51 protein-coding genes (1 of these 51 only partly in view) are annotated in these 57,671 nt (G+C 60.5%); 18 read left to right on the top strand and 33 right to left on the bottom strand.

All coding sequences use genetic code 11. The features are described from left to right. The first annotated feature begins 775 nt into the window (after positions 1-775). Complete coding sequence (locus E0L37_RS17775) at positions 776-1,015, top strand: PA3496 family putative envelope integrity protein (protein ID WP_133493009.1); 240 nt, start codon at positions 776-778, stop codon at positions 1,013-1,015. An 89-nt stretch (positions 1,016-1,104) separates the two neighbouring features. Here E0L37_RS17775 and E0L37_RS17770 read toward each other — a convergent pair whose 3' ends face one another. The 8 genes from E0L37_RS17770 to E0L37_RS21780 all read right to left on the bottom strand — a co-directional run bounded on the left by E0L37_RS17770 (position 1,105) and on the right by E0L37_RS21780 (position 5,225). Then, a complete protein-coding gene (locus E0L37_RS17770) occupies positions 1,105-1,509 on the bottom strand; it encodes a DCC1-like thiol-disulfide oxidoreductase family protein (RefSeq protein WP_133493008.1) in 405 nt (134 codons plus the stop codon). A gap of 51 nt (positions 1,510-1,560) precedes the next feature. Next, a complete protein-coding gene (locus E0L37_RS17765) occupies positions 1,561-2,280 on the bottom strand; it encodes a DUF4328 domain-containing protein (protein WP_133493007.1) in 720 nt (239 codons plus the stop codon). Positions 2,281-2,311: 31 nt separating this feature from the next. Continuing rightward, positions 2,312-2,872 carry a GNAT family N-acetyltransferase gene (locus tag E0L37_RS17760; protein ID WP_133493006.1) on the bottom strand — a complete coding sequence of 187 codons (561 nt, stop codon included), beginning with the start codon at positions 2,870-2,872 and terminating at the stop codon, positions 2,312-2,314. Between the two features lie 26 nt (positions 2,873-2,898). After that, entirely contained in the window at positions 2,899-3,690 is a 792-nt protein-coding gene (gene sseB, locus E0L37_RS17755) for an enhanced serine sensitivity protein SseB (RefSeq protein WP_133493005.1), read from the bottom strand. 28 nt (positions 3,691-3,718) lie between these two features. Next, positions 3,719-4,504, bottom strand: a complete 786-nt coding sequence (gene panB / locus E0L37_RS17750; protein WP_133493004.1) for a 3-methyl-2-oxobutanoate hydroxymethyltransferase — start codon at positions 4,502-4,504, stop codon at positions 3,719-3,721. Positions 4,505-4,640: 136 nt separating this feature from the next. Beyond that, positions 4,641-4,781 carry a type B 50S ribosomal protein L36 gene (gene ykgO, locus E0L37_RS17745; protein ID WP_133493003.1) on the bottom strand — a complete coding sequence of 47 codons (141 nt, stop codon included), beginning with the start codon at positions 4,779-4,781 and terminating at the stop codon, positions 4,641-4,643. A gap of 10 nt (positions 4,782-4,791) precedes the next feature. Next, a complete protein-coding gene (locus E0L37_RS17740) occupies positions 4,792-5,061 on the bottom strand; it encodes a type B 50S ribosomal protein L31 (protein WP_133493002.1) in 270 nt (89 codons plus the stop codon). A gap of 77 nt (positions 5,062-5,138) precedes the next feature. Continuing rightward, the gene (locus E0L37_RS21780) at positions 5,139-5,225 is read right to left on the bottom strand and encodes a glyoxalase superfamily protein (protein WP_255433177.1); all 87 of its coding nucleotides are present in this window, start codon (positions 5,223-5,225) and stop codon (positions 5,139-5,141) included. A gap of 223 nt (positions 5,226-5,448) precedes the next feature. Between E0L37_RS21780 and E0L37_RS17735 the strand changes: the two genes are divergently transcribed. The 6 genes from E0L37_RS17735 (at position 5,449) to E0L37_RS17710 (ending at position 12,371) form a co-directional block, all read left to right on the top strand. Next, positions 5,449-6,444 carry an MbnP family copper-binding protein gene (locus E0L37_RS17735; protein WP_133493001.1) on the top strand — a complete coding sequence of 332 codons (996 nt, stop codon included), beginning with the start codon at positions 5,449-5,451 and terminating at the stop codon, positions 6,442-6,444. Positions 6,445-6,457: 13 nt separating this feature from the next. Next, positions 6,458-7,657: a methanobactin export MATE transporter MbnM gene (locus E0L37_RS17730; protein ID WP_133493000.1), complete on the top strand. Its 1,200-nt coding sequence runs from the start codon at positions 6,458-6,460 to the stop codon at positions 7,655-7,657. After that, positions 7,654-8,904: a hypothetical protein gene (locus E0L37_RS17725; RefSeq protein ID WP_133492999.1), complete on the top strand. Its 1,251-nt coding sequence runs from the start codon at positions 7,654-7,656 to the stop codon at positions 8,902-8,904. The genes E0L37_RS17730 and E0L37_RS17725 overlap by 4 nt, the downstream gene beginning before the upstream one ends. 134 nt (positions 8,905-9,038) lie before the next feature. Continuing rightward, on the top strand, positions 9,039-10,448 hold the full coding sequence (locus tag E0L37_RS17720) for a cytochrome c (protein ID WP_133492998.1): 1,410 nt from the start codon (positions 9,039-9,041) through the stop codon (positions 10,446-10,448). After that, positions 10,448-11,680 (top strand): hypothetical protein, encoded by a 1,233-nt coding sequence (locus E0L37_RS17715; protein WP_133492997.1) that lies wholly within the window; start codon positions 10,448-10,450, stop codon positions 11,678-11,680. Before E0L37_RS17720 ends, E0L37_RS17715 begins: the two co-directional genes overlap by 1 nt. Positions 11,681-11,702: 22 nt before the next feature. Then, entirely contained in the window at positions 11,703-12,371 is a 669-nt protein-coding gene (locus E0L37_RS17710) for a c-type cytochrome (RefSeq protein ID WP_133492996.1), read from the top strand. Between the two features lie 499 nt (positions 12,372-12,870). On the opposite strand, the gene sucD is transcribed toward E0L37_RS17710, so the two are convergent. The 9 genes from sucD to sdhC all read right to left on the bottom strand — a co-directional run bounded on the left by sucD (position 12,871) and on the right by sdhC (position 25,251). After that, positions 12,871-13,746 (bottom strand): succinate--CoA ligase subunit alpha, encoded by an 876-nt coding sequence (gene sucD / locus E0L37_RS17705; protein WP_133492995.1) that lies wholly within the window; start codon positions 13,744-13,746, stop codon positions 12,871-12,873. Beyond that, complete coding sequence (gene sucC / locus E0L37_RS17700) at positions 13,743-14,912, bottom strand: ADP-forming succinate--CoA ligase subunit beta (RefSeq protein ID WP_014995016.1); 1,170 nt, start codon at positions 14,910-14,912, stop codon at positions 13,743-13,745. The genes sucD and sucC overlap by 4 nt, the downstream gene beginning before the upstream one ends. A gap of 162 nt (positions 14,913-15,074) precedes the next feature. After that, positions 15,075-16,514 carry a dihydrolipoyl dehydrogenase gene (lpdA, locus tag E0L37_RS17695; protein WP_133492994.1) on the bottom strand — a complete coding sequence of 480 codons (1,440 nt, stop codon included), beginning with the start codon at positions 16,512-16,514 and terminating at the stop codon, positions 15,075-15,077. Positions 16,515-16,580: 66 nt separating this feature from the next. Continuing rightward, positions 16,581-17,801 (bottom strand): 2-oxoglutarate dehydrogenase complex dihydrolipoyllysine-residue succinyltransferase, encoded by a 1,221-nt coding sequence (gene odhB, locus E0L37_RS17690; protein WP_133492993.1) that lies wholly within the window; start codon positions 17,799-17,801, stop codon positions 16,581-16,583. Between the two features lie 31 nt (positions 17,802-17,832). Then, on the bottom strand, positions 17,833-20,670 hold the full coding sequence (locus tag E0L37_RS17685; RefSeq protein ID WP_133492992.1) for a 2-oxoglutarate dehydrogenase E1 component: 2,838 nt from the start codon (positions 20,668-20,670) through the stop codon (positions 17,833-17,835). Between the two features lie 1,324 nt (positions 20,671-21,994). Beyond that, the gene (locus E0L37_RS17680; protein ID WP_133492991.1) at positions 21,995-22,711 is read right to left on the bottom strand and encodes a succinate dehydrogenase iron-sulfur subunit; all 717 of its coding nucleotides are present in this window, start codon (positions 22,709-22,711) and stop codon (positions 21,995-21,997) included. A 12-nt stretch (positions 22,712-22,723) separates the two neighbouring features. Further along, positions 22,724-24,499, bottom strand: a complete 1,776-nt coding sequence (gene sdhA, locus E0L37_RS17675; protein WP_133492990.1) for a succinate dehydrogenase flavoprotein subunit — start codon at positions 24,497-24,499, stop codon at positions 22,724-22,726. A gap of 3 nt (positions 24,500-24,502) precedes the next feature. Then, positions 24,503-24,883, bottom strand: a complete 381-nt coding sequence (gene sdhD, locus E0L37_RS17670) for a succinate dehydrogenase, hydrophobic membrane anchor protein (protein WP_022994652.1) — start codon at positions 24,881-24,883, stop codon at positions 24,503-24,505. Continuing rightward, the gene (gene sdhC, locus E0L37_RS17665) at positions 24,877-25,251 is read right to left on the bottom strand and encodes a succinate dehydrogenase, cytochrome b556 subunit (RefSeq protein WP_022994651.1); all 375 of its coding nucleotides are present in this window, start codon (positions 25,249-25,251) and stop codon (positions 24,877-24,879) included. Before sdhC ends, sdhD begins: the two co-directional genes overlap by 7 nt. Positions 25,252-25,935: 684 nt before the next feature. On the opposite strand from sdhC, the gene gltA reads away from it, so the two are divergent. Next, positions 25,936-27,222, top strand: a complete 1,287-nt coding sequence (gene gltA, locus E0L37_RS17660) for a citrate synthase (RefSeq protein WP_133492989.1) — start codon at positions 25,936-25,938, stop codon at positions 27,220-27,222. 234 nt (positions 27,223-27,456) lie between these two features. On the opposite strand, the gene E0L37_RS17655 is transcribed toward gltA, so the two are convergent. Continuing rightward, a complete protein-coding gene (locus tag E0L37_RS17655) occupies positions 27,457-30,522 on the bottom strand; it encodes an AAA domain-containing protein (RefSeq protein WP_240687496.1) in 3,066 nt (1,021 codons plus the stop codon). Positions 30,523-30,552: 30 nt separating this feature from the next. Further along, positions 30,553-31,740 (bottom strand): toxic anion resistance protein, encoded by a 1,188-nt coding sequence (locus E0L37_RS17650; protein ID WP_133492987.1) that lies wholly within the window; start codon positions 31,738-31,740, stop codon positions 30,553-30,555. A 189-nt stretch (positions 31,741-31,929) separates the two neighbouring features. Between E0L37_RS17650 and E0L37_RS17645 the strand changes: the two genes are divergently transcribed. Continuing rightward, positions 31,930-33,003, top strand: coding sequence for an SMP-30/gluconolactonase/LRE family protein (locus tag E0L37_RS17645; RefSeq protein WP_133492986.1), 1,074 nt, complete (start codon positions 31,930-31,932; stop codon positions 33,001-33,003). Further along, complete coding sequence (locus tag E0L37_RS17640) at positions 33,000-33,875, top strand: NAD(P)-dependent oxidoreductase (protein ID WP_133492985.1); 876 nt, start codon at positions 33,000-33,002, stop codon at positions 33,873-33,875. The genes E0L37_RS17645 and E0L37_RS17640 overlap by 4 nt, the downstream gene beginning before the upstream one ends. 236 nt (positions 33,876-34,111) lie before the next feature. Here the strand turns inward: E0L37_RS17640 and E0L37_RS17635 are convergent, their stop codons facing one another. Beyond that, positions 34,112-35,125 carry an amidohydrolase family protein gene (locus tag E0L37_RS17635; RefSeq protein ID WP_133492984.1) on the bottom strand — a complete coding sequence of 338 codons (1,014 nt, stop codon included), beginning with the start codon at positions 35,123-35,125 and terminating at the stop codon, positions 34,112-34,114. 149 nt (positions 35,126-35,274) lie between these two features. Between E0L37_RS17635 and E0L37_RS17630 the strand changes: the two genes are divergently transcribed. From E0L37_RS17630 to E0L37_RS17620, 3 genes are read left to right on the top strand one after another with little or no spacing between them, the layout of a single operon-like run. Next, positions 35,275-35,682 (top strand): MbcA/ParS/Xre antitoxin family protein, encoded by a 408-nt coding sequence (locus E0L37_RS17630; protein WP_133492983.1) that lies wholly within the window; start codon positions 35,275-35,277, stop codon positions 35,680-35,682. Next, positions 35,679-36,386: an RES family NAD+ phosphorylase gene (locus tag E0L37_RS17625; RefSeq protein WP_133492982.1), complete on the top strand. Its 708-nt coding sequence runs from the start codon at positions 35,679-35,681 to the stop codon at positions 36,384-36,386. The genes E0L37_RS17630 and E0L37_RS17625 overlap by 4 nt, the downstream gene beginning before the upstream one ends. 5 nt (positions 36,387-36,391) lie before the next feature. Beyond that, on the top strand, positions 36,392-37,489 hold the full coding sequence (locus tag E0L37_RS17620) for an NAD(P)/FAD-dependent oxidoreductase (protein WP_133492981.1): 1,098 nt from the start codon (positions 36,392-36,394) through the stop codon (positions 37,487-37,489). A 114-nt stretch (positions 37,490-37,603) separates the two neighbouring features. On the opposite strand, the gene E0L37_RS17615 is transcribed toward E0L37_RS17620, so the two are convergent. The 6 genes from E0L37_RS17615 to E0L37_RS17590 all read right to left on the bottom strand — a co-directional run bounded on the left by E0L37_RS17615 (position 37,604) and on the right by E0L37_RS17590 (position 43,502). Then, positions 37,604-38,323: a proteasome-type protease gene (locus E0L37_RS17615; protein WP_133492980.1), complete on the bottom strand. Its 720-nt coding sequence runs from the start codon at positions 38,321-38,323 to the stop codon at positions 37,604-37,606. Positions 38,324-38,339: 16 nt separating this feature from the next. Further along, entirely contained in the window at positions 38,340-39,137 is a 798-nt protein-coding gene (locus E0L37_RS17610) for a transglutaminase family protein (RefSeq protein ID WP_133492979.1), read from the bottom strand. Further along, entirely contained in the window at positions 39,134-40,063 is a 930-nt protein-coding gene (locus tag E0L37_RS17605; RefSeq protein WP_133492978.1) for an alpha-E domain-containing protein, read from the bottom strand. The genes E0L37_RS17610 and E0L37_RS17605 overlap by 4 nt, the downstream gene beginning before the upstream one ends. Then, complete coding sequence (locus E0L37_RS17600; RefSeq protein ID WP_205655644.1) at positions 40,057-41,472, bottom strand: circularly permuted type 2 ATP-grasp protein; 1,416 nt, start codon at positions 41,470-41,472, stop codon at positions 40,057-40,059. The genes E0L37_RS17605 and E0L37_RS17600 overlap by 7 nt, the downstream gene beginning before the upstream one ends. Positions 41,473-41,823: 351 nt before the next feature. Continuing rightward, positions 41,824-42,753 carry an electron transfer flavoprotein subunit alpha/FixB family protein gene (locus E0L37_RS17595; protein ID WP_133492976.1) on the bottom strand — a complete coding sequence of 310 codons (930 nt, stop codon included), beginning with the start codon at positions 42,751-42,753 and terminating at the stop codon, positions 41,824-41,826. Next, complete coding sequence (locus E0L37_RS17590; RefSeq protein WP_133492975.1) at positions 42,753-43,502, bottom strand: electron transfer flavoprotein subunit beta/FixA family protein; 750 nt, start codon at positions 43,500-43,502, stop codon at positions 42,753-42,755. The genes E0L37_RS17595 and E0L37_RS17590 overlap by 1 nt, the downstream gene beginning before the upstream one ends. 573 nt (positions 43,503-44,075) lie before the next feature. On the opposite strand from E0L37_RS17590, the gene E0L37_RS17585 reads away from it, so the two are divergent. Beyond that, positions 44,076-45,731: an electron transfer flavoprotein-ubiquinone oxidoreductase gene (locus E0L37_RS17585; protein ID WP_133492974.1), complete on the top strand. Its 1,656-nt coding sequence runs from the start codon at positions 44,076-44,078 to the stop codon at positions 45,729-45,731. A 46-nt stretch (positions 45,732-45,777) separates the two neighbouring features. Here E0L37_RS17585 and E0L37_RS21560 read toward each other — a convergent pair whose 3' ends face one another. Then, positions 45,778-45,933 (bottom strand): hypothetical protein, encoded by a 156-nt coding sequence (locus tag E0L37_RS21560; RefSeq protein ID WP_159661456.1) that lies wholly within the window; start codon positions 45,931-45,933, stop codon positions 45,778-45,780. A gap of 124 nt (positions 45,934-46,057) precedes the next feature. On the opposite strand from E0L37_RS21560, the gene E0L37_RS17580 reads away from it, so the two are divergent. Beyond that, on the top strand, positions 46,058-46,924 hold the full coding sequence (locus tag E0L37_RS17580; RefSeq protein ID WP_133492973.1) for a LysR family transcriptional regulator: 867 nt from the start codon (positions 46,058-46,060) through the stop codon (positions 46,922-46,924). Positions 46,925-47,061: 137 nt separating this feature from the next. Here the strand turns inward: E0L37_RS17580 and E0L37_RS17575 are convergent, their stop codons facing one another. After that, the gene (locus E0L37_RS17575) at positions 47,062-48,600 is read right to left on the bottom strand and encodes a bifunctional GNAT family N-acetyltransferase/carbon-nitrogen hydrolase family protein (RefSeq protein WP_133492972.1); all 1,539 of its coding nucleotides are present in this window, start codon (positions 48,598-48,600) and stop codon (positions 47,062-47,064) included. Between the two features lie 12 nt (positions 48,601-48,612). Continuing rightward, entirely contained in the window at positions 48,613-48,984 is a 372-nt protein-coding gene (locus E0L37_RS17570; protein WP_133492971.1) for a hypothetical protein, read from the bottom strand. Positions 48,985-49,005: 21 nt separating this feature from the next. Here E0L37_RS17570 and cobB point away from each other — a divergent pair, with 21 nt between their 5' ends. Next, on the top strand, positions 49,006-49,716 hold the full coding sequence (gene cobB / locus E0L37_RS17565) for a Sir2 family NAD+-dependent deacetylase (protein ID WP_133492970.1): 711 nt from the start codon (positions 49,006-49,008) through the stop codon (positions 49,714-49,716). 296 nt (positions 49,717-50,012) lie between these two features. Further along, positions 50,013-51,089 (top strand): 3-deoxy-7-phosphoheptulonate synthase, encoded by a 1,077-nt coding sequence (locus tag E0L37_RS17560; protein ID WP_133492969.1) that lies wholly within the window; start codon positions 50,013-50,015, stop codon positions 51,087-51,089. A gap of 195 nt (positions 51,090-51,284) precedes the next feature. Here the strand turns inward: E0L37_RS17560 and E0L37_RS17555 are convergent, their stop codons facing one another. Continuing rightward, the gene (locus E0L37_RS17555; protein WP_159661453.1) at positions 51,285-52,145 is read right to left on the bottom strand and encodes a redoxin domain-containing protein; all 861 of its coding nucleotides are present in this window, start codon (positions 52,143-52,145) and stop codon (positions 51,285-51,287) included. A gap of 344 nt (positions 52,146-52,489) precedes the next feature. Here E0L37_RS17555 and E0L37_RS17550 point away from each other — a divergent pair, with 344 nt between their 5' ends. Beyond that, a complete protein-coding gene (locus E0L37_RS17550) occupies positions 52,490-53,326 on the top strand; it encodes an ion transporter (RefSeq protein ID WP_133492967.1) in 837 nt (278 codons plus the stop codon). Here the strand turns inward: E0L37_RS17550 and nirD are convergent, their stop codons facing one another. The 3 genes from nirD to E0L37_RS17535 form a co-directional block, all read right to left on the bottom strand. Beyond that, the gene (nirD, locus tag E0L37_RS17545; protein ID WP_133492966.1) at positions 53,327-53,668 is read right to left on the bottom strand and encodes a nitrite reductase small subunit NirD; all 342 of its coding nucleotides are present in this window, start codon (positions 53,666-53,668) and stop codon (positions 53,327-53,329) included. 3 nt (positions 53,669-53,671) lie between these two features. Then, a complete protein-coding gene (gene nirB, locus E0L37_RS17540) occupies positions 53,672-56,203 on the bottom strand; it encodes a nitrite reductase large subunit NirB (RefSeq protein ID WP_133492965.1) in 2,532 nt (843 codons plus the stop codon). A gap of 1,057 nt (positions 56,204-57,260) precedes the next feature. After that, positions 57,261-57,671, bottom strand: partial view of a DUF1285 domain-containing protein gene (locus E0L37_RS17535; RefSeq protein WP_133492964.1) — the 3' portion only. Its footprint extends 150 nt past the window's final position; 411 of the gene's 561 nt are visible here — the last part of the coding sequence; its start codon lies off the right edge, out of view — the gene reads right to left on this strand; it ends in the stop codon at positions 57,261-57,263.

Below are 57,671 nucleotides of genomic sequence, written 5' to 3'. Positions count from 1 at the left end.
CCCCAATCCCGGGTCCATGCCGCTCGCGGCCGCCCAAAAGGGCAGCTTACAAAGCCTCCCCGGAGCCCGCCAGCGTTTCCCTCGCCATCGGGGGATGGAGATCCCGGGCTTATGACCACGGTCACATAGCGCCGGACGCCGAAAGGCTTCCGTGCAGACCTGCCTCAGTGCCTCCCTCCATCAGGGACAGCGGAGCCGCGTTATGCCTTTACGGGAACGCCGTGAATACGTCCGAACGTCCCTGTTCGCCAGGGTCCCGCAAAGGCGTAACGCGGTTCCGCTTCGAGGTAACCGGAAAGTGCGGATGTTCTTTGGCCTTGGAGAGATAAATTCGAAGGCAGCTACAACGCCGCCGTGGGAAGCTTGCTGGCAAGCGAATGGGCTTTCGGACCCCAGGATTCGCTTGCAAGCAAGCTTCCCACAGCCGCTTCGTAGCCCCTTCCGTGGCAGCGGTCGACGTTGTTGGAGCCCAAAGTGCCGCGGTTCACTCGAAGCGGGTCAGTACGGAGGCCTTCCGGGACCCTGTTTGACAGGGACGTCAAACCAGGAGTCTACGGGGATGTATTCACGGCGATCCCGGAAGGCCTCCGTACTGACCCGCCCCCCCGATGGAGCTCCCCAGTCCGGTTATTCCACGATGAACCCAAAAAATACTTGTATCGGGGAAAGACAGAAGTTATATAGGCGCTGAGGTAGTCGGGTTGGGCGTTCCGTTCGCGGAGTCCCCCTTGGCACCCGGTTGTTTACGGCGCTTTCGTTACCGAAAGGAGGCCCCATGAGTAACCGCCGCGCTGACCGAGACTATGAATCGGAAGACCTGCTGATGAATGATGATTTTGACCTTGTCGATGACGACAACGGTGAGGAGCTCCAGGAGGAACGCAGTGCTCGCGCTCGCAGTTTCAACATGGACATGCGTCATCGTATCGAGGATCGGCTGGAGGAGCGCCGTCTGAAACGGGAACTTAGCGAGTACGAGTTTCTTGATTTTGAAGACGACGATACTCTGCACTGAACCTCACCGGCCTCCGTCGCCCTTCGGGGTTGACGGAGACAACCGGTCTCTTTTTATTTTTTTATTTCAAAAAACCGGAAAAACATTACCTAGAAGCGTTCATTGTTCGCTTTGCCCAGGTTATTGATTTTGCTTTTCCGCAGTGCTTTGAGTAACAGGTTACGCAGGGCGCGCAACACCGGATACAACACCGACGCCACCCTGGGTGAGCGGAACATCCAGTAATTCAAGCGGTTGAACACCCCGGAACGGCTGCCCATCAACGCCAGCGCGTGGATGGCGTCGGCACCGTAATAGAGTTGATCCCCGACCTTCAAAACCGTGCCCTGGTCAATGTCCCAGCCACGGGCGGTAATCTCGCGCAGAATCTCCGTGTCCTCGCGCGCGTCGACCAGTTGCAAGGAGCCAACGGCATCACGCAGGCGAACCCAGCGGCAATAGTTGTCGCAGGCGGGACATTGTTTGTCGTAGACCAGTACGATGTTCGATTCCATCACCGTCTCCTCCGGCGCCACTGTCCCATAATTTGCCTGCACGCAACACGCTCACACGCCACAAGCCGAGCGCTGCATGGCATGGATACGCCGGATCAATACCATTAACGCGAAAGCCAGCGGTATCTCCAAAAAGTCCGCCACCAGCGTCACCTGGCTAAGGAGCAGGTAGTCCTCCATGGAATTCGCATGCCGGGCCAGTTGCATGATGCCTGACCCCAGTGCCAGGGACAGCAACCACATCCCCCACCACACCGGCATCAGCATTGGCGTGGATTGGCGGTGCCAATCGGCGGGGGCGGCACTGGCACGCCAGATTTCCTTCATCGCCTGATAGGGTTTCCACATGCTGAGCACGGGGATGAAGTACCAGCCCACCGCCCAGCCCGGCGTGAACCGCATGTCCGCTGCCCCGAGCCTCCGGCAATTCTGGTTGGCGCGGTAGATCCAGCGGGCCACCAGGATCATGGCGGTGAGCAGAACGAGGGTTTGCACCAGACCGACCACTCCCTGGCGGAGATAACTGGCCTCGATAACCTGATCGCTCAACACCACGCCGTCGCGGAGTCGGAGCAATAGCCGATATTCCAGTAGTCCTGAAATAACCGCCACCGCCGCCATGGCCATATCCGCGTACAAAAAACGTTTCACCCATTTGGTCAGCGCACCGGTGTCGATCAACGCCTCCGGTCGCGGAGTTTTTTCCGACAGATCCGCTCGCGGCGGCGCGTAAGGCGCCCCCTCCCCCTGACTCGGGCTTCCCTGTTCCATTGTTCGGCTTCCCTTTTGGTTCGAATATTGACTACCGTCGACGCCAGTCCCCGGCGGACAGCCGGTAAAGACAGTGCTCCCGTATTGGCATGCCTTCCGGCACGCTGGGATGGTCGAAGGTATCCTCCTGCCGCGCCATGCCCAGCCGCTCCATCACCGCCTGGGAGCGGTAATTCAGCACACTGGTGAAAGCAACGATTTCCTCCAGCTCCAGGTTGTCGAAGCCGAACTCGAGCACCGCGGCCGCGGCTTCCGTGGCATAGCCATTGCCCCAGGCGTCGCGGCGCAGGCGCCAACCGATCTCCACGCAAGGCTGGAACGGCAGCATGACATTGGGAATATTGAGGCCAACAAATCCCAGAAACCGCTTCTGCTCCCGTTGCTCCAATGCCCAGAATCCCCACCCCCGCTCGGCGATCAACGCCTCGCAGTGATCCGCCATGGCCTGGCTCTGCGCCTCGTTCATGGTCTCGGGGAAGAATTGCATCACTTCCGGGTCCGCGTTCATGGCCGCGAACGGGGCACGATCCGCGGGCCGCCACTGGCGTAAACGCAGACGCTCGGTGTTCAGTTCGGCAACCGGTTGTTTCATCACTCCCTCCGAGGCAATGGTCTCTCTCAGGCGTTTCCACCCTTGAAGAAATTGCGCAGCCGGGATCCCCAGCGGCGCTGATAAAACGGCTCCACCTGTTCCACGAAATAACGGCTGAGCCCTTCGTCATTCTCCGCAATCCGGTACAGATCCACCGCCTTCCCCTTACTTACGGTATCGCCAATGACCTGACCGCATTCGCGCATCACCGGCTCGATATCCCCCTCCGCCTCGATACCGACCACCAGGGAGGGGTGCTCGCTGACGGAACGGTCGTGCATCAGTGTCAGAAAAGCGCGCTTCACGTTGCCGTGCTTGGCGAGCAGTTGGGTCAAGGAATCCACCATCGCGGCCGGATACTCGGCTGGCTGTCCCAACAACACCTCGGTGTCCTGCTCCACCGTACGCTGCTCCGGCGCACTGCCGACCCCCTCCTTCAACAGCCCCCGCACTTCCTCCGGCACGAATTCCTTGCCATAGGGCAGGCGCGGATTGAGATAGAGGGTCGCGCCCTCGGTCATTTCGAACAGGGAACGGGCCGTCAACGCCAGGTAGGACTGCTCCTCCTCAATGCCCTGCCTCAACACCTCCAGCGACGAGAAGAACGGAATCGCCGAGGTCCCGTCCTGCTTCTCCCATTGCGTCAGATTAACCTGGCTGCCGGCCTCCAGGGTGGTCTGCCCTTCACCGCCATTGGCGGTGCCCAGCACATAGACCGTGGATTCCAGCAGCCGCTGGTAGAATTCCGGCCGGTGGGCCGGTTCATCGGCGGCCAGCCGCAACAGGCGTTCCAGATCGTTTTCTTCCCTTTCCGTCATTAACGACATCCTTTATGTCATGCCTGCATCAGGCTTTCCCTGAACCGGTGAAAGCGATGATGTTGTTGGGGAACTCACGGGAGGCCACTTCGCTGGCGAAGTCCTCCGCCACTTGCAAAATGGTGCGGCTGACGTGAGCGTACTGCTTGGAGAACGGCGGCCAGTAGTCACCCAGCCCCAGGGCATCATTGATCACCAGTACCTGACCGTCGCAGTCCGGGCCGGCGCCGATACCGATGGTGGGAATCCGCAGGGTGCCGGTGAGCTCCGCACCGAGATTGTAGGGAATGTGCTCCAGCACGATCATGAAGGCACCGGCTTCCTGGATGGCGACGGCATCCTCCAGCACCTGCCTGGCTTCCTGTTCGGTGCGTCCCACCTTGGTGAAGCTCTTGGCGGTCTGCGGTGTCAGGCCAGTATGCCCGACCACCGCGATGCCGTTGTCCACCAGATGGCGGATCACCCCGGTCTTGGCGCCCTCCAGTTTGACGCTGTCGGCGCCGGCGGCGATCAGGCGGCGGGCGTTCCACAGTGCCGTGTCCGGGTCCTTGTCGGTCTCATACGGCAAATCGCCGATGATATGGGTTTCCGGCGCGCCGCGACGCACGGCGCCAACGTGATAGGTCATGTGATCAATGGTGACGTCACGGGTGCTGTCGAAGCCCATTTCCACCATACCGACGGTGTCGCCCACCAGGATCACCGGGATCGCCGCCCGCTCCAGAGCCCGGGCCACCGGGCAGGTGTAGGCGGTCAACATGGCGATGGGCGTCCGCCCTTTCATTTCCATCAAAGCCTGCGCGTGCTTTTTCATCACAAACCCCTCCTTCAGGGCGCCGTTAAAACGCCCTAACTTTGCCATAATTCAGGGCATGTTGGATAACGGAAGGGATTCGGGATAGGGATCCGCTGGTGGCGCGGCAACAGGGGCCGTTATTGAATAGCCACTGTTACTTGCGGGTTTTGGTTCCCTGTCTGGCTTTGAAACGGGGATTGGTCTTGCAGATCACATAGAGACGCCCTCGCCGCTTGACGATCTGGCAATCCGGGTGGCGGCTCTTGGCGGATTTCAACGAGCTGACGACTTGCATTGATGTTCCCTCATTTGGCGCGCGTGGGCCGGCTGCTCAACTTGCCGAAACGCTGTTGGAAACGAGCGACACGTCCCTCCGACGAGGCCTGACGCTGCTCCCCGGTGTAGAAGGGGTGGGAAGCGCTCGACACATCAAGCTCCACCAAGGGGTAGGTTTCTCCGTCATCCCATACGATCGTTTTATCCGACTGGCAGGTGGAACGAATCCTGAACGTGGCGCCACAGCTGGTATCACGGAAGATGACATAGTCATAGGGAGGGTGAATGTCTTTTTGCATATCTTACCTCTTACGTTATATCGTAACAATCACAATTAGAACCAATTCTCATTACCAAGTAAAGAGACAATATTGCCTCAAAAGCGGTGGAACCAGTGGAGGAGGAAGCCGAGAGGATCGTTATATAACTCCCGCGCCTTGGTCTCCTCAAAGATCCGCGGGATCGGAATTACAGACCCTGTTTTTTCCCTTTTTAAAGCAGCCTCTGAATAACAGCCCCAAAGCAGTCCAGGTCAATTCGTATCGTCTCATCAGTGCCGGTTCAGATGCGGCACGCTGCGACACTACGCCACATTTGCAACGTCCAGGGTCTATCTATACTGCCTACCCAATCTAACTTGGTCGCCACGAAGCGGCCCATCATAAACAAGGATCGGGGAACTCAAAATGCGCGCGACTTTTTTAGCGATTGCTGGTATCAGCATGGTAGTTAGTGGTTGTGGCGGGTCAAGTTCGTCTTCTTCCACCGGAGGCGGCGACGACATCAACCCGGATGTCTCAATATCCATCCCTTTCAATGCCACACTGGGCAATGACGCATTCGAGTGTGGAAAAGAATATCCCGGAATCGGTAGCAATGGTGGCAATATTGCCGTTGCCCATGATGCCAGACTGTTTATACACAATGTTCGGTTCGTCACCAACGACGACCGTGAAATTCCCATGGTCCTGGATGGCGACGACAACGGCGAAGCCACCGCCCAACAAAAACCCGGAGAAGGTATCGAGGGCATCGCCCTACTGGATCTGCGTGACAAAGGCGAAGGCTGCACCAGCGACGATGCCAACCCGGATTACAACGATTCCGTAACGGGCACTGCCGCCATCGCCAATGAAAACATTAAAGCTCTGCGGTTCTCTGTTGGTGTTCCCGCCAAATATAACCACATCGACGCTCAAGGTAATCAGCCTCAATTGGACCGAGAAACCGGAGAACCGATCGCCGGAACGGTGGCGGAAGGCCCACTCGCCGCCAGCGGGATGGGAGCCGGAGGTATGCATTGGAGCTGGGCCATGGGGTACGTTCATGCCCGTATCGAAGTGGAAGTTCCCAGTGCCGACGCGGGCATTTTTTACGTTCACCTAGGCAGCACCGAATGCGATGGCGAAGCGTCCTATGCCGAGCGTGTTTGTGCCAACGGCAACCGTCCGGAAGTAGAACTGAACGACTTCAACCCCGAACTGCACGGCATCAACGTGAACTTGGCCGCACTGCTCTCTGGTAACGACATCACCGTCAACCAAGGCGGCCCCGCCGGATGCATGTCCGGTCTTACCGACCTGGACTGCATCGGTATTTTCGAGCGATTGGAGCTGCCTTTTCCTGACGCGGACATGACCGGCGATTATCCGGCAGTGTTTTCCACATTTGAATTGCAATAAGTAGCTTGAGTTAGTGAACCGCCTATTCCTCGCTCTGGTTTTACCCGCCTCCTTGCTGCTATCCGGGTGCCCGGATAGCAGCACTGGCATCGATGACCAAGGCGCCTCCGTCTCCGATTTCGATTGGCATATGCCCGACTGGGTCCCCCTTCCAGTAGAACCGGACTATAACCCGATCACCGAAGCTAAATTCCAACTCGGCCGGTATCTTTTCTACGATACTGATCTATCCTCGGATGGCTCCATGAGTTGTGAATCCTGCCATCAACAAGACAAAGCCTTCACCGACGGGGTCGCGAGACCGACTGGCGTGACCGGCATGATTCACCCTCGAAATAGCCAGTCCATCGCCAACGCCGCGTGGGTCCGGACCCTGACCTGGGGCAACCCGACCTTGACCGATATCGAACAACAGATCGTGATTCCCTTATTCGGCATTGACCCGGTGGAAATGGGAGTCAACGAAGCCAATCAAGACCTGGTACTGTCACGATTGCAGCGCAAAACCGAATATCAGACACTTTTCGCTGAGGCCTTTCCAGATCAATCCGACCCCATGTATGACGAACAGGCCTGGCAGAACATTATCCATGCGCTGGCAAGCTTCGTGCGAGGCATGACATCATTTGGCAGCAATTATGATCTCTACACCGCCGGCCAAAGTGATGCGCTCAGCACCTCAGCCAAACGCGGAATGAATCTGTTCAACAGCGAAAAACTCGAGTGCTTTCACTGCCATGAAGGCTATACACTCACTGCATCCGTGCGTGACCGGCGCCGCACACCCAATATCCCCGCACCATTTTTCAACACCGGCTTGTACAATATTGACGGCATCAGTGCCTACCCCGAGCCTAATACAGGAAAACATGAGCTGACTGGAAAAACCTCCGACATGGGGCTATTCCGGCCGCAATCATTACGTAACATCGCTCTCACCGCCCCCTACAATCACGACGGCTCCACCGCGACGTTACGCGAAGTGATCCTCAACTATGCGGCAGGGGGACGAAACATTACCAGCGGCCCCAACACAGGTGATGGCCGCATGAACATTAACAAAGACCCTTTCATTGTCTCGTTTACCATCACTGAGCAAGAAATAGAGGACGTGGTTGCCTTTCTGGAATCGCTCACCGATTACGAGTTCATCAATAACCCACGTTACGCCAACCCCTGGCAGCCCCCAAAAGATCAGGACCTCACGCCATGATTCGACGTTTATCCGCCGCTCTTTTTCTGGCTCCAGCAACAGCGAGCGCCCATTACATTCCATCCACCGACGTACCCACCACGGTGGATGTGGGCATGGTCACCACATGGCGATCCTCAAGCCTGATTAATGACTACCAATATTGGCAAGTGCCCGGCACCTTGATGGGGGGGCATGCCTGGCCCGCGGAGAAGGGAGTGGAAGTGGACGAAATGACTCTGAGTCTGGCCCATCGGCTTGACCAGAATCTTTACGGTGTCGTTGAAGTAGGCAGCCATGCGGGAGACAGTGACGACCATGGCGGCGTGGAGCTTGAACATGCCTATGTCGGATGGGTGTGTTGCAGCGACTATGGCCCTTGGGTCGCGGAAGTGGGTCGCATGTCCGCACTATTTTCTCCAGCACTGGCTGAGCACGCTACGCAACGGCTGGCCAGCGAAGCCCCTCTTACCTTGGATGTACTCTTCGGGCGCCATTTTCACGATGACGGTGCACGCTTATGGTGGCACGAAACCGGTGGCATCTCCGCAGGCGCGGAAATCTGGCGCGGAAAGGCCTACCCAGCCACCGACACCAGTGATGGAGGGGCCTGGGATGTTTTTGCCCGATACAACTGGCGCGGTGAAAGGCTATCCTGGGAAACCGGCGCTTGGTTCTACAGCGCAGCAGCCGAGGCCCGGGCCGATCACCGTTATGGTGGCGGTCACCAGCATGTACCCGTTGCCCCACCTGGAGAAACCGCAACGGCATTTTCAGATATCCGGTTTACAGGCGACTCCGATATTTACGGCGTGCATGCACGTGTGAATTACCGCCTGAGCCAGGATATCACCCTGGCGCTGGATGGCGAATGGATACATGCGAATCTCGATGGCGTGCTTCATGACAGCATCGGCCGCCAAGCCGATCTTGACGGAGACCAGAGTGGGGGCTGGATTCAACCGAGCTTGCGTTGGCGTCGGCACACATTTGGCGTAAGGGCGGAGTATCTAACCACCGACAACACCGTCGTCGGCCCGGCCGCGCCGCAGTTAGCAGAGGAATCCGGCCTCGCCAACCCAGACGACCATGATCCAAGGCGTTTCACCGTCATCTGGCATTGGCAATGGCGAGACAATATCGCCTTGCGAGCGGAAGCCATTCGCGATGAATCGCTTACCGAAACCGATAACCGCTGGACTCTCGGCGTCATTTGGCGGCAACGTCTGTGGCCTGGTAAAACCAAGTCATCTCATCATCATCGCTAACTCCCTGCCTGCCCTGCGGCCGATTGTCACATGTGACACTGTGTCTCAGGGCAAGGTCACTCCTTATAAGTAGTATATCGCAGCGTACTTGCTAACCCTTTAGGGAAACGTCTTTTAGCCGCGAGATCAATACTATGGATATGCTTGGAATGTACCCCACATTCTACGTCCCGGAGATTGGCTCTGCCTGGGTGATGGGAATCATTGGTACTATCCATGTTGTTGCTTCGCACACTTCGGTGGGTGCGGCCTTTCTCTTTGCCCTACTCGCCACCAAAGCCTATCGAGAATCCCGTCCCGAACTGATGGACTATGTTAAAAGGTATGGGAAAGTACTTCTTGTTTTCTCCTATATTATTGGCTCCGTAACTGGAGTTGGCATCTGGTACGCCATTACCATCGCAAGCCCGCGCGGTACCGCCGGTTTGATCCACAACTTCGTCTGGGTCTGGGCGGCCGAATGGGTGTATTTCACGGTAGAAGTCATTGGCGTTTACGCCCTGGTTTATCTTATCGAAAAAGTAGACCGGTTAACCCACTTGAAGTTGACTTGGGCATTCGCTCTCGCTTCCTGGGCCACCATGCTGTTAATCGTCGGCATCCTTTCTTTCATGATGTGGCCCGGGAATGACAGCTGGTACCTAACCGGCTCGACCAACGACGCATTCTATAATATAAACTTCTTCGCGCATCTTGGCGTGCGCACCGGATCGATGCTCGTCATGGCGGTCATTGTCGGCTTAATGATCGCCGGATCGATGCGAGAAAAGTCCCCCGCTTTAAGGATTGAAGCAGTCCGTACCATTGTTCCAATGGGCATCTTGGGCGGCGCTTTAGCAGTCTTGATGTTCTTCTACTACCTGGAGACGCTCCCCTACAACGCCAAGGTCATGCTTCATAGCCACCTTTTGCCCCGGTACGCAGCAGGTATGGTATTAGTGGTTACCATCACGTTTATTTACTTTCTGGCAGCATGGGCAAAACCTCTTTTTCTACGAAATTGGATCACCGTCCCTCTTTTTCTCTTTGTCGCGATTATCGGTGTATGGCCTGAAGAACGGACTCGGGAGAGCATGCGTAAACCCTATGTGGCTGGTCAATACATCTACGGGAACCAGACTATAGCTCGCGATGTTCCCGGTAAGGGCATCCTGTCAGAGATAGAGCACATCTCCAAACACGGGATACTTGGTATTCACCCGTTTATTCCTGAGACATTGCGTACTGTCAGCGAAGAGAATCGCCGGGAAGTTGGAGAGCTTCTTGCCAAGATTTCATGCGGGAATTGCCACTCTTTGGAGCCAGGAAGCCCCTTGCGTAACCTTCCCGACAAGTTCCACGGCAGCACCGATGTGGAGCTGATAGCAGCATTCATCAATGGGCCTTTAAAAAACGGATCAGTGCCTTACATGCCACGTATCGACCTGCCCGAGCAGGAGACATATGCCATAGCGACGTTCATCGCCAGCCAAAACCTTGGTGAGCGAAACCGTCCATCCATGCCAGTCGACACCACTCAATCAGGCGCCACGGGAGAGCAATAATGGAGGCGGATGTTGGTTTTATTCTCAACACCATGCGTGATCCGGCGGGCATACCCGCCCCACCCTGGTTATTTCAAGTTCTGATGGTTCTTACCTGGGTCGCCCACATCGCATTTGTCTTGGTCACATTAGGCGCCGCCGCATTGTCGATTGTCGCCTTTTACTTGCGTCATCATCACCCACATTGGCAGCAACTTTCTATCGCGATGACAAAAGGTGCCAAGATAGGCGTGTCACTGCTTATCGTTCTGGGTGTTGCTCCGTTGCTGTTCACGCAAGTCATCTATGACCCTCAGTGGTATACGGCAAGCGTGCTTTCAGCTCGCTGGTTGATCATCTTTATCTTCACCCTCATTATTGGATATTGTTCCTGGTTTGTTTTTTATTACAGCAATAAACCGGAAGCTCAGACGCGACTAGGACTATTTGCTCTGCTCGGCCTCGGCCTATTTTTACTGGACGGGCTGATCATGCATGTTCTCGCCTACCAGTCGCTACAACCAGACCAATGGATGAATTGGTATGCGCCGAATGGCCAGGTTGACACCCGTGGTGCCAGCTTGCATGCCATCCAATGGTCGCGCTTCCTATTCATCATAAGCTTGTCGGCGCCAGCGCTTGCCCTTTACTTGCTGGCTTATGCCGACTACTACTCACGGCGCAGCGACCGCCCCAAGGACTATCGGGACTTTGTCAGGCAACTAGGTCGCCGCATTGGCAAGGTGGGTTGCCTGATTTCTTTGCCTTTGCTGTTCTGGTGGCTACTCGATCTTCCCGGGCACCTGTCCACCTCAGCTCACACACCAGGCTGGTTGTTGGCCGGAGCCCTGATCATCCTGGCAATTCAGATTGATCGCCTCGGCTCACTCCCTGGCCGCGGCTACCTGCTGCTATTCAGTGGACTGATTCCACTGGGGCTGATGGCGCTATGGCGTGAAGTGATTCGCGTCCATGCGATGAAACCGTTCGGATATGACATCCACGACTATACCGTGCACGCGGACTTGCCCTCCACGATCCTTTTCTTTCTCACTCTACTTGGCATCGGAGGCATCTTTGGGGGGTTTCTCGTGTTACTGCTCTACCGAGCCGGCCAAGTGGAAGGCAAGTACCAAGCCGATCGCACCATCGCCCGTCTCGGCACGCTTTCAGTTGTGGTGCTCGGGCTCTGGATCACCGTGTTTTTCGTATACGGCTTCTCCATCTGGGTCCGCCACGCGATTGGTTTTTAATATCTATCACGAGATAAAGACTATGACACATCTCCGAATTGTGATTATGGCGATGGCCATAATCGGTAGTCCCGCTTCGGGCCAAGCCGTGGATGTCGCCGCTGGCCAAAAGAAAGCCCGAGCTTGTTTTGCTTGCCACGGAGAGGACGGCATCGCCGTGATCCCAGGCACTCCTCATCTCGCAGGTCAGGATCACGACTATCTGGCCAAGGCGTTGCGTGATTATCAACGAGGCCACCGGCAGGATCCGACCATGAGATCGATGGCCGCGTCATTGACCGACCAGGACATTCTCAATATCGCGGCATATTTCAGTCTCGCCATCCGCGACGAAAAAAATAGGCGCGTCGCCGATGCATTGGCACTGGCGCAAAGACTCCAAACGGTAGGAACTGTTCGAGTAAAACCCACGCCCTCCTCAAGCACTACGCAAGCACAGTCCAGCGTCTCCACCAACCCTAGGCAGCTCTATCAAACGCACTGCGCGGCCTGCCATTCCACCGGTGCCGCTGGCGCGCCGAAAGTTGGCGAATCCTCACAGTGGGCTTCAAGAATCGCACAGGGCCGGGAGTCCTTACTCAAACATGCGACGGAAGGACTCGGAGCCATGCCCGCCAAGGGTTTATGCCAGAGCTGCAGTGCGGAAGACCTCACCGCCATTATTGACTACATGCTTGAGGAAAGCCGGTAATCAAACAGCACGAACGTCACCGACTAGCTTTCCCCACCAAATCGACTAGGGGGCCTTCGCCCCGTCCTCGCTCGCGCGGTGACACGCTCGCGCTTTCTGCAACCCGGCCTCATCAACGCACGCGGCCATGTCGCCGGGCGTTTCCACTCGCCACGGTAGCCCTCTCAGCTTTCGACACAGGCAACCATCCACCGTTTCCAAACACGCTTGGACGTGGTGAGTTGGAAGTTCAGCACCCAGCCCCGCAGGATCGGCGCCAGTACGTCGAGGGTATACGACAGCAAACAGCCCTGGCCACGAGGCAGCCGTTGCGCGCTCTCCGGCGACACCCGCAACCGTGTTCAGCGGTGCCACGTCACGCTGTAGCCCAGGAAGCGATGACGTCTCGGCGGGCCGGCATGGCGCCAGGCAGGCATGGCGCCCCATAAAACAACGCCCCAGCAAGCCGGGGCGTTGAGTTGAGTGGACAGGAAAAACCAGCCTTTACTTAACGTGACATTTACCAGCCGGTGGCTTTCTTCACACCTTCGCCGATTTCCGCCGGGTTGCGCACGGTGACCACACCGGCGGCTTCCAGAGCGGCGAACTTCTCGTCCGCGGTGCCCTTGCCACCAGCGATGATCGCACCGGCGTGGCCCATGCGCTTGCCCGGAGGCGCGGTGACACCGGCGATGTAGCTGACCACCGGCTTGGTCACGTGCTCCTTGATGTAGGCAGCGGCTTCATCTTCCGCGGTACCGCCGATCTCACCCACCATGACGATGGCTTCGGTCTGCGGATCGTTCTGGAACATTTCCAGCGCGTCGATGAAGGTAGTGCCCGGGATCGGGTCACCACCAATACCGATACAGGTGGACTGACCGTAACCCAGCTTGGTGGTCTGGTTGACCGCTTCGTAGGTCAGGGTGCCGGAACGGGAGACGATGCCCACTTTACCCGGCTTGTGGATGTGACCGGGCATGATGCCGATCTTGCACTCGCCCGGAGTGATCACACCGGGGCAGTTCGGACCGATCAGGCGCACACCGCCCTTACGGACGATGTATTCTTTCACGTACAGCATATCGAGAGCCGGAATGCCTTCGGTGATGCAGACGATCAGCTCGATGCCCGCGTCAGCGGCTTCGATGATGGAGTCCTTGCAGAACGCCGCCGGTACGTAGATCACGGAGGCGGTGGCGCCGGTTTCCTTGACCGCGTCGGCCACGGTGTTGAAGACCGGCAGGCCCAGGTGGGTCTGACCACCCTTGCCCGGGGTCACGCCGCCGACCATTTGAGTACCGTACTCAATGGCCTGCTCGGAGTGGAAGGTGCCCTGACTGCCGGTAAAACCCTGGCAGATCACCTTGGTGTTCTTGTCGATCAATACGCTCATTTGGCACCTCCCGCCGCTTTCACCACCTGCTCGGCGGCGTCGTCAAAACTCTTGGCGGCGATGATGTTCATGCCGCTGTCGGCCAGCTTCTGCGCGCCCAGCTCGGCGTTGTTGCCTTCCAGACGCACCACCACCGGCACCTCGACGCCCACTTCTTCCACCGCGCCGATGATGCCTTCGGCGATCAGGTCACAGCGGACGATACCGCCGAAGATGTTCACCAGAACCGCTTGCACCTGGTCGTCGGAGAGGATGATCTTGAACGCTTCGGTAACACGCTCTTTAGTGGCACCGCCGCCCACATCCAGGAAGTTGGCGGGCTGGCCGCCCTTGAGCTTGACCAGGTCCATGGTGCCCATGGCCAGGCCGGCGCCGTTCACCATGCAGCCGATGTTGCCTTCCAGAGCCACGTAGTTGAGCTCCCACTCGGCGGCGCGACGCTCACGCTCGTCTTCCTGGGAGGGATCTTCCAGCGCCTTGATGTCCGGGTGGCGGAACAGCGCGCTGCCATCCACGTTGATCTTGGCGTCCAGGCAGTGCAGATCACCCTGCTCGGTGACCACCAGCGGGTTGACCTCGATCAGCGCCAGGTCCTTGTCGTCGAACAGTTTGGCCAGACCGGTGAAGATCTTGGCGAACTGGTTGACTTGCTTGCCTTCCAGCCCCAGCTGGAACGCGATCTGGCGGGCCTGGTAGGGCTGCGCGCCGACCAGCGGATCGACTTCCGCCTTGAGGATTTTTTCCGGGGTTTCCTCGGCGACTTTCTCGATTTCCACGCCGCCCTCGGTGGACGCCATGAACACCACGCGGCGGGTGGCGCGATCCAGTACCGCACTGAGGTACAGCTCTCTTGCGATGTCGGTGCAGGTTTCCACCAGAATTTTGGAAACCGGCTGGCCGTGCTCGTCGGTCTGGAACGTCACCAGACGCTGGCCCAGCCATTTCTTGGCGAATTCCGCCGCTTCCTCGGCGCTGTCGACCAACTTCACGCCGCCAGCCTTACCGCGGCCACCGGCGTGTACCTGGGCCTTGACGACCCATTTGTCACCACCAATTTCCTTCGTCTTGGCGGCGACCTCTTCGGGGGTGTCGCAGGCGAAGCCTTTGGAAACCGGCAGGCCGTAATCAGCAAACAGCTGTTTCGACTGATACTCGTGGAGGTTCATGCCATTAATTCCGTCGTTGATGAAAGATCAAAAGGCGGGACGGCGTGGCACGCCAACAACCGACGAAGTTTCGCGTTTGCGCCGACGGCTCCCTCGGGAGCACGGCGGTGCAAACACACTACGTCCGATATCGGCCAGCGCGGCACGCCGGAAGCCCGACTTTTATTTCTTGCGGCGCCGTTGCGCCACATGGATGGCCTTGTAATCCGTGGCCAGAGCCGCTTCGTGCACGGTCTCGGACAGGCTCGGGTGACCGAACACCATCAATTGCAGATCTTCGATGCTGGCGCCGAATTCCAGGGAAATAACGCCCTGTTGCACCAACTCGGAAGCCTGGGGACCAAGCACGTGCATGCCCAGAACGCGGTCGCTTTTCTCGTCCACCACGAACTTCACCATACCGGCGGATTCACCGGCGGCCAGAGCACGCCCATTGGCGGCGAAGGGGACCACCCCGGTTTTGTAGGGCTCCCCGGATTCCTTCACTTCTTCCTCGGTTTTACCAACCCACGCCACTTCCGGGTGGGTATAAATCACGCCGGGGACGGCGTCGTAGTTGACCTGGGTGTGCTCACCCGCGATCACTTCCGCCACCATGACCCCTTCTTCAATGGCCTTGTGGGCCAGGGCCGGCCCCCGCACCAGATCACCGATGGCGTACACACCGGGGACGTCGGTACGGCACTGGTTGTCGACGTAAATGAAGTTACGCTCATCCAGGGTCACACCGGCATCCTGACTGAGCAGGCCTTCGGTATAGGGACGGCGGCCAACGGCCACGATCAAACGATCGAAGGTTTCCTCGTGCTCGCCGTCACCGTCGGTATAGGTAACGCGAACGGAATTTTTGTTTTTCTTGCTGCCAGTGACCCGGGCACCGAGGTGAATGTCCAGGCCCTGTTTGGTGAACTGTTTCAGCGCTTCCTTGGCGACTTGCTGATCCACCGCCGGCAGGAAGGTATCCACCGCTTCCAGCACGGTCACCTGGCTGCCCAGGCGTGCCCAGACGCTGCCCAGCTCCAGGCCGATGACGCCGGCGCCGATCACGCCCAGTTTCTTGGGCACGCTGGTGAATTCCAAGGCACCGGTGGAATCGACGATAATCTGCTGGTCCACTTCCGCCACCGGAATGTCGATCGGCACGGAGCCCGCGGCCAGGATCACGTTGTCCGCTTCCAGGGTCTGCTCGTCCCCTTCCAGCGGCGTGAACGCCACCTGTTTGTTGGCTTTGAGCTGGCCGGTACCTTGCAGCCAGTCCACTTTGTTGGCTTTGAACAGCTGGGCGATACCACCGGTCAGCTGCAGGACGATTTTGTCCTTGCGCTGCAGCATGGTGTCCAGGTCCAGGTTCAGTTTGCCAACACCGATACCGTGATCGGAGAAGGCTTCCTCGGCTTCATGGTATTTCCAGGAGGAGTCCAGCAGCGCCTTGGAGGGGATACACCCCACGTTCAGGCAGGTGCCGCCAAGAGCCGGATCACCCTGCTTGTTGATGCGTTTCTCGATGCAGGCGGTTTTGTAACCCAATTGCGCGGCGCGAATCGCGGCGACGTAGCCGCCCGGTCCACCGCCGATGACGATGACGTCGTATTTGTCAGCCATAACCAGTCCCTTTATGCGTCGGGGCCACCGGCGCGGGGCGCGGGGCCCCTTCGCCGGCGCCGGGAATCAGATGTCCAGCAGCAGCCGTGCCGGGTCCTCGATGAAGTTCTTCACGGCGACCAGGAATTGCACTGCTTCCTTGCCGTCGATGATCCGGTGGTCATAGGAGAGCGCCAGATACATCATCGGCAGAATCTTCACTTCGCCATCCACCGCCATCGGTCTTTCCTGGATCTTGTGCATGCCCAGGATGGCGGTTTGCGGCGGGTTGAGGATCGGCGTGGACAACAGTGAGCCGAAGATGCCGCCGTTGGAGATGGTGAAGGTGCCGCCGGTCATCTCTTCGATGGACAGCTTGCCGTCACGGGCCTTGGTACCGAACTCGATGATCTGGGATTCGATTTCGGCCAGACCTTTCTGGTCGGCGTCACGCATTACCGGCACCACCAGACCGCGATCGGAAGACACCGCCATGCCCACGTCGTAGTAACCGTGGTAGACGATGTCGTCACCGTCGATGGAGGCATTCACCGCCGGGAAGCGTTTCAGCGCTTCCACGCAGGCGCGGGTAAAGAAGCTCATGAAGCCCAGACGCACGCCGTGGGACTTCTCGAACTCACTTTGATAGTGCTTGCGCATGTCCATGATCGGTTTCATGTTGACCTCGTTGAAGGTGGTCAACATGGCCGCGTCCTGCTGCGCCGCCACCAGACGTTCGGCGATGCGCTTGCGCAGGCGGGTCATCGGGACGCGGCGTTCCTCACGCTCGCCGGCGGCGGCGGCCGGAGCGGCGGCCGGAGCCGGAGCGCTGGAGGCGGGCTGGTTCTGCTGCTTACCGGCCAGTGCTTTCTCCACGTCTTCCTTGGTGATGCGGCCCTTGGCACCGGTGCCTTTGATGTCAGCGGCATTGAGACCGTGCTCGCTCATCAGCTTGCGCGCGGCGGGACCAGCCTGGGCATCGCCGTCATCGTCGCGGCCTTGTGCTTCGGCGGCCGGCGCCTCGGCGGCTTGCGGCTTTTCTTCAGCGGGCGCGGAGGCGGACGCGCTGGCGCCCGCTTCCAATTGCCCGAGCACTTCCTGACTTTCCACGGTGGCGTCTTCGCCTTTGAGAATCTTGGTCAGAACACCGTCCATCGGAGCCACTACCTCGAGGACCACCTTGTCGGTCTCGATGTCCACCAGCAGCTCGTCGCGTTTAACCGCCTCGCCTTCTTTCTTGTGCCAGGTGGCTACCGTGCCATCGGCCACGGATTCCGGAAATTGCGGGGCTTTGATATCTGTCGCCATGCCTGTTCCTTAAACGAGTTCGTTAGGCTGTCTACTTGATGTTGAAGGCGTCTTCGACCAGACGCTGCTGCTGTTCCACGTGCAGGGACATCGAACCCGCCGCCGGAGCCGCCGCCATGTCACGGCCCGCGTATTGCACGTACAGTTTCGGATTGACCGCGCGGGCCACCCGGAACATGTGGTGTTGGGAGCAGTACCAGGCGCCCTGGTTCATCGGCTCCTCCTGACACCAGACCACATGCTCGAGATTCGGATAGCTTTCCAGAATCTCGCGCAGCCGCTGCTCCGGGAACGGATAGAGCTGCTCGATGCGGACCAGCGCGGTGTCCTTGATGTCGTCGGACTCGCGTTTTTCCAGCAGGTCGTAGTAGACCTTGCCGGAACACATCACCACGCGGTTCACCGCTTCGTTATCAAGCTCGGCGGTATCCTCCAGCACGGTGTGGAAACGACCTTCCGAGAGGTCCTCCAGGGACGAGATCGCCCGTTTGTGCCGCAGCAGGCTCTTCGGACTCATCACCACCAGCGGCTTGCGCAGCGGCCGTACCGCCTGGCGACGCAGCAGGTGGAAGATTTGTGCCGGAGTCGACGGTACGCAGACCTGCATGTTGTGCTCGGCGCTGAGCTGCAGGAAGCGTTCCAGACGGGCGGAGGAGTGTTCCGGTCCCTGCCCTTCGTAGCCGTGCGGCAGCAGCAGCGTCAAACCGCACAGCCGCCCCCACTTGGCCTCGCCGGAAGAGATGAACTGGTCGATCACCACCTGGGCGCCGTTGGCGAAATCGCCAAACTGCGCTTCCCACAGCACCAGCGACTTCGGCGTGGTGGTGGCGTAGCCGTATTCGAAGCCCAGCACCGCTTCCTCGGACAGCAGGGAGTCGTAGATATCGAACTCCGGCTGACCGTCATAGAGGTGCTGCAGAGGAACGTACTGCTCGCCGTTCTTCTGGTTGTGCAGCACCGCGTGGCGGTGGGAGAAGGTACCGCGGCCACAGTCCTGACCGGTGAGACGCACCGCGAAGCCCTGATCCAGCAAGGTGGCGTAGGCCAGGGTTTCCCCGTACCCCCAGTTCAGCGGCTGGGCGCCGGCGGTCATCTTGCGGCGGTCTTCCACGATCTTCTTGACCTGACGTTGCACCACCAGACCTTCCGGCAGGGTTTCCAGGCGCCCGGCCAGGTCCTGCAATTTTTTCAGTGGGTAGCCGGTATCCCAATCGTCTTCCACTTCGTGGCCGATGTAGGGAGACCAGTCCACGAACAGCGCCTTGTTGGGCTCACGCACCAGGGCCTTGACCACGTGGTTGCCTTCGTCCAGCGCGTCGCGGTAATCGTCCACCATCTTCTGCGCGTCCTGCTCGCTGATCACCTGCTGGCTGATCAGCGCCTCCGCGTAGAGCGTACGGGTGGTCGGGTGCGACTTGATCTTCTTGTACATCAGCGGCTGGGTGGAGGACGGCTCATCCGCCTCGTTGTGACCCAGACGGCGGTAACAGATCAGGTCGATCACCACGTCCTTCTTGAACTGCATGCGGTAATCCACCGCCAGCTGGGTGACGAAGTACACCGCTTCCGGATCGTCCGCGTTGACGTGGAAAATCGGTGCCTGGACCATCTTCGCCACATCGGTGCAGTACTCGGTGGAACGGGCATCGTCCTGACGGCTGGTGGTGAAACCCACCTGGTTATTGATGATCACGTGCAGGGTGCCGCCGGTTTTGAAGCCGCGGGTCTGGGACATCTGGAAGGTTTCCATGACCACGCCCTGACCGGCGAAGGCCGCGTCACCGTGCACCAGGATCGGCACCACCTGGTCACCACCGTGATCCTGACGGCGGTCCTGGCGGGCACGCACGGACCCTTCCACCACCGGAGAGACGATTTCCAGGTGAGAGGGGTTGAAAGCCATGGCCAGGTGCACTTCACCGCCGGAGGTCTGCACGTTGGAGGAGAAGCCCTGGTGGTATTTCACATCACCGGAGCCCTGCTCGTTGAAGCTTTTGCCTTCGAATTCGCCGAACAGATCCCGCGGGCTCTTGCCCAGGGTGTTCACCAGCACATTCAGCCGGCCCCGGTGGGCCATGCCGAGCACCATTTCCTTGGCGCCGTAGCTGCCGACCCGCTGGATCATCTCGTCCACCAGCGGAATCAGGGATTCACCGCCTTCCAGACCAAAGCGCTTGGTACCCGGGTAGCGACTGCCCAGGTATTTTTCCAGCCCTTCGGCGGCGGTGAGCCGTTCCAGGATGTGTTGCTTGATCTCCGCATTATATTGCGGATGGCTACGCACACTCTCCAGCCGTTGCTGAATCCAGCGCTTCTCCGCGGTGTTGACGATGTGCATGTATTCGGCACCGACCGAGGAGCAGTAGGCGCCCTTCAGGCAGTCAACGATTTCACGGAGTTTGGCTTCCGGCTTACCAATGAACAGATTGCCGGTCTGGAATACGGTTTCCAGGTCGGACTGACTCAGACCATGATGGGCCAGCTCCAGATCCGCCACCTGCTCCCGCTCCATCAGCCCCAGCGGGTCCAACTTGGCCACCTGGTGCCCACGGTTGCGGTAAGCGGCGATCAGATGCAGAACCCGCACCTGGCGACGTTCGTGCTCGCTGCTGACCGCGCCGGCGCCCATCTTCTGGACCCGGGAGCGGTTCTTGGCTTCCAGCAAAAAGTACTCACGCACCGGTCCGTGGGGAACATCGGACTCAACGGCACCGTTGACGCTGGGGAGTTTTTCGAAGTAAGCGCGCCAGTCTTCCGGCACGGAGTTGGGATCTGTCAGATAGGATTCGTACAGTTCATCGACATAGGCCATGTTGGCACCCCCGAGAGGGGAGGATTGCCATTGGCGCTGCATGGAACTGTCTTGCATCGTCGCTCGTTCCTTAGCCGGGAGCCTGTCACGCCTGTGGCATGAGATGGTGCTGTGACCACAGGGAGGATGACCCTGTTCCCGAGCTTTCAATGTGTCCGGAGCGGCCGCCTTTTAAGCCCCGCTCCACCCTGCTGCATACACCGATTCCGGGGTTTCCGGAACCGGTCGATAGTGTAGTACGTTTGTGAGGCTTTTGTTAGAGGCGGTTCGGGACTCACCGGCGGCCCGTACCCAGCCAACCGGCCTGTTCAGCCCTTCAACGCTGTCCGACTTATCGACCTTTTCGGGCGGAACTTCAATGCCACCAAGGTCGAGTCTGTTTATCGGGGCGGTCGCCACGATTTCAAGCTTATCCGAAGCGCACCGGATTGGCCCCCGGGGGTCGCATTCAGATACAAAAAAACGCCGGACGCCGATAATGCAAAACCAGACCCAACGCCCTGGCAAGCACTAAAACGCTTTTTTTGGTTCATCGCGGTTTGGCGGGGCACGGCGCTTCAATCATGGGCACGGGTCTGTAACGGAAGGGGCTACCAAGCCGCTATATTCGCCAGCAAGCTGGTCTCCCACGGATCCGCCACGAAGCCGCTGTGGGAAGCTTGCTGGCAAGCGAATATCCCAACACCTGAGGGCAGGAATTCGCCAGCAAGCTGGTCTCCCACGGATCTGCCACCAAGCCGCTGTGGGAAGCTTGCTGGCAAGCGAATATCCCAACACCAGAGGGCAGGAGTTCGCCAGCAAGCTGGTCTCCCACGGATCCGCCACGAAGCCGCTGTGGGAAGCTTGCTGGCAAGCGAATATCCCAACACCTGAGGGCAGGAATTCGCCAGCAAGCTGGTCTCCCACGGATCTGCCACCAAGCCGCTGTGGGAAGCTTGCTGGCAAGCGAATATCCCAACACCTGAGGGCAGGAGTTCGCCAGCATGCTGGTCTCCCACGGATCTGCCACGAAACTGCTGCGGGAAGCGGCCCGGGCGGCGCTCCGCTTGGCCGCGAATGCCCTGAGCCGTTGGCGATTCGCTTGCCAGCAAGCTTCCCACAGCGACGTTGTAGCCACCTCTGAAGGGAGGTCTTCGAGGTAACCGGGCAATATGGGAGCCCCCGCCGGAGCGACCCTTCCCGCTAAACCCCGAGGAACCTTTTCATGACCGCCGTCCATGGCGGCCACCCTTCGGGCCGTCGCCGAGCAACGTTAAAAATTACTCCCGGCAATTTTTTATTTCCGCAATGCCCGCAGCCCCGGGTTTTGACTTTAGCGTCAGGCGTCAAGCGTCCGGCACCACAAAAAAGGCGGCCCGGAGGCCGCCTTTTTAGGTCCGGGTCAGATGCCCCGTTCCAACAACATGGAACGGATATGGCCGATGGCCCGGGTCGGGTTGAGCCCTTTCGGGCAAACGCTGACGCAGTTCATGATGCCATGGCACCGGAACAGACTGAACGGGTCGTCCAGGCGCGCCAGGCGCTCTTCAGTGGCGTTGTCACGGCTGTCCGCCAGGAAGCGATAGCCCTGCAACAGCGCCGCCGGCCCCAGGAACTTGTCCGGGTTCCACCAGAAGCTGGGGCAGCTGGTGGAGCAGCAGGCACACAGAATGCACTCGTACAGGCCATCAAGCTTGGCGCGCTCTTCCGGGGACTGCAGACGCTCAATGGCCGGAGCCGGCGTGCTGTTTTGCAGGTACGGCTGCACCTTCTCGTACTGGTTGTAGAACATGGTCATGTCCACCACCAGATCGCGCACCACTGGCAGCCCCGGCAGCGGCCGCAGCACCAGCGCTTTTTTACCTTCTTTAACGCCAGGCGCCACGGAAGACAGCGAGGTGATACAGGCCAGACCGTTCTTGCCGTTGATGTTCATACCGTCGGAGCCGCACACCCCTTCGCGACAGGAGCGACGGAACCCGAGGGACGGGTCCATCTCCTTCACCAGGTTAAGCACGTCGAGCACCATCAGGTCCTTGCCCTGGGTGTCCACATCGTACTCTTTCATGGTCGGTTCGCGGTCGGTATCCGGATTGTAGCGATAGATACTGACTTTCATTGCAGCTCTCCGTTAGTAGGTCCGCGCCTTGGGCTGGAAGGTATCCACGGTCTTCGGTTCGAAGTTCACCGCGCGCTTACCCAATTGCTTGGTGAGCGGATCGTAGATGGAATGACACAGCCAGTTCTCATCGTCACGGTCCGGGAAGTCGTAACGGGCGTGAGCCCCACGGCTTTCCTTGCGGCCTTCGGCGGCGATGGCGGTGGCTTCCGCCACTTCCAGCAGGTTATCCAGCTCCAGCGCTTCGACCCGGGCGGTATTAAAGGACTGGCTCTTGTCCTCCAGATGAGCCTTGGCGACACGCTCGCGCAGTTCAGCCAGTTTGGAAACGCCTTCGTGCATGAGATCGCCCTTGCGGAATACACCGAAGTGATTCTGCATGGTGCTCTGCAGCTCTTTGCGCAGGCTGGCCACGGACTCGCCGCCCTTGGAGTCGTCCCAACGACGCACCCGGCTCAGGGCCTGGTCGATATCGTCGTTGCTCGGCTCGTACTGGGTCATGCCCTGGCGCAGAGCATCTTCGATGAACAGGCCGGCGGCGCGGCCGAACACCACCAGATCGAGCAGGGAGTTGCCACCGAGACGGTTGGCGCCGTGCACGGAGACACAGGCCACCTCGCCCACCGCGAACAAGCCGTTGACGAACTGATCCTGACCTTCGTGGCCGTTGGCCAGCCTGATCGCCTGACCATGCACGTTGGTGGGGATACCGCCCATCATATAGTGACAGGTGGGCACCACCGGGATCGGCTCCTTCACCGGATCGGTGTGGGCGAAGGTGATGGCCAGCTCACAGATGCCCGGCAGGCGGCTGTGCAGCACTTCCTCGCCCAGGTGATCGAGCTTGAGGAAAACGTGGTCACCATCCGGACCGGCGCCACGGCCGTCCAGGATTTCCATCATCATGGAACGGGCGACAACGTCCCGGGACGCCAGGTCCTTGGCGTTGGGCGCGTAACGCTCCATGAAGCGTTCGCCGTCCTTGTTGATGAGGTAACCGCCCTCACCCCGGCAACCTTCGGTCACCAGCACCCCGGCGCCGGCGATACCGGTGGGGTGGAATTGCCACATCTCGATGTCCTGCACCGGCAGACCGGCCCGCAGGGCCATGCCGACACCGTCGCCGGTGTTGATCAGGGCGTTGGTGGTGGAGGCGTAGATACGGCCGGAACCGCCGGTGGCGAACACCGTCGCCTTGGCTTTGAAGAATACCGTTTCGCCGGTTTCGATGCAGATGGCGATAACGCCACAGACATTGCCCTGGCCATCCTTCACCAGCTCGGCGGCGTACCACTCACTGTACACCTGGGTGCCGTTCTTCAGGTTCTGCTGATACAGAGTATGCAGCAGAGCGTGACCGGTACGGTCGGCGGCGGCACAGGTCCGGGCGGCCTGACCACCCTCACCGAAGTTCTTCGACTGACCACCGAACGGGCGCTGGTAGATCCGGCCTTCCTCGGTACGGGAGAACGGCAGCCCCATGTGGTCAAGTTCGAACACCGCTTCCGGGCCCACCGAGCACATATATTCGATGGCGTCCTGGTCACCGATGTAATCGGAGCCCTTGACCGTGTCGTACATGTGCCAGCGCCAGTCGTCATTGGGATCGGCGGAGGCAATGGCACAGGTGATACCGCCCTGGGCGGATACCGTATGGGAACGGGTGGGGAATACTTTGGAAATCAGCGCGGTCTTGAAACCGGACTGCGCCATCTGCAGGGACGCGCGCATGCCGGCGCCGCCGCCACCCACCACGATGGCATCAAAGGTAATGGTGCGAATGGACATGGATCAAGCGCCTCCCCAAATCGTTACCAGGCCCCAAAGGACGTAGACCAACAGCAGCAGAGCAATCACCATCTGCACGACAAGGCGTACACCGGTGGCGGATTTGCCAAAGGTCAGACTGGTGAGATAGTCGGTGGTCACGCCCCACAGGCCAACCCAGGTGTGGGCGGCCACGGAAAGCACCAGCAAGGTGGTGGCAATCTGCATGGGCACGGAACCGATAAAGGCCTTCCAGGTGCCATAATCAAGATTCGGCTGGGCGATCAGATAAGCCAACATGCCGATGAAGTACACGCCGATAACAACGGCGCTGACGCGCTGAATCAGCCAGTCGTACAGGCCGTTACGGCCCAGACTGGTGACGCTGGTTACCCGGGTTACCATATCCAAGCTCCTACCAGTACAACGAGAACGGCGGTGATGATGAACACCGATTTGGCGCCACGCCGTCCGCCTTCCAGGGTCTCACCCATCCCGGCGTCCATGAACAGATGCCGGATACCGGCCACCAGGTGATACAGAATCGGAGTGAGGATGGCCCACACGACCAGTTTGGCCAGAGGGGAATCAAGGAGTTGTTTCAGGTCCGCAAAGCTCTCCGGGGACGCCACGGAACGATCCAGCATCCACAGCAATATCGGCAACGCCACGAAAATGGCGACGCCGGTAATCCGGTGAGTGATGGACGCAATGGCGGTGACCGGGAACTTGATCGTCGATAGATCGAGATTGACGGGTCTTTTGTCGTTCACGGTAGCCTACACTTTTGCCGGGCTCCGGGCAGGCCGGAGCGGTTGTCGGGAACTTGGCATCACCGATGTCGTCTCAAGGTGAAGACTGGCGGCGAATGCGGTGATACCAGGGCCGGGGTGAAGCCCGTATTCCGGGAATCCATGACCAAGTCCGTTGCGGTCGGCGGTCGCCGGAATGCACTAACGACGCCACCGCGGTCATCCCCTGATAAAGGATGGCGGCGTGGCCGATTGCGTATTCCCTGACAACTCCCGAATCAAGGGGCGGCGCCTGTCATTGCCTTTATACTGCTCGGCATCACGCCACCACCTTGCTATGCCGCAAGGGACTCGGTCAGAGGTCCCCTTGCGGGCGGCAGTATATCGCCGCGCCGACGGCAAAACAAACGCCAACTGGCGTAAAACAGGCTAAGACTTTGTTTTATATAGGCACTTTTACATCAACCACCTTGCCATTCCATGGCAAAATGCCAGCATTACGGGCCGTAACAAGCTGTTTACCCTGCAAAAGACACCTTTTCCCATGGTCCCTTCTTCGTTGACAAAGACAGGCCAAAACTTTAACGTCCCCCGCGCTCTGGAGGACCTTGGGGGACCTTTGAACAGCCGCTGCTCGGCATCGCCGTCCGGACGCTGTCCACAGGTTCCGCTGCTGCTCCCTCTACACACCGAGGAGAAATTCCCATGACCGAGAAGAAAGCCATTCTCAAGGTAGAGGGCCGGGAGGATCTGGAACTGCCGATCCATACGCCGACCCTGGGCCAGGACGTCATTGATGTGTCCTCCCTCACCGCCAATGGCATCTTTACCTTCGACCCGGGCTTTACGTCCACCGCGTCCTGCGAATCCAAGATCACGTACATCGACGGCGAGAAAGGCCAGCTGCTGCACCGCGGCTATTCCATCGAGGAACTGGCTTCCAAGTCCGACTACCTTGAAGTGTGCTATCTGCTGCTCAACGGCGAACTGCCGAGCGCCGAGCAGAAAGCGGAATTCGTCAGCACCGTGAAGAACCACACCATGGTGCACGAGCAGATTCGCAACTTTTTCAACGGCTTCCGCCGTGACGCCCATCCAATGGCGATCATGTGCGGCGTGGTCGGGGCGCTGTCCGCGTTCTATCACGACTCGCTGGACATCAATGACCCCACTCATCGTGATGTCACCGCGTTCCGTCTTATCGCCAAGATGCCGACCATCGCGGCCATGTGCTACAAGTACGGTCTCGGTCAGCCACTGATGTACCCGCGCAACGATCTGGGTTACGCGGAAAACTTCCTGCACATGATGTTCGGCAACCCCTGCGAGGACAGCAAGATCAGCCCGACCCTGGCCCGCGCCATGGATCGCATCTTCATCCTCCACGCCGATCACGAGCAGAACGCGTCCACCTCCACCGTGCGTCTGGCCGGTTCTTCCGGCGCCAACCCGTTCGCGTGTATCGCCGCCGGCATTTCCGCCCTGTGGGGTCCGGCTCACGGCGGTGCCAACGAAGCGGTGCTGAAGATGCTGGAAGAGATCGGCGACGTTTCCCAGATCGACACGTTCATCGCCAAGGCGAAAGACAAGAACGATCCGTTCAAGCTGATGGGCTTTGGCCACCGGGTGTACAAAAACTACGACCCGCGTGCCACGGTGATGCGCGAATCCTGCCACGAAGTACTGGCCGAACTGGGCATCAACGATCCGCAACTCGAACTTGCCATGAAGCTCGAGGAGATCGCCCTCAACGACCCGTACTTCAAAGAGAAGAAGCTGTTCCCGAACGTCGACTTCTACTCCGGGATCATCCTCAAGGCGATTGGCATTCCGACCAGCATGTTCACCGTGATCTTCGCCCTGTCCCGTACCGTGGGCTGGATCGCGCACTGGAACGAAATGATCTCCAATCCCTACAAGATCGGCCGTCCTCGCCAGCTCTACACCGGCGAGACCGAGCGTTCCTTCGTGCCGCTCAACGAGCGCAAGTAGGCACCTCGGGACACCTCGGTGTCAGACGAAAACGCCGGCCTTCGGGCCGGCGTTTTCGTATTGGGCGAAACAGGAATCGGGGCTCGTGAGCCTCTGATGTCCCACCAGTTCACTGACACGTTCATTCGCTGCCAAGGCAGCTTCCCACAGCGACTCTGTAGCCCCCTGCGGGAAGCTGCCTTGGCAGCGAATGCGCGAAATAAGCGTGCTCACAAGCCGCGATACGTCAACGCCTCAACGCTGATACAAAGACACTCTGTCCGCCAGTTTCAGCACATCATCCAGTGCTCCCCGCAGACCGGAATCCTCCTGTCGCAGCAACGCCAGTTCTTTTCCCAACCGGCTCAAGGCGTCCACCGCGGCGCGGCAGGCCGCCAGGCGCTCATCAATATCGGCGTCAATGTCCTCGTCCAGTTCACGAATCCCTTCCAGCAGCACACAGGCGCCTTCCAGTTCGGCCAGCGCCGCGCGCTGCAATTGCTCCACACCGTCATGGTAACGCTGGTAGGTCAGTTCGGTGGGCAGAAAACGCTGGTCCAGCCAGTGCAGCACCTGGCCATGCACTTGCTCCAATTCTCCCAGCAAGCGCTGCAATCGCGGCGCTTCCAACACTTGCAGGCGCCAGCGCAGGGAATGGTAAGGACGGGCGCTCACCGGTTCGGCATCGGAAAGCGCCAGACGTGCCTGCAACTGCTCCAGCAGCGCTTCCCGGCGATGGCTCCAGTCCAGAGCACTGATTGGAAACAAGGCCAACCCGGCCCGTTCCAGCAACCGATAGCGCTGCCACTGCCAGGCCTCTCCCGCCTCCCCCACACCGATTACATCAATGGCCAGGGCGCCACCGGCATGACGCACCAGCAGATCCAGGGACTGGCCGGCGAACACGTAATCCAGTTCGCAACGCGCGCCCCACCCTTCCAGCACCCCGACCAATTCCCGCCGCAAGGCTTCCACCGCTGGCGAGGCGCTGATGGCCATATCCTTTTCTCGCTCCACCGTGGCCACATAGCGGGCCAGCAATCCCCGTGGCCGCTCATCCAGAGCCCCCTCACCGACGAACAGCCACTGGCGGTGACGCACCCGGGTCACCGCCACATTGAACACGTCCGGCCGTTCCAGGTAACGCCAGGCCGCCGCCGAACGGCCCGGATAAACGCCAGTAGCGATCAGCATGAAATCCCGCTCTTCCCCCTGGAAGGCGTAAGGCGTGCCAACGCGAAGATTGTGACGCCCCAGCGTGGCCAGCTCGAAGCGCTCCAGCAGCCGGTTCTCCAATACCGTGGCCAGGGCGCGGGACATCGCCACCACCCCGATCTCGGGGCAGCGGTCGTCCGGCAAATCCCGGCACGCTTCGACCAATCCTTGTAACCGCGTCATCACCCGGTCCACTTCCGCCAGATTCACGGTGTCCTTCAGCGTCACCGGACAGCTCTCCAGCCGCAGCGGCTGATCCGCCTCACGATTATCCAGACGGGTCAGCACCTTGAGCCGGTCTGAATAGAACTCCGCATTGCTGAAGCGGATCAACGCCGGATGGCTGCGGAAGTGTTCATCGAGGAATGCCACCGCCTCCTGGCTGGTCACCGCGTCCAGGGCATAATCCAGCAGCGAGCGCTCCCGGTAATCCAGATCCAGCGGTGCCCCGGTGACTTCGTGCTGGATCGACAGTGCCTGCTGACGATCACGGGCGAGAAAGGAGAAATGACGCAGCTGTTTGGGGTCTCCCACCACCACCGCTCGACGGGCCCTCTGCAGTGCCGGTAGTGCCAATGGCAGATTGCACTGGGTGGCCTCGTCCATCACCACAAGATCAAATACCGTTTCATTGACCGGCAGGCTTCGGCTCAGAGCATGGGCGGACACCACCCATACCGGGAAAGTGCTGGTCAGCAGCGACCAGTCGAGTTTATCGAAGCGGTCCTGCCGCAAGGCTCCGCTACGGGAACGCAGCGCTCGCGACAAGGTACTCAGCTGATTGCGACGCTGACGCAACAGCGTCGCCAGATTGTCGTTGGCTCCCGCTTCGAGCGTACGCCGTGCCAGCTCCTGATGCGCCTCCACCGACGCCTGCAATTGCTGCCACTGCCGCGCCAGCGTCGGTTGCGCCAACAAACGCCGGCTCGCCCACCAACGCCGTACTTGAGTCCATGGCCCACCGGCACGCTCACCGGCCCGTTCCGCCCGGCGCAAATCCCGACGGAATCGCCGCTCCAGATCCCGGTAGGCGCGGGTCGCCAGGTCCATGCGTTTCAGCAGGGCCGGCCGTTCCGGCTCCGGCGCCAACGCCATTTCCCCGGACAGCCAATAGTCCAGCCGCTCCAGCAAGTGCTTGCGATGATCACCGCGACCGGCCCGCAGAATCAGATCCCCGGCCTCACCGAACAACGCGTCCAGTTTGCCGCGCACCACATCGGCGGCATGCTCGTTACTGCATACGATGAGCACCGATTCGCCGCGCATCACCCGGTCCACGGTGAGGCAGGACAACGTATAGGTCTTGCCGGTACCGGGCGGACCATTGATGACGCTGAGCGTTTGCGAGGCGGCGTTTTGCAGGGTGTGTTGCTGGGCGTGAGTGAGACTGGCCGGCAAGGTGTCCGGCTCGGCCGGCCGCACCTGTTCCGGAGCCGGCACCGGCTCTCCCAGCACCTGCCGCAAAGGCGGCGACAAAGGAACCTCCCCCGCCGCCAGTCGCTCAAGCTCGAACAGCACGCTGCGCTGCAAGGGCGAGCGGGCCGACAGCCAGACCACGCCCGCGGGCGTATAGCGTGGGCGGGTACCACTGCGAGGCCGTGGAAAGCCCCGGGCGTTATCGGCGTATTCCCGACTCTCCATCGATGTCAGAACACGCGCCAGAGTGTCCGCGTCCACCTGTTCCGGGTCCAACTCGGCAACCCAGGGCGTTGACTCCGCCAAGGCGTCCAACACGGCACTGTTATAACGAAAGCCGTCCACTTCGATGGCGGCATTGTCACTCTGCCCGTCGCTCACCATCGCTTCGGCGATCAATAAGGGCGCGCGCACGTATCCGCGCCGGGATCCCTCACCGTCCACCGCCACGCTCACCACGAACAGTCCCGCCATGAGACGCCGTTCCTGGCGCTGGGCACTGAGCTCCTGGCGCAGCCGTTGCGCCTCCGGCCCGGCTATCGGCCAGTGACTGGCCTCGAGGGGCCGCTCCCCATCGGCGCGAAAAAAAACATGGCCGCGCTCGGACTGGGCGAACAGGTCGGTAATCAGACGGTCGCCGCCATCCTCCGCCAGACAATCCCGGAAATAAGCAATCAGACCACGCGTCATGGCACGCACACTATCACTGCCTCCCGCCCATCACGGATTGAGGTCGATGGCGAGGGCCGAACGGGAGGCCTCGGCTTGCTCCAACTGGGCCAGCGCTTCATCGCCTTTGCGGGTCAGCGCCGCCATTTTCTGAATCGAATTGGCCATGCCCGGCAGCGCTTCCCGGCGGAACCGGGCGATGTCTTCCAACGACGCATTGATATCGACGAACGCCTGCCGCAGTACCTCCATATCCAATTGCGTGGACGCCGCGCGGGTATGAATCTCCGCGCCCTGCTGGCGCAACCGCTGAGCGGTACCGGCAATCAACGAGTCGGTGGTTTTGTTCACGGCGTCGATCTTGTCCAGCACGATGCGTTGATTGGCCAGCGCCATGGCGAGCGTCACCGCCACCTTCAGGGCATTGACGGTAACCTGGGTGGCGCGATCCACGCCGCGAATCAATTCCCGGTTATTACGCACGATCACTTCGGTGGTGAGCACGCCCTGCTGGTTCACCGCCAGCTGCTGCTGCATGTCCTGAATCCGCTGACGCAATGGAAACAGAAGTTCCTCCTGCACGAATCCGTGACGCGGATCCCGCGGGTCGATGTCACGATCCAGGGCACGGGAGAGGCGCGCATCGATCTGTTCACCCAGGGCGACGGCCCGGCTCAACTGCCGGCCGCTCTCGCGCATGTCATTCTGATCGGCCTGCAGGGTAATGTTGTCCCGGCGCAACTGTTCACGGCCTTGCTCCAGCGACTCGACAATGGCGGCGATCACCGTGGATGCGGATTCGTAGCGGGAAAAATAGCGTTTCAGCGGCGTGCCAACGAAGGGCAGAAAGCCGGCCAGCCGGGAAAACCAGCCCGGTGACAAATCCACCCGTGCCGGGTCCAGAGATTCCACCTGGATCTTCAGGTCGACCAGGGCGTTGGCCACCGGTCCGCCGTCCTCGGCCCGGCTGGCCAGCCGGTGCACCGGCTCCTCCAGCAGCCGGCTTTGACGGGCGGCCTGCTTCTGCACCTCCCGTCCTATATTGTCCACCGCGCCGCGCACCTGATTCTGATCACTCCCCTGCGCCGCCGACAGCAATTGCCCGACGAGCTGATCGGCCCGCTGCGCCAGCGCCTGATTTTCATCGTCCGTCACTATCACGGCCGGATTCAATTCCGCCGCCAGCGCGTCGGGCGCCGCCACCTGCAAACTGCCCTGTTCCGGATTAACGTTGCTCATATCGCTGTCCTTATCCACTATTATCCGGTGCCGGCACCCTGTTCCATTGTCGTGTCCGGCTTTCCCTTTCGCAGGCTTTCACGATACCCGAGGGAAGACCGTCGCCACCACCCATTGGCATGATAGCCTATCATGTTCGTCGGGACCGACCGCGCCCCGTACTCGAGGCTCCGAGATTGAGGAAGGAAAATGAAAAAAACGCTGCTGACCCTGGTTCTTCTGATCCTGGCCGGCTATCTGCTGTTCTGGCCGGTGCCGGTGGAGCCGGTGGCCTGGGACGCCCCCGAAGCGCCCCCTCTGGAAGGCCCGTACGCGGTGAATGACCACCTCAGCCGGGCACACCGCCTGGCGGAAGGCGAAGGCCATGGCCCGGAAGATGTGGCGGTGGATAAAGAGGGCCGTCTCTATGTGGGTTATGAGGACGGGCGCATTGTCCGTTTCCGAGGCGATGGTAGCGATGCCGACCTGATCGCCAACACCGGCGGCCGGCCACTGGGACTGGATTTCGCACCGGACGGCACCCTGGTGGTGGCCGACGGCCACAAGGGGCTACTGCGTATCAACGCGCAATCCGGGGCGGTCACCGTGCTCGCCAACGAAGCAAATGGCGCACCCTTCAGGTTTACCGATGATGTGGACGTGGCCAGTGACGGTGTCATCTATTTCAGCGACGCCTCCAGCAAATTCGGCCCGGCGATGAAAGCACGGGACGACATCATCGAGCACGGCGGCCATGGCCGGCTGCTCAAATACGATCCGAGCGATGACACCACCACGGTGTTGCTGGATGGCCTGCAATTCGCCAATGGCGTGGCGCTGGCCCCGGACGAATCCTATGTACTGGTGGTGGAAACCGGCAGCTACCGGGTGCAGCGTTATTGGCTCGGCGGTGCTCGCGCCGGCGAACACGAGATCTTCATCGACAATCTGCCGGGTATTCCCGACGGCATCTCCGGTAACGGCAAGGATACTTTCTGGGTGGCCCTGTTCGCGCCGCGCAATGCCGCTCTGGACGCCATGGCCGACAAGCCGCTGCTGCGCAAAGTAGTATTCCGGCTACCGGAGTTCATGCAGCCGCAGCCGGCCCGCCACGCCTTCGTGCTGGGTCTGGATACCGACGGCAACGTTACCCATAACCTGCAGCACCTCGGTGACAATGCCTTTTCTCCCATCACCAGCGTGGAGCAGGACGGACAGCGCTTGCTGCTGGGCAGCCTCACCGCCGACAGCTTCGCCATCTACAACCTGGAGGAGTCCCAATGATTTCCCGAGTCGCATTTATCGGCCTTGGCGTTATGGGCTACCCCATGGCCGGTCACCTGGCCCGTGCCGGCCTGGACGTGGCGGTCTACAACCGTACCGGGGCCAAAGCCGAAGCCTGGGTGAAGGCATACGGCGGCCGCCATGCCGCTACGCCGGCACTGGCCGCCGAAGGGGCCGAGGCGGTGTTCCTTTGTGTTGGCAATGACCAGGATCTGCATCAGGTTACTCTTGGCGAAGACGGCGCGGTGAGCGCTCTGAGCACTGGCGCGGTGCTGGTGGATCACACCACCGCCAGCGCCACCATGGCGCGGACTCTGGACCAGGCCTGCCGCGAGCAGGGAGCGCATTTCATCGACGCGCCGGTTTCCGGCGGCCAGCAAGGCGCCGAGAACGGTCAGCTTTCGGTGATGTGTGGCGGCGAGGAAGCGGCGTTTGAGCGTGTCGCTCCGGTGCTGGATCACTATGGCAAGAGCGTGGTGCTGATGGGACCGGCGGGCAGCGGGCAGTTGACCAAAATGGCCAACCAGATTTGCGTGGGCGCGGCGATCCAGGGCGTGGCCGAAGCCATTGCTTTTGCCCGGGATGCCGGGCTGGACGCGGAAAAAGCCATGCAGGTGATCGGCGCCGGTGCCGGCAGTTCCTGGCAATTGCTGAACCGCCACCAGACCATGATCGCCGATGAGTACGACCATGGTTTCGCCGTGGACTGGATGCGCAAGGATCTGATGATCTGTCTGGCCGAGGCCAACCGCACCGGCACGCCCTTGCCGGTGACCGCGCAGATCAACGAATTCTATAAGGACATTCAGGCCATGGGCGGCGGCCGCTGGGACACATCCAGTCTGCTGAGGCGGTTACGGCGACGGGATTGAGGTCACGATCGCGGCTTGCGACACACTAACACACCAAACCCAAAGCCTGTTTACAGGCTGTGGAGATGGAGTTCCCACCGTATTCGCTGCCAAGGGAGCTTCCCACAGCGGCTCCGTGGTTTTCGTTGTGGGAAGCTGGCTTGCCAGCGAATCGGCGTGCCAGTATCAGTGTGTTGCGTGTCCGCGGCCGGCCCCACACCTGAAGGACAGTAGTGGGCTTGTGAACCGTGATCTTCCTATTTCGCCACGGCGCCCTTTTCCGGCACCAGCGCCTTGGCGTTGTCGCTGGCCACCCGTCGCGCCACGTCTGCCGGCAGGGCGTCCAATAGTGGCCGGTAGCTGTTGAGGATCTTCTCCATGCTGTCGAAATGCCCGACCAGGTCGGTGCCCAGGGTGAACCGGTCGGGGTGGTCATTGATCAGCGTCAGCCACTCCTTGCGCGGTTTGTCGTCGTCCAGCAGATAGTGCTCCCGCACACTCCAGGACAGATCCACATGGAGGTTGTCATAGCGCTCCAGCAGCGCGCGGACAATGGCCGGCAGCGTTTCCAGCGGCGCCTGCCGCGCTTCCACCCCACCACTGGTGCCGGCGTGGGCAAGAATAAAGCGGGTCTTCGGGTTTTCCTTGAGCGCGTCTTCCAGCTCCTCAAGATAGATCGGCGTTTTCTCCCGTAGCGAAGTCAGATTACTGTGCAGCAGCACCGGCAAACCGTGGCGGGCAGCGACCCGGTATACCTTCATCAGCGCCGGGTGATTGGCCCGCGGCGTCTCCCCTTCGGTCAGAGCGGTGAGGTCATCGTGACGAGTGATCAGCTCACCGATCCCGCGCCACAGGCCCGGATAGCGCTCGATCAGCGCCTCCACGTGTCGGGCGGCATTGAGGTCGGTGGGATTGATACCGCTGATAAAGGGCACCAGCTTCCGCCGGCGCTCTTGCGGCAACGCCGCGATAGCCTGGGCCAGCAGGTCGTCGGTGGCGCTGTAGTAGTACAGTGGCGCTTCGTCACCAAGGAAGTAGCGGGGCCGGCGCGGCGCGCCCTGCTCCCATTTCTTCACCACCGGCAGACCAAAGACCCAGGCCTGCTCCACACTGGCTTTGTCCATGGCCTCGAACATGGCGTCCATGCCTTCGCTTTCCTGCATGAAATCCACGTAATGCAGGTGCGCATCCACATAGGGCCCCTCGTAATGAGTGTCCCGTGCCCACAACGGTGAGCTCGCCAGCAACGCCAATACGGCCAGAAATCGCATTATTTGCTTTCCTCCATGATGTCCTGCCTCCCTTGACCGGCGGGTAAACCGGGAGTTCTGTGGATTATACAGAGTCTTACTCTTTGGTCTATATATAGACAAGTAGATAATTTGTGCCTCATAATGGACAAAACGTCAGGAGGTGCCCCATGCAACCGGCCCACGACACCCGGAATCTGCCCGCCCTGGACGACCAGGCCCGCCATACCGCCCTGCGAGCGGTGCTCAAACTGCTCGATTTGTGGCAATGCACGGAGAAGGAGAAGACCGCGCTGCTCGGCGTCGGCCGCTCCACCCTGCACAAGTACCAGAGTCGCCCGGAAAGCGCCCGCGTTTCCAATGATTTGCTCGAGCGCCTGAGCTATCTGCTCAACATTCATCAGGTGTTGCGCACCCTGTTCGGCAACCGGGAAAACGTCTATGGCTTCGTGCGCATGCCCAACCATAATGCCTACTTCAACGGCACCAGCCCCATGGAAGCGATGAGCACCGGGCGGGTCGCCAGCCTCTACGAGGTATTCCGTCATCTGGACAGCCTGCGCGGGGGCCAGTGGTGAACCAGGCGGACTATCGTGAACTGCCTCTGCGCGCCTTTGATCACCAGGAGGCGTATCGTCTGGTCAACGGCAAATATCCGCCCATCGATCTGTTTGACGATGTCGCCGAGGAAAGCGATTTCAGCGCCCTGTTCGCGGTGCAGGCCTTGACCAATCCCCGGCTGCAAACCCAGATCGGAGAGCTGAACCGGGTACCACCGGAGCGCCGCCCCTGGGGTATCCCCGGCTGCAGCTACGCTTTGGCGCCTTTTGTCCACGTCAACCCCGCCGGCTCGCGCTTCTCCGACGGCGGTTTCGGTGTGCTCTACTGTGCCGAGCGCATGGCCACCGCCATCGCCGAGACCCGCTACCATCAGCAACATTACTTCCAACAGGTGGTCGGGTTGAAGTACGACCGGGTTGTCATGCGTGGCCTGCGAGTGCGTTTTTCCGCCGGGTTGCGCGACATTCACAACCCTCTTCGCGACGACGACCATTGGTATCACCCGGAGGATTACAGCGGTGCCCGCCGCCTTGGCCAGCGCCTGTTCGAAGCAGACGAACATGGCCTGGCCTACAGTTCGGTACGCGATCCCGGAGCCCTGTGTTTCGCCCTGCTCTCCCCTCACCTGGTGGAGTCGGTGATCCCCAGCACACACTATGAATACATCTGGGATGGCGAGCGTATCGCCCACGTGCTCACCATCCGACGCGTCACCGGATGATCGGCATGGACACTCTGGGAACCGTGATCATCGGTGGCGGCGTGGTGGGCCTGGCCATTGCCAGGGAACTGGCCCTGGCCGGCCGGGCGCCGGTATTGCTGGAGGCGGAAACGCACTTCGGCGAGCACCTGTCCTCACGCAACAGCGAGGTCATCCATGCCGGCCTTTATTACCCACCAGGATCCCTCAAAGCGATGTCCTGCCTGCGTGGCAATGCCCTGCTCCATGAGTATTGCCGGCGCCGCCGGATAGCCCACCGCCGTTGCGGCAAATGGGTGGTGGCAAAAGGCGAGGAGCAGACCCGGCAACTGCGGGCTTTGCACGACAACGCCATCGCCGCTGGCGCCGGAGGGCTGCATTGGTTGGGGCGCGCCGCACTGGAACGCGAGGAACCCTGGCTGGCGGCGGATCTGGCATTGTCCAGCGAGCGCACCGGCATCGTCGACAGTCATGGCCTGATGATGGCGCTGGCCACCGATGCCGAGGACGCCGGTGCGCTACTGTGTTTGCGTCACAGAGTGACCGCCTCGAGCGGAGACCGGCACGGCTTCGAGTTACAGGTGGCCGGCCCGGAGGGCGACTTTGAGTTACGTTGTGAGCAACTGGTGATCGCCGCCGGACTGGGCAGCGTACCACTGCTGCAACGTCTGCATGGGCTGCCCGCGGCTCTGGCTCCGCGACAGGGGCTGGCTCGCGGCAATTATTTCCGCCTGCGTGGCGCCAGCCCCACCCGACGGCTGATCTACCCGCTGCCGGAACGGCACGGCCTTGGCGTGCATCTGACCGTGGACCTCAGCGGGCAGGCGCGCTTCGGGCCGGACGTGGAATGGATCGACGACGTGGACTACCGCGTCAATCGCCAACGCGAGTCCGCTTTCGAAAACGCGGTGCGCGCCTATTGGCCGGGCCTGCCGCCCGCCTCGCTGCTGCCGGACTACACCGGCATTCGCCCCAAACTGCGCCTGGGGGACGAACCTTATACGGATTTCTGTCTGTTCGACGCGCAGGATCACGGCCTGCCGGGCCTGATCGCCTTGCTGGGCATCGAGTCACCCGGACTTACCGCCGCCCTGGCGTTGGCGGAGCGGATTCGGCGATATTGAAAACTGGCGCTCCGTCCAGGGCGGTTCCTCAATTGCGGACTTGCCTGCTTGCACGCCGACTCGCTGCTAAAGCAGCTTCCCACAGCGGCTTCGTAGCCGGTAAGCGGCCGCCGCTTACCATTCCATGTCCGGCATCGCCTGAAAGGCGCCGCGCAAAGCCTGGGACCAGGCCTCTCCCAACGCCCGGAAGCCTTCGTGATGCTCATCCACATCAAAGTGAAGATGATCATCAAAACTGTCGCGGGGGTACTTGAGGATATCCAGGGGCAAGCCCACGGACAGATTGGAGCGGATCGTGGAATCAAGACTCAGCAAGGCGCATTTGATGCCATCGTCCAGGGAGGTGCGGTATTCCACCACCCGATCAATGATCGGCTTGCCGTACTTGGTCTCGCCAATCTGAAAGTACGGCGTATCCGCGGTGCATTCGATGAAATTGCCTTCCGGGTAGACCAGGAACAGCCGCGGAGGCTCACCGCGAATCTGACCGCCAACGATAAAGCTGCTGCCGAAATCCACTGAACTCTGAGTCTGGCCGGCATCGCGCTGACGCACTTCACGGCTGGTGGCACCGACGATGGTCGCCACGTCGTACAGTGAACCTACACCGTTGAGATTGGGCCGGTCGCTGTCCAGGCGCATGCGCAGCAAGCTGACCACGCTCTGGGTGGTGGCCAGATTGCCGGCGCTGAGCAGCACCACCAGACGCTCCCCGGTCACCTGAAAGGTGTGCAGCTTGCGAAAAGTGGCGATCTGATCGACGCCGGCATTGGTCCGCGAGTCCGCGGCGAACACCAGCCCTTGCTCCAGGCGCATGGCGACGCAGTAAGTCATCGGTTTCTCCGGACGGTCACTGATCCCCGGCGCTGGTCTGCCGCACCCGGGCCGCCGCGCGCAGGGATTCCACGCCACCGCCGTAACGGACGCCGCGCACCGGGCAAGCATCCAGATAATCGAACCCCACCGCCAATTTCAGATGGCGCCTTGGGCGGCGGGTCTGGTTGGTCACGTCGAACGTGTGCCAGCCATCGCCCGACCAGACTTCGGCCCAGGCATGACTGGCGACGTGCTCGGAATCATCGCTGTAAAGATAGCCGCTGACGTAGCGGGCGGGAATCCCCAAGGCCCGACAGCAGGACAAAAACACATGGGTATGATCCTGACACACTCCCTTGCCCAACCGGTACGCTTCGGCGGCGGTGCTGGACACATCGGTGACACCAGGCGTGAATGGCATTTTCGACAAGATAGTGCCACTCAAATGCTCCAGATTGGCCAGAGTGTCGGCGCCGCTCTGGTGGTCCCGGGCCAGTTCATGAAGCAACGAATCAGGGCGGGTAAACGGCGAATAGCGGCAGTAAACCAGGGGGGAAATCCGAGTGTCATCGTCTTCCCTGTCCTCACCGTCGATTTCCACCTCACCCACCGCGGTGAGACGAATGCATTCGTGGGGCCGGTCCAGGGTCAGCACGTGCAGGATATTCCCGAAGCCGTCGGAGGCTTCACTGGCGGGCTCCGGCATATCCAGGTGCCAGCGCAAAACACGCTGACGGGGCGACGGGCGTGGCGTCAGCCGCAGATATTGCGTGCTGTGCAGCACCCGTTCGGAGTAACGATACTCGGTGCTGTGACGAATCGACAGTTTCATACGACCTCCAGGTATTCCTCACGGATGGTGTCCGCCAGCTCGTTGACGCGACGCAGAAAATCGGTCAGATAATCATGCAAACCGATCTCCAGAATATGCTCCAGATCGCCATACTGCAGACGGGCAAACTGCACCGCCGCCAGCCGCTTGGCGGTCTGGCCGGCCTCGCCTTCGATCGCCGGCAGCATTTCGCACAACATCTTCATACAGGAACGCAATGAGCGCGGCACCTCGGCACCGAGGATCAGCAGCTCCGCCACCCGGTCGGCATTGATCGCCTCACTGTAAAGCTCACGGTAGGATTCATAGGCTCCCACCGAAGTAAGCAGCGCGTGCCAACGATAAAAGTCCAGTGTCTCGCCGCCGTCGGCGGCACCGATCTGATATTTCACATCAAGAATGCGAGCGGTGTTGTCCGCCCGCTCGATAAAGGTGCCGATACGCAGAAAACGGAAGGCGTCGTTACGCATGATGGTGCCGTAGGTGGCGCCCCGAAACAGGTGGGAGCGGTTCTTGACCCACTCAAAAAAGGCGCTGACACCGAATTGGTCAAGACCGCCCCGGCGCAGCTCCCTCAGTTCCAACCAGGTACTGTTAATGCTTTCCCACATCTCACCGGTGATCTTGCCGCGCACCGCATGACCATTCTCCCGCGCCAGACGCAGGCAGTTGAAGATACTGCCGGGATTGTCTTCATCCAGCGTGAAGAAGTGCAGCACGTCACGCACCCGCACCTGATCATGACGGCTCATGAACAATTCATTGGTGCCGGTGATCATCAACGGGGCCATCATTTCGTCACGGGGGTTGGTGACGAAGGACATCATCGACAGATTCCAGGCCACGTCGAGCATGCGCGCGGTATTCTCGGCCCGCTCGATGAAACGGGACAGCCAATAGAGATCCGAAGCAGTGCGGCTCAGCATGACGGCGCCTCCACCACCCAGGTGTCCTTGGTACCGCCCCCTTGGGACGAGTTCACCACCAACGAACCAGCGTTCATCGCCACCCGCGTGAGGCCGCCAGGCACCATGCGGGTGTCACGACCATCACTGAGCACGAACGGGCGCAGATCGATATGTCTGGGGGCGATGCCCTGCTCGACGAAGATCGGACAGGTGGACAGCGACAGAGTCGGCTGAGCGATGTAATTGTCGGGTCGCGCCCGCAGACGCTGACGAAAACTCTCAATTTCCTCGCGGCTGGCCGCCGGCCCCACCAGCATGCCGTAACCACCGGCACCATGAACCTCCTTCACCACCAGTTCCGGCAGGTGCTCCAATACGTACTCCAGATCCTCCGGACGGCGGCATAAGCGGGTCGGAACGTTCTCCAGAATCGGCTCCTCACCCAGGTAAAACCGGATCATTTCCGGTACGTAAGGATAGATCGACTTGTCATCACCAACGCCTGAGCCAATGGCGTTGGCCAGCACCACATTGCCCTGCCGGTATACCGACAGCAGACCAGGCACACCCAGCATGGACTCCGGATTGAAGGCCAGCGGATCGAGAAAATCGTCATCGATGCGGCGATAGATCACGTCCACCCGTTGGGGGCCGGCGGTGGTGCGCATGTAGACGAAGGCATCCTTGACGAACAGGTCCGCCCCCTCCACCAATTCGATTCCCATCTGCTGGGCCAGGAAGGCGTGCTCGAAGTAGGCGCTATTGAAACGCCCCGGGGTCAGCAGCACCACCGTGGGATAGGCCACCGCGCTGCTGTGCTGCAGAGTATCCAGCAACAGCGATGGGTAGTGCTCCACCGGCGCCACCGACTGTCCGGCGAACAGCTCCGGAAACAAGCGCATCATCACACGCCGGTTTTCGATCATATAGCTGACCCCGGACGGGGTACGCAAATTGTCTTCCAGGACGTACCAGGTGCCCTTACCGTCACGTATCAGATCCACGCCGCTGACGTGGCTGTACACCTGGTTGGGCAGATCCACATCCTGCATGCAGGGCTGGTAATGGGCGTTGCCGTAGATCTGGTCGGCGGGAATGCGGCCGGCACGGATGATGTCCTGGCCGTGGTAAATATCATCGAGAAACCGGTTCAGCGCCCTCACCCTCTGGGCGGTGCCCTGCTCCAAATGACGCCATTCCTGCTCGGGAATAATGCGGGGAACCACATCGAAGGGAATCAGCCGCTCCGCGCCGCTCTCCTCCCCGTAAACGTTGAAGGTGATACCGACCCGGTGAAACAGCAGCTCGGCTTCCTGGCGCTTGCGCAGCAGCAGCGAGTTGGACTGCCCCAGCAACCAGCCGTGATAACTGGAATAATGGGGGCGGACCGCCCCTTCCCTGGCGAACATCTCATCAAAGCCGGACATCACCGGCGGTGCAATCGACAGCATGGCGCTTTATTCCCTGTGGCCCTTTCCCCAACGACGGGGATGGCAACGAGCTCAGCAAGGGATATGCCAATTCAGGGGCAAGGATTCCGGGGCTTGCGCCCCGGTATGGCGCAGGACGGCGGTCGATGCTGAAGCAAGCCGCCCTAAAAGCACCAAATCAGGGCATGACAGCAGCACCGGAGACGGACTATTCGCGAGTGAACTCGCATCCCACGGCAGCGTCGTTGTCCCGTCTGTGGGAAGCGAGCTCACTCGCGAATGGACTGTTCATAACGCAGAAAGCCCGGCGCGGGGCCGGGCTTTCCAGGACATCGTCGAATGCCGGTTTTAGAGCTTGCTGTCCAGCTCCGGTACCGCTTCGAACAGATCCGCCACCAGACCGTAGTCCGCCACCTGGAAGATGGGGGCTTCTTCGTCTTTGTTGATGGCCACGATCACTTTGGAGTCCTTCATACCCGCCAAGTGCTGGATGGCACCGGAGATACCGACGGCGATGTACAGGTTCGGGGCGACGATCTTACCGGTCTGACCCACCTGCATGTCGTTCGGTACGAAGCCGGCGTCAACGGCGGCGCGGGACGCACCCACGGCGGCGCCGAGTTTGTCGGCCACTTTGTAGAGGATTTCAAAGTTGTCGCCGTTGCCCATGCCACGGCCACCGGAGATCACGATGTCGGCGCTGGTCAGTTCCGGACGGTCGGACTTGGCCAGTTCCTCGCCCACGAAGGAGGAGATACCCGCGTCCTTGACCACGTCAACGTTCTCAACGCTGGCGGAACCGCCTTCCTCGGCAACGCCGTCGAAGGAGGTGCCACGCACGGTGAGCACTTTCTTGGCGTCGGCGCATTTCACGGTGGCGATGGCGTTACCGGCGTAGATCGGACGCTTGAAGGTGTCGCCGTCAACCACGTCGGAAATTTCGGAGATCTGCGGCGCATCCAGCAGCGCGGCCACGCGCGGCGCGAAGTTCTTGCCGGTGGTGGTGGCGGCGGCCAGGATATGGCTGTAATCACCGGCCAGTTCAACCACCAGGTCGGCGATGTTTTCGGCCAGTTGGTGCTCGTAGGCGTCGTTGTCGGCGCACAGCACTTTGCTCACGCCATCCACCTTGGCGGCGGCTTCAGCCACGGCGCCACAACCTTTACCGGCAACCAGGACGGTGATGTCGCCACCGATCTCCTTGGCGGCGGCAACCACGCTCAGGGTAACCTTGTTGAGCGTCGCGTTATCGTGTTCGGCGTAGACTAAAACACTCATCAGATCACCTTCGCTTCGTTTTTCAGTTTATCCACCAGCTCATCAACGGAGCCCACCTTGACACCGGCACTGCGTTCCGGCGGCATTTCCACTTTCTCGGTGGTGACGCGCGGAGCCAGGTCAACGCCCAGATCGGCCGGGGCTTTCACGTCCAGCGGCTTTTTCTTGGCTTTCATGATGTTCGGCAGGGAAGCGTAGCGCGGCTCGTTGAGACGCAGGTCGGTGGTCACCACCGCCGGCAGGCTCAGCTCAACGGTTTGCAGACCGCCGTCGATTTCACGGGTCACTTTCACTTTGCCGTCGGCCACGTTCACTTCGGAAGCGAAGGTGCCTTGCGGCATGCCGGTCAGAGCCGCCAGCATCTGGCCGGTCTGGTTGTTGTCACCGTCGATGGCCTGTTTGCCGAGGATCACCAACTCCGGCTTTTCTTCATCAACGATGGCTTTGAGGGCTTTGGCGATACCCAGAGGCTGAGCTTCCTCGTCGGTTTCCACCAGAATGGAACGGTCCGCGCCCAGCGCCATGGCGGTACGCAGTTGTTCCTGGGCGGCCTTGGGACCGATGGAGACGGCAACGATCTCGGTAACCACGCCTTTTTCCTTCAGCCGTACCGCTTCTTCCACAGCGATTTCACAGAAGGGGTTCATGGCCATTTTCACATTGGCGAGATCAACACCTGAGTTGTCTGCCTTCACGCGAACCTTAACGTTGTAGTCAACGACTCGCTTGATGGGTACAAGAACCTTCATAGGATCCTCGGAATGTTCCACTGATGACTTGTAGAAGGAGGCGAGACGACGCCGTTACCGGGTCCACCCCCGCGAGAGAGCGGCTATCTTGAACTCTGCCCGGAACGAGGTCAATAGGCCGGAAAATCGTAACCAGATGATTTTGTTGCAAATAGGCATCAATTTTCGTCCATTTTTCATGACCTTGCGGTCATCCCGACAAGAATGACAGGATTGCCCGGTCTCCCCCATCCTTGCCCATTTCGACTGATCCGACCATAATCCAAACGCTCGTTTGAATTATCGTGGAAAACCATTCCGAAAGTGGTGGAATATAGCTGATGCTTATATACTCCGCGCACCCCAAGGCCTGCCCCCGCCCGGTTTATACGATGGCGGATGCAGGCGCCCGAACCTCTGAACAGCGCTCTATGTCTTGCCGGCCCATAAGGCCCGCAGCGACTGGCCGGCCATACCAGGGCCCGGAACAATGTGCGCCGAGCCGAGCACCGAATCACGTGGTGTATCGCTCGGGGGTTCCCGACCGGCCCCAGCAGAAGGGCTGTAACGCAACCGATAGTTAGGAGACAGGCTGTGGAACGCGAATCTATGGAAGTCGACGTTGTCATCGTCGGCGCCGGTCCGTCCGGTCTCGCAACCGCCTGCCGTCTGGGTCAGATCGCCCAGGAAAGCGGTCAGGAACTCAGTGTGGTCGTAGTGGAAAAAGGTTCCGAAGTCGGCGCACATATTCTTTCTGGCGCGGTTCTGGAACCTCGCGCCCTGAACGAACTGTTCCCCAATTGGAAGGAACTGGGCGCGCCACTGAATACTCCCGTCACCGATGATGAGATCTTCTACCTCACCGGTGCCGAGAAAGGCTCCAAAGTGCCCAATCTGTTCGTGCCGAAGACCATGCACAACGAGGGCAACTACGTGGTTTCCCTGGGCAATGTCTGCCGCTGGCTGGCCGAGCAGGCCGAAGGCCTGGGCATCGAAATCTTCCCGGGCTTCGCCGCCACCGAAATCCTTTATAACGAAGACGGCTCGGTAAAAGGCATCGCCACCGGCGATTTCGGCATCGACCACAACGGCGAGAAGAAAGACAGCTACATGCCGGGCATGGAGCTGCACGCCAAGTACACCGTTTTCTCCGAAGGCTGCCGCGGCCATCTCGGCAAGCAGTTGATGGAAAAATTCAACCTGCGCGAAGGCACCGATCCCCAGCACTACGGCATCGGCATCAAGGAGCTGTGGGAAATCGATCCGTCCAAGCACCGCCAGGGCCTGGTGGTGCACACCGCCGGTTGGCCGCTGACTGAGTCCGGCTCCCCGGGCGGTGGTTTCCTCTATCACCTGGAGGACAATCAGGTCACCCTGGGTCTGATTACCGACCTGGCCTATTCCAACCCGCACGTTTCTCCGTTCGATGAGATGCAGCGTTGGAAAACCCATCCGGAAATCAAAAAGTTCCTGGAAGGCGGCAAGCGTCTCAGCTATGGCGCCCGCGCCATCGCCAAGGGCGGTCTGCAATCCCTGCCTAAGATGACCTTCCCCGGTGGTCTGCTGGTGGGCTGTGACGCCGGCACCCTGAACTTCGCCAAGATCAAGGGCAGCCACACCGCCATGAAATCCGGCATGATCGCCGCCGAGCTGATGGCCGAAGCGATCAAGAACGGCCAGAGCCATGATGAGCTGGTGGCCTACAAGGATGCGTTCGAGAAAAGCTGGATTCACGAGGAGCTGTATCAGCAGCGCAACTTCGGCCCGGCTCAGCACAAGTTCGGCAACTTTATCGGTTCCGCCTTCGCCTTCGTGGACATCAACCTGTTCAACGGCAAGCTACCGATCACCATGCGCGATACCACGCCGGATCACGACACCCTGAAGCCAGCGGATCAGTGCAAGAAGATCGACTACCCGAAACCGGACGGCAAGATCACCTTCAATAAGCTGGACTCGGTGTTCCTCTCCAACACCAACCATGAAGAGGATCAGCCCTGCCATCTGCAGTTGAAGGATCCAAGCATTCCGATCGAGTACAACCTGCCCAAGTACAACGAACCGGCGCAACGCTATTGCCCGGCCGGTGTGTACGAAGTGGTGGAGGATGAGAACTCGGGCGAGAAGCGCTTCCAGATCAACGCGCAGAACTGTGTGCACTGCAAGACCTGCGACATCAAGGATCCGACCCAGAACATCAACTGGGTGGCTCCGGAAGGCACCGGCGGCCCCAACTACCCGAACATGTAGTCGGCCGCTCCGGTCCCAGGAAAAAGGCGCCTCAGGGCGCCTTTTTTTATCGGCGAGCCATACGCCGGCGGCGCCAGAGCCTTTCCAGACTGGCGATCAGCCGCAGCGGCGGCATGACCGGCATGGCCAGCCGGGGTTCCGGCACTGTTTCCGGGTCTTTCCACCCACCGGGTGGGCGCTCAAGGGGGTCGTGGATACCCATGACGGTTTCCTTCCTGAATGTAAGTTTTTCCCACCCTGCCGCCGCCTCCTTATTCAATCAAACGAATTAATCTATACTTACCTTTCAATTTTTTTGAAATCACCCGACACCGCCGGAGGCCGCCATGGATCTTCCCCTGCTCGATATCGATGTGATCCGGAGTTTCGTCGCCATTGCCGAAAGCGGCGGCTTCAGCCGCGCGGCGGCGACCGTGCATCGCACGCCTTCCGCCCTGAGCATGCAAATTAAACGGCTGGAAGAGATGCTCGATCAGCCCTTGTTCATCCGCGAGGCGCGGCAAGTGAGGCTCACACCCCAGGGCGAGGCGTTGCTCGGTTACGCCCGTCGCCTGCTGAAACTCAATGAAGAAACCGTCGGCCACTTTCTCCAACCGGCGCTGAGCGGCCGGGTGCGGCTGGGTTCACCGGACGATGTCGGCACCCGCATTCTGCCCCGGGTGCTGGCGCGTTTCGCCCGCACACACCCGGCGGTGCAGGTGGATGTGCTGGCCGGGCGCAGTGTGGATCTGGTGCAACGGCTCAATGACGGTGATCTGGACATGACACTGGTGACCGTGGGGAACGATGGCCTGGAGCCGACGCTGGGGGAAGTGGTGCACAGCGAGCCACTGGTATGGGCCGGTCGCGATGGAGGCCTGGCGGTACAACGACGTCCTCTGCCACTGTCCTTGGCCAATCAGGGCTGCGCCTGGCGCCGGGTCGCATTGGCGGCGCTGGATCACGCCGGTATTGATTACCGGATCGCCTACAGCAGTGAACATTGCGCCGGCCAGGAGGCCGCCATGCTGGCGGATCTGGCCGTGGCGCCGTTTCCACAAAGCCTGGTGAAGCCGCCGTTGCGGCGGCTGGACGAGGATGGGGCCCTGCCGGAGCTGGGCCATTACCAGATCGCACTGGTCCGCGGCGCCGCCGGCCCCGCCCATGACGCCCTGGCGGGAGAGGTGAAAGCGGCGTTCCGGGATTATCGTTAAAGGGCATGCACGCTTACACGCAACACGCTGGCACGCCAAACCCGTGGCCCGTTGGCACGGCTTTACAGCCATGGATTCGGACAATATTCACCGGTTTGCCTGCGAATCAGCGTGCAGGCGTGTTGCGTGCCAGCGGGCTAGTCCAGCGCTCTGAGTCCTTTCCAGGTCAGATCGTACAGATCCCCCCTCCGGTCGCGCAGGTTGGTCACCGAGCCTTCACTGTGCAGCAGCTTGAGCTTTTCCAGATCCACGTCGGCGAACAGCAGCATTTCCGTGTTCGGCACGGACTCACTGATGATGCCGTCGTGGGGAAAGTAGAAATCGCTGGGGGAAAACACCGCGGACTGGGCGTACTGAATGTCCACGTTGTCCACCCGCGGCAGGTTGCCGATGCTGCCGGAAATGGCCACGTAGCATTCGTTCTCGATGGCCCGCGCCTGGGCGCAATGACGCACCCGCAGATAACCGTTCTTGGTGTCGGTCCAGAACGGCACGAACAGAATCTCCATGCCCTGCTCCGCCAGCAGCCGCCCCAGCTCCGGGAACTCCACGTCATAGCAGATCAGAATGCCGATACGGCCGGCGTCGGTGTCGAAGATGCGCAGTTCATTGCCGCCCTGGATCGCCCAGTCCTTGCGTTCGTGGGGGGTAATGTGGATCTTGCGCTGCTCTTCCACGGAGCCGTCCCGGCGCATCAGATAGGCTACGTTGTACATGCGGCCATTCTCTTCCACCGGCATCGAGCCACCGATGATATTGATGTTGTAGCTAACCGCCATGTCCGCCATGGCATCGCGGACCTCATCGGTAAAGCTGGCCAGATAGCGCACCGCCTCCACCGAGTTGAGTTCCGGTTTCAGCCCCATCAACGGCGCGCTGAAAAATTCCGGCAGGACGGCGAAATCGGCTCGATAGTCGGACAGTGAGTCGACGAAGAACTCCACCTGCCCCAACAGATCCTCCACCGACCGGGCGGCACGCATACGGCGCTGCACCACGCCGATGCGCACGGTGGCGCGGCGTGGCCACTCACCGTCTTCCTCCGGCTGATAAAGAATGTTGTCCCACTCCAGCAGAGTGGCGTAGCCACGGGAGCTTTCATCCTCGGGCAAGTATTTGGTCAACAGCCGTTTGACATCAAAGCCGTTGGACAGCTGAAAAGTCAGAATCGGGTCGTAGATAGACCGGCTTTCCACCTGGGCGATGTACTCGGTTACCGACATCTTGTCGGCGTGATTCTTGTAGCCAGGCAAGCGCCCTCCGGCGAGAATCGCTCTCAGATTCTCGTCGCGGCACAGTTCCTTGCGTGCTTCGTAGAGACGACGGCCGAGCCGATAGCCACGGTATTCCGGATCGACAAACACGTCCAGGCCGTACAGCGCGTCACCTTTGCGGCTGTGGGAGCGGATCTTGTCGTCGGTAATCAGATCCTCATAGCGGTGCGGATTGGAGAAACGATCGTAGTCCACCTTGATGGTCAGTGCCGCCGCCACCAGCTCGTCGTTGTCGTCGATCACCAGTTGCCCTTCCGGGAAGATGCGGATCAGAGCCTTGATGGTGTCTTCCGGCCAGGCACCACCGATATCGTGATAAACCTGGTCCATCAGCCGGGCCAGCGCCGGGTAGTCTTCCGCGGTCAACTGCCGCAGCCGCAAACGGGTGCTTTCTTCCGCCATGACGATCTCCGCTCAATTGAGAGGGGGAAAAGGAATCAGCCAGCAACGATGCTGGTCACGCAGGGCATTCTGGCCGTCAGGGTACAGCGCCACGCCGTCCGGACGAATGAACAACACCGCGCCGGAATGAAGGGCCACATAACCGGAAACCTGCTCCGCCACATAGCCCTCCCCTTCACGGTAAGTTGGCCGCAGCTCATCGGGAATGGTCTCATAACCGATCAGCCCGTTGGCAAGTGGGTCGTCCACGGAGGCGCGATCACGGTACAGACCGACGGCGTCCGCCCCCACCAACAGCACCATGCCCTGGTGAAAATGCAGCAGATTGACCCGGCCGCGCTGCGGCAGGGACAGTATCTCCTGCTGTGCAATAATGGTGTCCATAATTCTCCATGGGTCAGGATCATGCAGGAAAAGATTGTAATACTTACCGGTGCCGGAATCTCAGCGGAGTCCGGTATCCGCACCTTCCGCGACAACGGGGGCCTGTGGGAGGAGCACCGTATCGAGGAGGTGGCGACACCGGAAGCGTTCCAACGCGACCCGATGAAAGTGCACCAGTTCTACAATCAGCGGCGCTGGCAGTTGCAGGGAGCGGCCATTGCCCCCAACCCCGCGCACCAGGCCCTGGCCCGGCTGGAAGCCGCTCTGCCCGATCAGGTGTTGCTGATCACCCAGAACGTGGACAACCTGCACGAACGGGCCGGCAGCCGCAACCTGATCCATATGCACGGGGAACTGTGCAAGGGCCGCTGCCGCACCACCGATGCCCTGGTCACCTTGGACCACGAACTGAGCACCGAGCTGGCCTGCCCGCTGTGCGGGGTACCCGGCTGTCTGCGCCCCCACGTGGTGTGGTTCGGTGAGATGCCCCTGGAGATGGACCGGATCTACGCGGCGCTGGCCGGCTGTGAGCGGTTCATCAGCATCGGCACCAGCGGCAACGTCTACCCCGCCGCCGGTTTCGTCGCCGAGGCCCGCGCCAGCGGCGCCCATACCGTGGAGCTGAACCTGGAACCCTCGGAGCAACGCAACGCCTTCCACGAACACCACCACGGCCCCGCCACCCAGTTGGTGCCGGAATATGTGGAAGGGTTGATCGAGGAATACGGGTAAGTAAGGCGAGTTGACAGTGGACAGCCAAAAGAAATGCGGAAGTACAAAAGCCATTTGCGTATCAACAAAGTCGATTCATGCCTTTTCTGTGGGAAGCTTGCTTGCAAGCGAATGCCGCCGAGCGCCTGAACGAACCCCATTCGCTTGCAAGCAAGCTTCCCACAGCGGCTAAAGATCACCTGTTTTTGTCTTTCGCTGTCCACTGTCAACTATCAACTGTCAACTATTATCAACCGCCCCGTATTCCGCTAGACTGCGGGTCCGCAGAGACTGAAAACACAGGCCAATCCAGCATCATGAGCCAGATAAAACAGGTAGACGATCTCAATATCGAGTCCCAGCAGGTGTTGATCACGCCGCGGGCGCTCAAGGAAAAGTTGCCCCTGACCGACGCTGCCCGGGAAGCGGTGGTCGGCGGCCGGCAGGTGATTCGTGACATTCTCGACCGCAAGGACCCGCGCCTGTTCGTGGTGATTGGCCCCTGCTCCATCCATGACCCGAAGGCGGCGCTGGAATACGCCGGCCGGCTCAAGGCCCTGGCCGAGGAAGTCAACGATGCGCTCTATCTGGTACTGCGTGTCTACTTCGAGAAGCCCCGCACCACCGTGGGCTGGAAGGGTCTGATCAACGACCCGCACATGAACGACTCCTTCAAGGTGGAGGAAGGGCTGCATATCGCCCGTCGTCTGCTGCTGGACGTGGCCGAACTGGGCCTGCCGGCGGCCACCGAGGCACTGGACCCGACCACGCCACAATATCTGCAGGACTTGATCGCCTGGTCCGCCATCGGTGCCCGTACCACCGAGTCCCAGACTCACCGGGAAATGTCCTCCGGTCTGTCCAGCCCGGTGGGGTTCAAGAACGGCACCGACGGCAGCCTGGATGTGGCGGTGAACGCCATGCTCAGCGTTGTCCATCCGCACCGTTTCCTCGGTATCGATCCGGACGGCCGGGTGGCGCTGACCACGACCCGGGGCAATCCTTACGCTCACGTGGTGCTGCGCGGCGGCGGCGGCAAGCCGAACTATGATTCCGTCTCCGTGGCCCTGGCCGAGAGCGCGCTGCAGAAAGCCGGCGCCTCCACCAACATCATGGTGGACTGCTCCCACGCCAACTCCAACAAGGATCCGAGCCTGCAGCCGCTGGTGATGGAAAACATCGGCAATCAGATTCTCGAGGGCAACACCTCCATCGTCGGCCTGATGGTCGAGTCCCATCTCAACGAAGGCAATCAGAAAATTCCCGAGAATCTGGACGATCTGCAATACGGTGTCTCGGTCACCGACGGTTGCATCGGCTGGCAAACCACCGAGGACGCGATCCGCGCCCTGGCCAGCAAGGTCCGCGACGTATTGCCTCGGCGCGGTCGCTGAGTCCGGCGGGGAAACAGAGAAAACGCGGTCCTTTTCCGGGATCGCCGCACTCCAATTCGCTGGCAAGCCAGCTTCCCACAGGGGCTCCGGAGCTGCTGTGGGAAGCTGGCTTGCCAGCGAATACTTTGGGCATGGCGCGGTTCGCATGCAGCGGCCCGCCGCCCGGACAAAGCGCTCACGGCCGCTTCGTGGTTTCTACCGTGACGCTGGCACCGCGCTGTCCAACACTCTGAGAAAGGTCACCGGCTCGGATCGGTAACGGGAATTTCCGGCCTTGTCCACGTAGCGGATATCACCCAGGCTATCGATGATGATCACCGTGGGGTCCACGGTATCGGATTGATGCCCCAGCAATTCCAGCCCCAGGGGCGTGCCGCCGGGATCCAGCAAGCGCAGTTCCCGGGCAGCGGCCAGTTGCGGATCGATCCAACGTTCAAGCGGCACCCCGAGCCGATCCGCCATGCGACAGGAGCGGGCGTCGCTGTCGGCACTGATCAGCACGATACGAGCGCCGCGGCGCCCCAGCGCACCACGGTGCCTGGCCAGAAGACGCAGCAACTCCACGCTTTTGGGGCACCAGTCACTGCGATGAAATAGCAGAACCGCCGGAGCGCCTCGCAATGAACAAGAAGAAACCGCGTTGCCGCGCAAGTCCTGAAACGTCAGAACCGGTAACCGCTGACCGGGACGAGGCCCGTCGTTACGCTCGCGGTAGGGCGGGAAGTACCACAACAGGCAGGCGGCCAGTCCGGCCAGGCCGATTGCGGTATATGTCCAGGCCAGTGGCTGGGGATCATCCAGCGACAATGTGGCAAGCAGGGTCCAGGCACTGCCAAGCCAGGCGCACAGCAGCACCACCGGCAGTTGCGTGCCGCAACCGGAACGGCCACGCCGCACCAGCCATACCGCCAGAGACAGGGTTGGCGCGTTGACCAGCAAAGGGCCAAGCCAGATCCAGTGACGCTGGGAGACCGCCATCCAGAAAGCGTGGCAACAGATCACCGCGGCCACCAGCGGATGCACGGCGATCAGGAAAGCCCGGATCCGTTTCATCATGTGCTGCTTGCCATCCCCGTTCACACCCCCATCCATGGGCATTATCACGGTCCGCGACACAGTGTCCTTGCGTCGCCCTCGCCGCGCCAATGCCATACCCCTCATTGTCGCCCCCTGACTGTTATTGACTTTCATTATGCGGATCGCGGGGCCAGGCCGCCGCTATCGGAGGTGATTGCGTATCTCGCTTAAACGTTTTTCCCAACGTTTCGGAATACGTTACAAGGGATAAGTTAGGTGGTCATGGAAGGTTTAACAAGAGAGAATATCAACCGATTAATAAGGGTGACCGTCCTTATAACGCCATTCCGGCCAACCCGCACAACCATGGAGCAACCGGCAGCATGTCGCCTCGCTATTCCTCACAGCGTGAACGCTGGCGCCATATCATCTTCGGTACCGACACCCCGGCCGGACGCTATTTCGATCTGCTGCTGATCGTCGCCATCATCACCAGTGTGCTGGCCGTGATGCTGGACAGCGTGCAATCCATCCACCAGCATTTTGGCCCCTGGTTATACGGTGTGGAGTGGTTCTTTACTATTCTGTTCACCCTGGAATATCTGGTTCGCCTCTGGGTCAGCGATCGTCCAGTGCGATACGCTCGCAGTTTTTTTGGTGTGGTGGACCTGCTCTCCGTGGTCCCCACCTATATCAGTCTGCTGGTGCCGGGCGCCAATTACCTGCTTACCATCCGCGCTCTGCGGGTGCTGAGAATCTTCCGGATCATGAAGTTGGCGGCGCTAATGAGCGAGGCCAATCAATTGGGCAACGCACTGATTCGCACCCGCCGCAAGATCGGTATTTTCATGTTCTCGGTGCTGGTGGTGATCATCATCTTCGGCAGCCTGATCTATGTGGTCGAAGGACCAAACAATGGCTTCACCAGTATTCCGCGCAGTATTTACTGGGCCATCGTCACCGTGACCACGGTGGGCTACGGTGATATCTCACCGCAAACCCCCATCGGTCAGGCGGTGGCGTCCCTGGCGATGATCACGGGCTACGCGATCATCGCCGTGCCCACCGGCATCGTCACCGCCGAGATTTCCGCCGCGCACATCGCTCGCCGTTATGAACGGGAATGCCCCAACTGCCACCGCCATGACCACGATCCGGACGCCCGCTTCTGCAAGCAATGCGGTACCGGTTTGCCGAAGCCCGGTGGCGGCGAGCCCTGATCAGCCGACAGCGACTTCCACCAGCTCGCCGCGCAACCGGACCGGGTACACGGCCAGGGATACCGTCTCGTCCTCCAGGCACTTCCCGGTTTCCAGACAGAAGTGCTGTTTGTACAGCGGAGAGGCCACCACCCGGGTATCCCCCAGCGAACCCAGCAGACCGCGGCTGATCACATTGGCGCGACTGAACGGGTCCATGTTATCCAGCGCATGGAACTGGCCCTCACGGGTGCGGAACAGCGCCGCCTGCCCTTGGGGCAGACGCACGCCCACCCCGGTACCGGGCAGGATTTCGTCCACTTTGCAGATCGTTTTCCATTCCAGAGTCACGGAACTGTTCATGCCTTAACCCTCCTGTTGCACCAGTTCGATACGTTCATGTTCATAGGCCGGACGACGCTGCCCACGTTCGCGGACGTAGTGCAGGTTGTCGTCGGCGATATCGTCGTTGACGAAATGTTTGAAACGTTTCACCGCCTCGGGATCTTCCACCGTGGTTTTCCACTCGCACTGATAGGTCTCGATCACCCGCTGCATCTGCGACTCCAGTTCATCGCCGATACCCAGCGAGTCATCCAGGATCACCTGCTTGAGGTAGTCCAGCCCGCCGTCCAGATTTTCCAGCCACACGCTGGTGCGCTGCAGCCGGTCGGCGGTGCGAATGTAGAACATCAGGAAGCGGTCGATGGTCCTGATCAACTGTTCATCGGACAGATCCGAGGCGATCAGATCCGCGTGGCGAGGACGCATGCCGCCGTTACCACAAACATAAAGGTTCCAGCCCTTGTCGGTGGCGATCACGCCCACGTCCTTGCTTTGCGCCTCGGCGCATTCCCGCGTGCAGCCGCTCACCGCCATCTTGATCTTGTGTGGGCTGCGCAGTCCCTTGTAGCGCTCCTCCACCTGGATGGCGGTACCCACCGAATCCTTGACGCCATACCGGCACCAGGTAGAGCCAACACAGGATTTCACCGTGCGTAGCGATTTGCCGTAGGCGTGGCCGGTCTCGAACCCGGCGTCCACCAGGATCTTCCAGATTTCCGGCAACTGCTCGACACGAGCGCCAAACAGATCCACCCGCTGGCCGCCAGTGATCTTGGTGTACAGATCATATTGCTTGGCCACCTCCCCCAGCACGATGAGCTTGTCCGGCGTGATTTCGCCGCCGGGTACGCGGGGCACGATGGAGTAGGTGCCATCACGTTGCATGTTGCCGAGAAAATAATCGTTGGTGTCCTGCAGACCGGCGTGGGGTTTGCTCAGTACATAGTCGTTCCAGCAGGACGCCAGCACCGACGCGGCCAGAGGTTTACAGATATCACAGCCATCGCCGCTGCCGTGTTTATCCAGCAGTTCGTCGAACGTTTTGATTTCCCCTACCCGCACCAGGTGATAGATCTCCTGGCGGGAGTACGGAAAGTGTTCGCACACGTGGTTGTTCACCGCCACGCCGCGCTTGGTCAGCTCGCTGTCGAGCACCTGTTTGACCAGAGCCGTGCAGCCGCCGCAAGTAGCGGAGGCCTTGGTACAGGCCTTGAGGTCACCAACGGTGGTGGCACCTTCATCAATGGCCGCACACAGGGCCCCCTTGGAAACATTGTTACACGAGCAGATCTGAGCACTGTCCGGCAAGGCGTCAGCGCCGAGCATGGGAGCATCGCCGGCGGCCGGTGCGATAAGAGCGGCGGCCTCTCCCGGCAAATCGATCTGATTCAAGCACAGTTGCAGCAGGCTGCCATAGTCATTGGCATCCCCCACCAGCACCGCGCCCAACAGCTTCTTGCCGCACTCGCTGACCACCACTTTCTTGTACACGCCGGTGCTCTGGTCAAAGAACACCGCGCTGCGGGCACCCGGCGTCTGGCCATGGGCGTCCCCCACCGAGGCCACATCCACGCCCATCAGCTTCAGCTTGGTGCTCATATCGGCGCCCTGGAAACTCGGCTCGGAATCCGCGCACAACCGCGCCGCGGCGGTTTCCGCCATTTGATAGCCCGGCGCCACCAGACCGAAGATCCGCCCTTGCCATAACGCCACCTCGCCAATGGCGAAAATATCCGGGTCGGAGGTGAGACAGTAATCATCGATCACCACCCCGCCGCGCTCACCGAGCTCCAGCCCGCAGGCGCGGGCCAGGCTGTCCTCGGGACGAATACCGGCGGAAAACACGATGATGTCGGTTTCCAGGTGACGCTCTTCACCGAAATCCATGCGATGGCGGTGTTGTTCGCCGTCGACGATGGCACGGGTGCCGGTGCTGGTGTGGACCGTCACGCCCAGGGTCTCGATTTTGTCCTTCAACAAACCGCCGCCGAGATCGTCCACCTGCACCGCCATCAGACGCGGCGCGAACTCCACCACATGGGTTTCCAGCCCCAGGTCGTGCAGGGCCTTGGCCGCTTCCAGGCCAAGCAGCCCGCCACCCACCACGGTGCCAACACGGGCCTGATCCGAGGCGGCGATAATCTCGTCCAGATCATCCAGAGTACGGTAAACAAAGCAGTTCGGACGGTCGTTGCCATCGATGGGCGGCACGAACGGATAGGAACCGGTGGCCAGCACCAGTTTATCGTAATCGAGCCGTTCCCCCGCCTCGGTGATCACCACCCTGGCGTCCCGATCGATCTCGCGCACCCGGGTGGACAGCTTCAGGGTCAGCCCCGGTTGTGCCATGAACCCCTCCGGCACCAACGACAGGGCGTCGGCATCGCGCTCGGTAAAATACCGGGTCAAGCCAACCCGGTCATAGGCCGGCCGGCTCTCCGCGCACAGGATCGTCACGTCGTAGTGATCAAGACCACCACGGTCCGCCAGCGCCTCCAGAAAGCGCTGCCCCACCATACCGTGGCCTACCAGCAACACCTTTTGTTTCGTCATGGGAATGTCCCCTTTCACCGTTTCCGCTTGCCAACTGTTGAACAGGGTGAAAGCAAAGCCCATGCCACATGCATAACCATTTGATTTAAATGGACTTAATGCCATGGAGAACGATCAAGGGACGGGAGGTTCGCTTTAGTGGCGGGCAAGAGCGCCCCAATTCGAGGCAGATTATGGTGCGCCATCTTGGGACAAAAACGGGGCACGGGTCTGTAACGGAAGAGGCTATCAAGCCGCTATATTCGCCAGCAAGCTGCTCTCCCACAGATCTGCCAGGAAGCCGCCGTGGGAAGCTTGCTGGCAAGCGAATGGGGCAACGCCAGAGGCCGGAATTCGCCAGCAAGCTGGGCTCCCACGGATCTGCCACGAAGCCACTGTGGGAAGCTTGCTGGCAAGCGAATGAGGCAACGCCGGAGGCCAGAATTCGCCAGCAAGCTGCTCTCCCACGGATCTGCCACGAAGTCGCTGTGGGAAGCTTGCTGGCAAGCGAATATCCCAACACCAGAGAGCCGGAATTCGCCAGCAAGCTGCTCTCCCACGGATCTGCCACGAAGCCGCCGTGGGAAGCTTGCTGGCAAGCGAATGGGGCAACGCCGGAGGCCAGAATTCGCCAGCAAGCTGGGCTCCCACGGATCTGCCACGAAGCCGCCGTGGGAAGCTTGCTGGCAAGCGAATGGGGCAACGCCGAAGGCCGGAATTCGCCAGCAAGCTGGGCTCCCACGGATCTGCCACGAAGCCGCTGTGGGAAGCGGCCCGGGCGGCGCTCCGCTTGGCCGCGAATGCCCTGAGCCGTTGGCGATTCGCTTGCAAGCAAGCTTCCCACAGCGGCGCTGTAGCCACCTCTGAAGGGAGGTCTTCGAGGTAACCGGGCAATACAGGAGCCCCCGCCCGAGCGACCCTTCCCGCTAAACCGCGAGGAACCTTTTTATGACCGCCGTCCATGGCGGTCACCCTGCGGGCCGTCGCCAAGCAACGTTAAAAATTGCTCCCGGCAATTTTTATTCCCGCAATGCCCGCGGCCCCGGGTTTTGACTTTAGCGTCCGGCGTCCGGCACTTTTAAAACGAACCGAGGGGAAAACGGGCACCGTCGCTGTCGATATATAAGTGGGTCACGCCGTCCCGCTCTTCATGGCCAGCCCATTCCACCAGTTGATAAAACATGTTGCGGGAGATCAGTGCTTCCAAGTTGTCGCGCACATGCAGATAGGGAGATGGCTCACCGCTGTCCGGGTCGTGTTCTATCCGTAACGGGTGCCGTTCGCCGGCCACCACGTGAGTTCCCACGTTGGTGGTGAACACCAGCTTGTCGACACCACCGTCCTTCACCCGCTGCACGTCGGTGGCGACAAAGGGAGCGTCATCCACCTCGATGCGCAACTTCTCCACCGGCGTAATCAGGAAGTAGTCATCGCCTTCCCGCAAAAGAATGGTGGAGAACAACCGCACCATGCGTTCCCGCTCAATCGG

Source organism: Alcanivorax sp. 24 (assembly GCF_004360225.1).
In the GTDB taxonomy this organism is placed as follows: Bacteria; Pseudomonadota; Gammaproteobacteria; order Pseudomonadales; family Alcanivoracaceae; genus Alloalcanivorax; species Alloalcanivorax xiamenensis.
The sequence above is the reverse complement of the archived record's forward strand: the minus strand, read 5'-3'. Positions and strand labels throughout refer to the sequence as shown.

Coding starts and splice junctions, on each gene's coding strand:
- E0L37_RS17775 (WP_133493009.1), top strand. CDS start 776: ATGAGTAACCGCCGCGCTGACCGAGACTATGAATCGGAAGACCTGCTG.
- E0L37_RS17770 (WP_133493008.1), bottom strand. CDS start 1,509: ATGGAATCGAACATCGTACTGGTCTACGACAAACAATGTCCCGCCTGC.
- E0L37_RS17765 (WP_133493007.1), bottom strand. CDS start 2,280: ATGGAACAGGGAAGCCCGAGTCAGGGGGAGGGGGCGCCTTACGCGCCG.
- E0L37_RS17760 (WP_133493006.1), bottom strand. CDS start 2,872: ATGAAACAACCGGTTGCCGAACTGAACACCGAGCGTCTGCGTTTACGC.
- sseB (WP_133493005.1), bottom strand. CDS start 3,690: ATGACGGAAAGGGAAGAAAACGATCTGGAACGCCTGTTGCGGCTGGCC.
- panB (WP_133493004.1), bottom strand. CDS start 4,504: ATGAAAAAGCACGCGCAGGCTTTGATGGAAATGAAAGGGCGGACGCCC.
- ykgO (WP_133493003.1), bottom strand. CDS start 4,781: ATGCAAGTCGTCAGCTCGTTGAAATCCGCCAAGAGCCGCCACCCGGAT.
- E0L37_RS17740 (WP_133493002.1), bottom strand. CDS start 5,061: ATGCAAAAAGACATTCACCCTCCCTATGACTATGTCATCTTCCGTGAT.
- E0L37_RS17735 (WP_133493001.1), top strand. CDS start 5,449: ATGCGCGCGACTTTTTTAGCGATTGCTGGTATCAGCATGGTAGTTAGT.
- E0L37_RS17725 (WP_133492999.1), top strand. CDS start 7,654: ATGATTCGACGTTTATCCGCCGCTCTTTTTCTGGCTCCAGCAACAGCG.
- E0L37_RS17720 (WP_133492998.1), top strand. CDS start 9,039: ATGGATATGCTTGGAATGTACCCCACATTCTACGTCCCGGAGATTGGC.
- E0L37_RS17715 (WP_133492997.1), top strand. CDS start 10,448: ATGGAGGCGGATGTTGGTTTTATTCTCAACACCATGCGTGATCCGGCG.
- E0L37_RS17710 (WP_133492996.1), top strand. CDS start 11,703: ATGACACATCTCCGAATTGTGATTATGGCGATGGCCATAATCGGTAGT.
- sucD (WP_133492995.1), bottom strand. CDS start 13,746: ATGAGCGTATTGATCGACAAGAACACCAAGGTGATCTGCCAGGGTTTT.
- sucC (WP_014995016.1), bottom strand. CDS start 14,912: ATGAACCTCCACGAGTATCAGTCGAAACAGCTGTTTGCTGATTACGGC.
- lpdA (WP_133492994.1), bottom strand. CDS start 16,514: ATGGCTGACAAATACGACGTCATCGTCATCGGCGGTGGACCGGGCGGC.
- odhB (WP_133492993.1), bottom strand. CDS start 17,801: ATGGCGACAGATATCAAAGCCCCGCAATTTCCGGAATCCGTGGCCGAT.
- E0L37_RS17685 (WP_133492992.1), bottom strand. CDS start 20,670: ATGCAAGACAGTTCCATGCAGCGCCAATGGCAATCCTCCCCTCTCGGG.
- E0L37_RS17680 (WP_133492991.1), bottom strand. CDS start 22,711: ATGAAAGTCAGTATCTATCGCTACAATCCGGATACCGACCGCGAACCG.
- sdhA (WP_133492990.1), bottom strand. CDS start 24,499: ATGTCCATTCGCACCATTACCTTTGATGCCATCGTGGTGGGTGGCGGC.
- sdhD (WP_022994652.1), bottom strand. CDS start 24,883: ATGGTAACCCGGGTAACCAGCGTCACCAGTCTGGGCCGTAACGGCCTG.
- gltA (WP_133492989.1), top strand. CDS start 25,936: ATGACCGAGAAGAAAGCCATTCTCAAGGTAGAGGGCCGGGAGGATCTG.
- E0L37_RS17655 (WP_240687496.1), bottom strand. CDS start 30,522: ATGACGCGTGGTCTGATTGCTTATTTCCGGGATTGTCTGGCGGAGGAT.
- E0L37_RS17650 (WP_133492987.1), bottom strand. CDS start 31,740: ATGAGCAACGTTAATCCGGAACAGGGCAGTTTGCAGGTGGCGGCGCCC.
- E0L37_RS17645 (WP_133492986.1), top strand. CDS start 31,930: ATGAAAAAAACGCTGCTGACCCTGGTTCTTCTGATCCTGGCCGGCTAT.
- E0L37_RS17640 (WP_133492985.1), top strand. CDS start 33,000: ATGATTTCCCGAGTCGCATTTATCGGCCTTGGCGTTATGGGCTACCCC.
- E0L37_RS17635 (WP_133492984.1), bottom strand. CDS start 35,125: ATGCGATTTCTGGCCGTATTGGCGTTGCTGGCGAGCTCACCGTTGTGG.
- E0L37_RS17630 (WP_133492983.1), top strand. CDS start 35,275: ATGCAACCGGCCCACGACACCCGGAATCTGCCCGCCCTGGACGACCAG.
- E0L37_RS17620 (WP_133492981.1), top strand. CDS start 36,392: ATGGACACTCTGGGAACCGTGATCATCGGTGGCGGCGTGGTGGGCCTG.
- E0L37_RS17615 (WP_133492980.1), bottom strand. CDS start 38,323: ATGACTTACTGCGTCGCCATGCGCCTGGAGCAAGGGCTGGTGTTCGCC.
- E0L37_RS17610 (WP_133492979.1), bottom strand. CDS start 39,137: ATGAAACTGTCGATTCGTCACAGCACCGAGTATCGTTACTCCGAACGG.
- E0L37_RS17605 (WP_133492978.1), bottom strand. CDS start 40,063: ATGCTGAGCCGCACTGCTTCGGATCTCTATTGGCTGTCCCGTTTCATC.
- E0L37_RS17600 (WP_205655644.1), bottom strand. CDS start 41,472: ATGTCCGGCTTTGATGAGATGTTCGCCAGGGAAGGGGCGGTCCGCCCC.
- E0L37_RS17595 (WP_133492976.1), bottom strand. CDS start 42,753: ATGAGTGTTTTAGTCTACGCCGAACACGATAACGCGACGCTCAACAAG.
- E0L37_RS17590 (WP_133492975.1), bottom strand. CDS start 43,502: ATGAAGGTTCTTGTACCCATCAAGCGAGTCGTTGACTACAACGTTAAG.
- E0L37_RS21560 (WP_159661456.1), bottom strand. CDS start 45,933: ATGGGTATCCACGACCCCCTTGAGCGCCCACCCGGTGGGTGGAAAGAC.
- E0L37_RS17580 (WP_133492973.1), top strand. CDS start 46,058: ATGGATCTTCCCCTGCTCGATATCGATGTGATCCGGAGTTTCGTCGCC.
- E0L37_RS17575 (WP_133492972.1), bottom strand. CDS start 48,600: ATGGCGGAAGAAAGCACCCGTTTGCGGCTGCGGCAGTTGACCGCGGAA.
- E0L37_RS17570 (WP_133492971.1), bottom strand. CDS start 48,984: ATGGACACCATTATTGCACAGCAGGAGATACTGTCCCTGCCGCAGCGC.
- cobB (WP_133492970.1), top strand. CDS start 49,006: ATGCAGGAAAAGATTGTAATACTTACCGGTGCCGGAATCTCAGCGGAG.
- E0L37_RS17560 (WP_133492969.1), top strand. CDS start 50,013: ATGAGCCAGATAAAACAGGTAGACGATCTCAATATCGAGTCCCAGCAG.
- E0L37_RS17555 (WP_159661453.1), bottom strand. CDS start 52,145: ATGATGAAACGGATCCGGGCTTTCCTGATCGCCGTGCATCCGCTGGTG.
- E0L37_RS17550 (WP_133492967.1), top strand. CDS start 52,490: ATGTCGCCTCGCTATTCCTCACAGCGTGAACGCTGGCGCCATATCATC.
- nirD (WP_133492966.1), bottom strand. CDS start 53,668: ATGAACAGTTCCGTGACTCTGGAATGGAAAACGATCTGCAAAGTGGAC.
- nirB (WP_133492965.1), bottom strand. CDS start 56,203: ATGACGAAACAAAAGGTGTTGCTGGTAGGCCACGGTATGGTGGGGCAG.